The organism is Lentilactobacillus farraginis DSM 18382 = JCM 14108, from assembly GCF_000583655.1.
Lineage (GTDB): Bacteria > Bacillota > Bacilli > Lactobacillales > Lactobacillaceae > Lentilactobacillus > Lentilactobacillus farraginis.
This window is the reverse complement of the sequence record NZ_BAKI01000004.1, coordinates 57,672-115,342: the sequence shown is the minus strand read 5'-3', so window position 1 is coordinate 115,342 and position 57,671 is coordinate 57,672. Positions and strand designations below refer to the sequence as shown.

Sequence of the window (57,671 nt, the reverse complement as noted above, 5' to 3'; positions counted from 1 at the left end):
CAATTGATTCGGCCGACATTGTATTAGTTCGAAGCGACCCCAAAGACGTGGTTGATCTTTTCAAACTTGCTAAGCGGACTTCGGAAAAGATGAAGCAAAACTTATGGTGGGGTGCTGGTTATAATATCATTGCTATTCCGTTAGCAGCCGGGATTTTAGCCTTTGCCGGCATCCTATTGAGTCCGATGGTCGGCGCCGTTTTGATGTCCCTCAGTACGATTGTGGTTTCCATTAATGCATTAACGTTACGGGTTGGTTAGAAAAAATATCAGGCTGTTTGCAAGAAACTGAGTTCCTGTGAATAGCCTGATATTTTTATTGATTATCTATAAAATGGTTAAAGTTTACTTCTCTTCAGCGGGCGTGTAATAGGATTCATGTGAATAAAAGCTCGGCGAATCGCGATATTCTTTTGGAACAAATTCATGTGAGGCGTTTTTCCAAAGTTCAAAATCACGGTACGATTTCCAAGTTCCCAAAATAACCCGTTGACTGATATCCTTATGATAATTCAAGGAATAAATAGAATACATCCCGGTCGGCAACCCATTGCTGATCAATTGATTGATTCTGGCGTCAAAAACCTTCTGCTGATCGAAATTTAAATCCAGTGTTGAGAAACTGATAAAGCTATCCCAATTGTCCGTACCGCCATGGCCCAGAACATCATAGAGCACCGGTGATTGAAAAACCGGTTTCTCTCCTGAATAATCCAACATCATAAGCTTACCTGTTTGATTTAACGCCTTATAAGTGACAAGCTTTCTATCAGGATGCTTCTCTCTGATTTGATTCATAATCCGGCTGTCACCAAAGGTAATTGCGATTTGTTTTTTCACAATCCCCACCTCCTGTATTCAAATTCATTATACTTTTTTTGAGATGGCTAGCCAAACATTTACTTTTTATGAATGCTCATTTATACTGGGTTCAAAAAGCAGGAGGCGGATTGATTGAAATTAACAGTACTTGGATTTTTAGGCGGCTATCCGGCAAATGGCAATGCAACCAGTAGTTATCTATTGGAATCCGCCGGTTATCATCTGCTGATCGATTGTGGCAGCGCGGCACTTTTAAGCCTTGAAGAAGTATTTGATCCCTTAAAATTGGATGGACTTATTTTAACGCATTATCACCACGACCATACGGCAGATGTCGGGGTTTTGCAATATTATTGGCAGCTGCATGAGCAGCGTTATCATCAGGCGGTGTTACCGATATATGGCCATTCACTTGATAAGATTAATTTTGAGGGTTTAACTTGGCCAAAGTCGACAAAGGGCGTTGCTTATGATCCTGAAAAACAATTGACAGTCGGTCCATTTGCCATCAGTTTTTTGAAAATGCATCATCCGGTTCCGGCGTTTGGACTTCGAATAGTTGAAAAAGAAACTGGGCGGGTATTGGTCTTTACAGCCGATACTGCTTATTTCCCGGAAATTGCCGATTTCGCGGATCAGGCGGATCTGTTAATGGCGGATACAAATTTCTTTGCGGCCAAAACCGGGACAAAATGGCACATGACCACAACTGAATCGGGTCGGCTGGCAAAAGCGGCCGGTGTTCACAAATTACTACTAACACATTTACCGGCCGAGGGTGACTTACAGCAGTTGAAACGTGAAGCGCAGGCTGCTGCCGGTTCGCAGGTTGAGACGATTTTGGCAAGTCGACATTTAACCATTGATTTATGAAATAGGTAAATGTGATGAAAGTTGGATTTTTGTTTGATTATTTTGTGAATCTTATGATTTTTATAACTTTTTCCTTTATAATCTAGATATACAAAAGATTATTAGGAGATGAGTTATTATGACAATTAAATTCTTAACAACCCCCAGCTGCACATCCTGCCGAAAAGCCAAAAAATGGTTGCTTGAAAATCGAGTTGCGTTTGAGGAAAGAAATATTTTTTCAAACCCGCTAACCAAAAATGAGTTAAAACAAATTTTAATGTTGTCGGAAACCGGCACGGAAGGGTTAATTTCGACTCGCTCCTACGTTTACGATCAGTTTAAGGATCAAATCAATTCACTGACGATTAGTGGCTTGCTGGATCTGCTGGTTGCGCACCCGGAAATGATCCGGCGACCGATCTTAATTGATGAAAATCGGCTTCAAATCGGTTTTAATGATGATGAAATTCGCTGTTTCTTACCGCGCGACATTCGTAAAAGTGATTTAGAACGAATGATTAGAAACGCACAGTGATTAAAAAGAATAATTTACTTGTCACTAACCATTTTTAGCCGTATCATTTACTTGGACAACAATTGTGTTACAATGATATAATAATTACCCTCGGAGATTGAAAGGGGTGGCTAACTATGGAAATGGAACGGATCAACGAGAATACAATTCGAGTTTTGATCGGAAATGATGACCTTGATAAACGCGGGATTACCGTTTTGGACTTACTCGGAAATCATAAACAAATTGAAAGTTTCTTTTATAGCATTCTCGAGGAAGTCGACAAGGATCATCAATTTCAAAATAATGATGCCGTCACTTTCCAAGTTCTTCCAAATCAGAACGGCCTTGAGCTTTTTATAAGTAAAGATGTCGATATGTCTGATGAAGATGAACCGCTGCTTGGTTCCGGCGACGGACGTGGGAAACACGATCAGGTTTCAAAATATATTGACGAACATCGTGTGGACGACAAGCCGCAAAATGATAAAAAGACCAATGATGAATTTGGTCATCAGAAACGAACCGTTATTCTTGAATTTGATGATTTAAATGATTTTATTGAACTTTCAAAAGCTTTACGCTTGGAAAATGGTACTTCGGATCTGTTTTTGTATGAAGGCAGGTATTTCTTGAAGCTTCAATTGTTCAGTAATGATCCGGTCAATATGATTGTCAGTGATGAAGTTGCGATTGCCAACGAGTATGGCAAGAAGACAACGGTTACTGAGGATGTTTTAAATGAATATGGTCAACAGATTATGGAAAACAGTGCGCTTGAACTAAGCCGTTACTATTTTAAGTAATTAATTGGTCAAAATAAAACCATCACCGCCAAATATCATAATGATTGGCGGTGACGGTTTTTTATTTTGAGCTTAAGTTCTTAACTGTTTTTGTTCAAAGGTTTGTTTTTTTCCCGGCCTGGCATAGTACATCGTTGTGTGATGCCCGGCTGTTGAAGAAGCGTGCTTTTTTGTACCGGATTGAAAGCCACTGGTTTTTGAAACGATGTATAACGGCCGTCTCCTGGAAGCTTCAAAAACCCGATACAGGTACGCGCCCACCAACCCCAGTGATAGGAAAATCAGACCAACCAACAGGAAGAGGGAGACAATCGCAAATTGAAGCGTGTGAAAACCAGTGATTAAAGTAACGGCTAAATAGCCGATACTAAAGATAATTGAAAGGCTTCCCAGCCAGTTTGCCAACTGGAGTGGAAAAGATGAAAATGAGGTAACACCATCCATTGCCAGTCGGATCATTTTAGAAAGCGGGTACTTGGACGTTCCGGCCACTCTTTCCTGTCGTTCGTATTCGACAGAATCTTGTTTAAAGCCGACCCAGCTCACCATGCCTCTCACATATGGATCGGTTTCGTTCATTTTAGCTAATTCATTAACAACTTGGCGATCCATCAGTCGGAAGTCGCCGGTATCAAGCGGGATATTAACATTGGTGATTTTTTTAAGGGTTCGATAGAACAATGCCGCGGTTACTTTTTTAAAAATCGTTTCGCCGTCTCTGGAAACCCGTTTGCCATAAACAACGTCAGCACCAGCCTGCCATTTTTTGATCATTTCGACAATCACGGCGGGTGGGTCCTGTAAATCGGCATCCATGACGACAACCGCATCACCGCTTGTGTAACGGATACCGGCCGTAATAGCAAGTTGATGACCAAAGTTTCTGGAAAATTGAACGAGTTTGATATTATTGTGCAATTGCTGCGCTTGCAGGATTAAGGCAACACTTGCGTCTTTTGAGCCATCGTCGACAAAAATTAATTCAAAATTTTGGGGCTGATTGCCAATAAAGGTTTCCAAGGTGTCAATTGTTTGCTCGATGCCTTGTTCTTCATTAAAAACCGGCAAGACAATTGAAATTAAATCCGAGTGATTTTCCATGTGAAGACCTCCTTTGTTTTATTTGTAAATAGTTGATAAGTCATACAGTGTTCCGGATTGACCCATTCCGCCCATGCCACCCGGCATTGCTGCCTGGGATTTTTGAGCAGTCTTACTTTTGGCTGCCTGAGCAGTTTTGCTGGTCTGCTTTGTCTTAGAAGTGCTTGGACGTTTCAGATTGCCGGGAGCACCTTTCTTTGCGCCACCTGGTGCTTTTGCGCCGTTCGGCGTATTTTTACCTGCCGATATTGTTTTCTCAGCAGATTTGGCTTGGCTGGAACCGCTTGTGGTTGGCTGATTGGTGGTACTGGTACTTTGATACAAACTACTTTTAACTTTGGTTGCGTGTTTTTTAATCCAATTAATAATTTTGGTATTTCCGGAACGGCCAGAGTAGTAGAAATACTTCAAATCACCATTTTTAACCAGCTTTTTAAATTGATTGAGGGTAATTGCCGGATCGGTTCCGTTGAAACCACCCATCGCCATAACAGCCTTGCCGGTTTTGATAATGTAAGGCGCCGCGCTGGTTGAATCACTGGTTGCAAAGAGATATTTCGCATTTCCCTGGTGTTTTTCCAAATAATTCAGCAGCTTGATATTTACTTGAGAATTACCCATTCCCATACCGCCACCACCGCCACTACCACTTTGCAGCAGTGATGGGCCGGCAGTTGGAATCATGGCCGACTCAGCCGCAAGTGTCGGTGTAAGCGACCACCAACCCGGTGCAGCGAGAATCCCGAGTGTAGCAACGGCGATGATACCACGGCTGGCCTTAGTTTGAGGGAATAAAATGAGCAGCAGGGAGGCAATCACTGCGACTGCCAATATCAGCCAGGTCAACCACGGGTAATAAGAATAAACGTACCAGGCCTGAAGGGCCGCGGTTACCAAAACAGCCAGTGGCAGAAGGTAAAATTTCCAGTTGGTCCGTAAAGTGGACTTAAACAGTTTTGTTAAAGCAACCAACCCAATTCCAAACAGGGCCGCGATTGGCGGTGCCAACATAATGGTGTAGTAGGGATGAAAGAAACTGGCAACAGAGAAGAAGCCGTAAACCGGGACTAACCACCCCGTCCAAAGCGCCAGCTGCTTTTGCTCATGGGTTAGGTGATACCAGCGTTTTTTCCGGTCCCGGAAGTAAACCAGTCCACCAATCAACCCAATGATGGCAAATGGCAGCAGCCAGCTAATTTGTGGGCCGAGTGATAATTGGAATAAACGGAACGGACCAATTGTTCCAATATTAAAGGCGCCGCCACCGCCACCGGCCATTTGACCTTTTTTGCCTTGGCCGCCAGGGCCGCCTGCTGGTTGATTAGCCCCTTTTTTGCCGGTTGGGGCATTTCCACCAGGCGCATTACCAGCCCCTTTTTTCATATTGGTCGGCATTTTACCGCCACCGGGCATGCCTTTATTTTTACCCTGACTTTTGGCATTCATGCCGCCACCAAAGGTGCCACCGGTTCCTGTCGTTTGGCCCAGTAATCGTTCGGTACCGTTATAGCCAAAGGCCAATTCAAGCTCTGAATTGGTTTCAGAGCCACCGACATACGGTCGTTGGCTGGTAGGCGTCAGATCAACTGAAAGTGGGTAGGCCAGGGTAAAAACAACTAAACCAACTGACGCAAAGGTCAGTTTTTTAATCTTTTGTTTCCAAGTTTCGTTGGCTGCCAGCCAGTAAAACAGGTACATAGCTGGTAAAATCATAAATGCTTGAAGCATCTTAACGTTAAAGGCAACTCCGATTAATGAAAAGCTGACGATTAGCGTCCAGACCTTTCGTTGGGCAATTGCCTTTTCAAGAAACCAGACTGCTAGAAGTAAAAAGAATACCAATGTCGCGTCCATGTTGTTGGTTCTTGAATCGGCTACGACAATTGGTGTAATGGTCATGGCCAAAGCCGCCAGTCGGCCGGCATTTTTTCCAAAATATGGGGCGACCAGTCGATACATTAAATAAACTGAGCCGACCCCGAACAGAACCGAGGGCAGGACAATGCTCCAGCCGTGTAGGCCGAAGATTTTGGCACTAATAGCCATAAACCACAAGGCTACCGGTGGCTTATCGACTGTAATATAACCGGCAGGATCAAAGCTGCCGTACCAAAAATTGCTAAAACTCATCGTCATACTTTTAATGGCGGACGTATAAAAAGCATTGGCGGAACCAGCTTTCCAGATTTGCCAACCATATAAAAATAGGGCTAATAATAAGACAAGTCCCAATTGCCAGTCCAAACGAATTTTTCTTGAAGATTGATTTTGGATATTCCTTGAAGCGTTGTTATTAATTTCCAAACCGTTGTGCCTCCTTCATAGATGTGTTTTTGAATACCCAAAATTTTGATAATAAGAAATTGGTGGGTACAGTAATGATTAAGCTAAAGATCGGAATCAAATGGTCGTTAACCATTGAAAGATGACTTAGGACACCAGCAAGCAAGGTACTGAGAGCCCAAGTAGATAAATAAGTGACGTAGTATTTAACAACAACTGATTTAAATTGCGCATGGGCTTTGAAGACCCAATGATTATTTAGTGTCAGACTGAGTAGTGATGTAGCGCCATAACCAACAGCCATCGCAATCGTTGCGCCGGTGGGTGCCAGTAACAATAAATAAACGATGTAGGTTAGGAGTGTGTTGCCGAATCCAATAACCCCAAATTTAAATAATTGCTTGAATCCTGTAATAACAAGTTACCTCCTTCTCTTTGAATAGATGTTATTCTAAGGAAACTACCATAAATCAAGCTTAAAATTTTTCATTTGTGTTAATTTAAATTTGAATAGTTGACGAACTCATGTAAAACAGATAGTTTAGTGAGAAGATATAACTGGTTGATAAAGGAGAAGAAAATTAAATGAAAGAACTGCATATTTTAATAATTGAAGATGATGAATCATTAGCTCAGAGTCTGCAACTGTTTTTAGGTGAAATCGCCCAAACCACGGTCTCTCACGATGGCTTTGAAGGTCAAATGCTGGGAGAAGAAGGTATTTATGATTTGGTTGTTTTGGATTTAATGTTGCCTCAAGTTAATGGTTATGACATTCTCAAACATTGGCGGACGCAATCCCATTTGGCGATGCCGGTACTAATCCTGACGGCAAAGGATACGTTGGATGACAAGGTTCACGGTTTTGAATTAGGGCTGATGACTATTTAACCAAGCCGTTTCATCGAGAAGAGCTATTGATGCGGGTAAAGGCTTTATTGAAACGAAGCGGTCACTTGGGAAATGATAATCAAATGGTCGTGGCCCCGTTTACGGTTGACTTGAGCAAACGAACAGTTAACGTAAAGGGGAAAATACTGGAATTAAACGGCAAGGAGTTTGACCTGCTGGTTTACTTTCTTCAAAATCCCGATACGATTATCACAAAGGAACAGATTTTTGATCGACTTTGGGGATTTGAGTCGGAGACGGCTATTTCAGTTGTTGAAGTTTATATGAGTAATTTACGAAAAAAGATTAAGCAGGCAACGGATTTAAAGCCGATTAAAACATTAAGAAACGTGGGGTATATGTTTGAAACGGAGGAGCTTGCGTGATTAAGGGGAATCCACAAAGAAAGCAACAGCTGTCTTTGTTTGCCAGGGAACTGATTGGCTTTGCGCTTTTATTTGCAATTTTGGGATTAGTGGTTAATTTCTTCTTCCAACAATCGATTTACGAAAATATTGATCGCGGATTGCGTTGGCAAAAGATTGGTATTCTAACTAACCGACGTCAGCCGACTTTTCGCACCGGTCAGACTTCGGGAAACTCGCAGACACCGCCGCCGGCTCGAAATACGCCCTTTCGCACAAATGTCTTAATTTTTAACAGCAAGGGTAAGATTGTGAATAATCAAATGCTGGGGAACCGGCTTTATGAGGTTTTTGGCAATACCCGGCTGGACGTTACCAAAGTTAATAAAATTCGGGAGATGACATTAATGTCTTCTGATAACTCGTGGCATTATTTTCGGACTTTATTAATCAAGGTTCCAAAGACGAATCCCAATCCGATGTATGCAGGTCGTTATGCGCTGATTTTAGAGAATATTGATTCAGATCTGCTGGCAATCCGGGGATTTCGGCAGTCACTGTTACTTACGCTGCTGATTTTTTGGTTTCTGGCATTCGGTGTCGCTTATTTTCTTTCACGTTCAAGTATGAAGCCGATTTTGGAGTCGTGGAATCGTCAAAAGCAGTTTAGTGCCAATGCGGCCCACGAATTGCGGACACCTTTGACGGTGATTCAAAATCAGATGGAATATTTACTGACCAAGCCCAAATCAAGTGTTATGGAACAGGCTGAACCGATCTCAACAACACTTGAAGAAGTCAGACACCTGCAAACATTGACCAACCGCTTGTTAACACTGGCGCGTTCGGATGCGGATATTATTCAGATTAATCGTCAGGAGATGAGCCTGCAAACTTGGTTTGAACAGACAATTAAACCATATGTAGAAATTGCCCGCAGCCAATCCAAATCAATGGAAACGTCGATTCGGGCCGCGGGAAAGGGCCATTTCGACCCGGATTTGATTCGACAGTTGATTATTATTTTGTTGGACAACGCGATTAAGTACACCCCAAAAGGCGGAACAATCATTTTCCGGGTTGCCAAAGTTAGGGACAACCGGCTAAAAATCGAAGTTCGGGATACCGGTTCCGGTATCCCGGATGCTGACAAAAAGCATGTCTTTGAACGCTTTTACCGCTCTGACAAATCACGGAACGCTAAAACCGGGGGCAACGGGCTTGGTTTGGCTATTGCCAAGTGGATTGTCGACGAACATAAGGGGACTGTTTCCGTTGCTGACAATCATCCCAAGGGAACGGTATTTACGGTCTTTATGCCATTAAAATAAATGTGGCTGTACGTTACAGTTTTGATAAGACTATTTTACCAGCTAACCAATACCAGAAAAATCCAGAATTGTGTTTAACCGGAAACTAATCATTTTCGGCTAAACGCAATTCTGGATTTTTTAGTTGTTGATTTTTTAAGAAATGGTGACTACCAGTGTTTCCAAGCGGCCTCTTTGATGTCTGGAAACAGCTCATAAAGATATTCCAAGGGCTGATCATTAACCTTATTAGCATAGACAACCTGGGTCAGATTATCATATGTCAGCATTAACAGCTCTTCACCGTGCTCATCGCGGACTTCATAGTACCGAATGCCAAGCGCAATCGCGTGAAAAATCAGACGCTGCGCATTTGAATTCAGATTTGACATGGCTGGCAGCAAGTGGTCAGTCGTGGTACGACGAGTTTTCCATTTTTTGGCGGTTTCGATACCAAATGCATGAGGCTGTTGTTTTTGATCTTAGGCAGCAGCATAGCCGACGCGGTCAGCTCGGGATGACTGAGAACTTCACTAAAGTCGTCCAGTGCCTGAAGCTGTTCCGAGTGTGCGTGCAGCTGTTTGGCAATTTCAATGAGTTCATTAAAGATTTTGATGCCCTCGGCTTCTTTAAATGTCGGCTGGTCCGGCGATTCCAGTGCAACCCGGTTGTTATCATCAAAAGATTGTTTGAGCTGTTCATGGATATTGGATATATCAACTGGATGAACCAGTAGATACATCAAATAGAACTTTAAAAAGTACAACGCGTGCCGGCTAATGCCATTAGGTGTGAACGGGGTGTTATCCATTACCCGGAATTCCAAATAAGAAATCCCCCTGGTTCGATAATCTTTTAGGGATGCTTGTCCCCGCAGCCGAACCGGCCCATAAAATTCTGCTGCCGAAAACAGCCGGTGCTTGGCGATGGCATCTGAAATTCGGTCAACATAATTACCCAGACTCGAATAAACCGTAACGTTTACTTGGTCAGCCGGCTTGTTGACATAGCCGTAAATGCTGTTTCGAATGCTTCGAACCGGTTGCTTGAGTTCTTTAGGTGTTTCCCCCGAAAAAAATCCTTTTTCAGCGATCGGACTGGCGCCAAATAAATAAGTCAGCAGCCAACGATGCAGGACAAAATTTTGGGTAATTTGAAAATACAGGGCATTTTTAAATTCCACCAGTGTTTTGAATTGATTTTCGTAATGCGTATACAGCCGATTAATGACCGGCTCGGGAATACTGAAGTTAACGTGCAGACCAGTGACAATCTTTAATGGGACCTGATACTTTTGCGTGAGATAATCACGGTATTTTTGAAATGGCGGCCGTTCAAAATGGGTTGCCACAAAGTGAATATCTTCTTGCGACAAAGCGGGGGGCATACTTAGCGGCCAGATATATTCATCGTCCTTCATCGATCGATAAAGAACGGTTTGAATGGTATCCAATTGATCCAGCACACCGCTGATGTTTGGGTTGGGATCGGTAATTAGTTCATTCATTGATTCGGAAAAATCCGATTGGAGATAGGGATGATATTTTCTGGATCCTAAATTTTTTGGGTAGGGATGCCGACTTAACTGCCCATCGCTTTGAATCCGATGTTCTTCGATTTCAATGCCGATTAAGCTATGATAAAGCTGTTCTGCAACGTCTTCTTGTTTGATGTATGCTAATAGATTTTCAAGCATTGGTAGTCTCCAGTCTCCTGATGGATAGATTTACCAATAATTATAACCAATTTTGGCATGATTGATAGCATATGGCCCTATTTTTGCGGAATTTTGCCAAAAATAAAAAAATGGTTGGCTGTTCCCGTACTTAATTAATGAACGCTTATCCGAGGAGGGATTATTAATGCTGATTGCCGAACTGAACGGGCGCTTGATTCAAGCAGATGAGGTTAGCGGGAAGTCCAAGCGGGCAGCTGAAAACAGCCCATTTTCAAAACCGGCTTATCATTGTCCAAGTTGTCATGAATCGGTTGTTTTAAAACATGGTCAATCCCGAATAGCCCATTTTAGTCATCTTTCGATTAGTCAGTGTCCATACAGTGAGAATGAGAGTCAGGCACATTTGGCCGGCAAAATGAAAATAAAGCAGGACGTAACCGCATTGGGCCATCCGGCCGTGCTGGAACACGTTTTTTCCAATATTAATCAACGGGCCGATGTTTATGTTCCCACGCTGCAAACGGTTATTGAATATCAGTGCAGCCCGATTTCGTTTGCGGAAATTAAACGGCGGACGGCTGGGTATCACCAGGTTGCCCGCCGGGTGCTGTGGATTTTGGGGGCTCGTTACAATACCGGTACTTATCATTCCGATATGGTAGCTAGATTTGCCCAATATCACTGCCGGCTTGGTTTTTATTTTATTTGTTTTTCAAAAGAAGTGGGCTACTATTGCCTGCATTATCAAATTCGGGAAGTTGCCGGCAAACTAACGGCTGATACCCAAAATTTTTTTAGTTTGAAAGCATTGCTGCAATTCTTGAAGTCCGGTGAGCCCACAGCTAAATGGCGGGCCAATACCAATACAACCAGGCGCTTGCTGCTGCACCAACTGCAGAATATTCAAAGAAGTAATTTGAAGCGGGGGCGGACTTGGCTGCCAAGTGTTTCGGACTGCTACGCATTTAATCGGCTTTTTGTGGGCTGTCCAATGATTTGTCATGGTCATCAGGGGAGTGGGCTGCCGATTTTTCATCAATCAATCCTTTGTTGGCGGGTTTGGCTGATTTTACGGCTCTTTGACGATGGTTATCGGTTTATTTCCGATGATTTGCTGGCCGGATTGCTGGAATTGAGTCGGGAAAAATTTGGGCTTGAATTTGCGCAAATTAACGATAATCACCGATTCTTCAAAATGGCATTCAAACGATTGTTGATTGAACTTCATGACCAGGGCTATCTGCGCCATTCAGTGGCCGGCATTCAAATTTTAAAGCAGCCTGTCTGGTTTGACAGTTATGATCAAAAACGATGGTTTATTTTAACGGCAGATCGATTCTTGTGATAATCTAGTGTTAAATAGTTGAGGAAGGGATGTCATTAATGGCAGAAACAAAGCAGTTACCACTCAGAAAAGATGTACCGGTTGAATTAACCTGGGATCTGACAACAATTTATCAAACTGATTCTGAATTTGAAACGGATTATCAGGCGGTCGAAAACGATTTGACAGCACTGCAGCAGCTTTCCGGAACGTTGGGGAAAAGTGCAGCTGACCTGCTAAAAGCCACTGAAGCACTGCTGGCGGCTTCCCGTAAGCTGGAGAAGGTCTATGTCTACGCCCAGCTGAAGAACGATCAGGACACCAGCCAGGACCGTTATCAGGCAATGTATGCCCGCAGTCAGTCGTTGGCAGCCCGATTTGGGGCGGCGGTAGCGTGGTTTGATCCCGAATTGCTGACGCTTAGTCCAAAACAAATGGCTGACTATTATCAGCAGGAACCTAAATTAAAGGCCTATCAACGGTTGTATGATCAAACGTTTGCCAAACGCGAGCACATTCTGAATCATGATGTCGAGGAAGTTTTGGCTGGCGCCGATGACATTTTTTCATCCGGTGAAAACGTTTGGAATTCTGGATAATACTGATCTTTCTTTTCCGTCGGTTACCGATGAAAACGGCAATCAGGTTCAACTTTCCCAAGGGGTTTACAGTATTTTGCTGGAATCAGCCGATCGAACCGTCAGAAAAGAAGCTTTTCAAAAGCTGTATCAGGTTTATCAGCAGTTTCAGCATACCTTGGCTTCAACTTTGACGACTAATGTCAAAAATCATAATTTCAAGGCCCGGCTGCGGGGATACCATTCCGCATTGGAAGCGGCTCTGTCAGCAAATGAAGTTCCCGTTAAGGTTTATGATAACCTGATTACCGAGGTCAACCGCCATTTGGACTTGTTGCATCGGTATGTCGCTTTGCGTAAGCGGATTTTGGGTGTGGATGAATTGCATATGTATGACTTATATACGTCTTTGGTTGGTGAGAAGTCACCACAATATACATTTGACGAGTCCAAGAAAGTTGCCCTCGATGCTCTTCAGGTAATGGGGCCGGAATACGTCAGTCATGTAAAAGAAGAATTCAATAATCGGTGGATTGACGTTGTTGAGAACCGTTATAAAAGAAGCGGCGGCTATTCTTCAGGGACGTATGACACGAATCCATTTATTCTCTTGAACTGGCAGAATAATCTGGATAATTTATACACGCTGATTCACGAGACCGGTCATAGTATGCACAGTTATTACGCTTCCCACCATCAGCCTTATCAATACGGTGACTATTCTATTTTTGTCGCTGAAATTGCGTCGACGACGAATGAAAATATTCTGACTGACTACTTACTGGATAAATACAAAGATGATCAGAATATGAAGCGCCACATTCTAAATTATTATTTGGACGGTTTCAAGGGAACCGTTTTCCGGCAGACCCAGTTTGCAGAATTTGAACAGTACATCCACGAACAGGATGCCAAGGGACAGCCGCTAACTGCTAACTTTCTTGACGACTATTACCGTCAATTGAATCAGAAGTATTATGGTGACGGGGTTGTTTCAGATGAACAGATCAGCTTGGAATGGTCACGAATCCCGCACTTCTACTATAACTTTTACGTTTACCAGTATGCGACCGGCTTTGCAGCAGCTTCGACACTGGCTGATAAAATTGTTAACGGTGGTCAGGCAGATGTTGACCGGTATTTGAATTACCTGAAGTCCGGTAGTTCGGATACGCCGATTAATGTTATGAAAAAAGCCGGCGTGGACATGACCCAGCCGGATTATCTAACGCGGGCTTTTAAGATTTTTGAAGAGCGGCTTGATGAATTTGAAAAGTTATTCTAAATGAGTGGTTTAAACTGATAGTTGCCAGCTTTAATTTAAACAGGTGGTATTAAAGACATCAAAACGGGACCAGGACAAAAATAATTTTGTCCGGTCCCGTTTTGGTTAATCCCGATTTTACCGAGCGCAAACGTGCGTCGAAAAACACTTTCCGATTACGTAATCGAATTAGCCAAACATTTAAGCCCAAAATATTCGGCTAATTCGATTAGGTTCTAAAAGTTAACGGTCTTTCGTCCCACGCTGATTAAGTTTGATTTTGAAGCTGTCAACTAATTGAGGCACTTTCTATTAGAAGAAATTTGATTGCGGATACAAAATCTTGGCACCTTGATTACTATCTTGATGCTGCTTGACCAAATCTTCAAAGTGTTGAACGGACTTTACGCTTCGCGCACAGAACTTAAACATAGAATTGTAATCAAAATCCTTAATCAGCACGCCACTATTATCAACCGCTGAATTGAAAAGCACTGCAGTCGCCGGCTCATCTACCGACATTTCGTGAACTATCCGTTGATCACATCGAAACATGTTTTCCGCTAATTCCGATCGTCTATCTTCCCTAAACATTTCACAATCCAACCCGTTATTTTCCGCCAACCAATAAACCAGTTCATCACTGTATGTTTGATGATTGAGCAGGAGTTCCCGCTGTAAATCCATCAAGAAACGGCGTCCCAACCTTTTACCCTGAAAGGATGCCGCTTTAGAATCAAGTACAATATGATAAGGCAGTTTGTGGTCGAATTGTTGACCATTTTTTGCTGCCATTTGGTTTAAAATTTTGATATTTAACATGGAAATGAATCGAACGGAAACTTTGGTATTTAACTTGCGGGAAATGTTATCGATCGTTTTTTCAGCGTCATAACAATGTCGATTTAGCGGATCAATGAATAAATAAATTTCGAGAACCATAATGCCCCTCCAATTTTTAATCGACAAATAAAAGTAATATACCAATTATTTACTTATCTAAGAATACCAAATTTTGAGCTAAAAACAATATATTTGCTCATAAATGTGCTTCCCCATTTTGGGGAATCCACATTTATTATGTTAAAATATAGTCTGATTGTAAAATTTAAAAACTGAATGAATAAAAAATATCAGCCAACCGGCCGTTTTGATTTAAAGCAAATGCGTTGACGGCCGGGTGTCAGCTGCTTATTTCATAAAAAAGATTGGAAGTGATAGCTTGGTTGAAGATTGGGACAACTTTTTGATTCCATACAAACAGGCTGTTGATGAATTGAAAGTTAAGTTACGGGGAATCCGCGCGCAGTTTCTTAAGTTGGACGGTCGAAGTCCAATTGAATTTGTGACCGGTCGCGTTAAGCCCGTTGACAGTATTAAAGAAAAAATGGTTCGGCGGCATATTTCGGAAGACCGCCTTGAAGAAGACATGGAAGACATTGCCGGGTTACGGATTATGTGTCAATTTGTTGAAGATATCTATCAGGTGGTGGACTTGTTACGGAAGCGAACGGATATTAACATTTTGGAAGAACGGGACTACGTGCATAATAAAAAGCCGAGTGGTTATCGTTCCTACCACATTATTTTTGAGTATCCGGTTCAAATGCTGGACGGTGAGAAAGTTATTTTGGCCGAAATTCAGGTTCGAACCCTTGCTATGAATTTCTGGGCAACGGTTGAACATTCATTGAATTACAAGTATAAAGGTGAGTTCCCGGATGACTTGAAAGTTCGACTGGAACGATCCGCGGAAGCGGCCTTTAAGCTGGATGAAGAAATGTCTGAAATTCGTGGTGAACTTCAGGAAACTAAGCAAGATGCTTCGACTGGGGATGCGGGGAAGTCATCAGAATGAGAATAGCAATATACAGTAATTTAGTAGAGGCGTCAAACATTGTGGCGACTTTGCTGAGAAAACAAATTGAAAAATCGCCCAATTTAATTATTGATGGGTTGAACCCTGAAATTGTTGTTTCGGTTGGTGGCGATGGGACGCTCTTATCCGCCTTTCATCACTACCAGGACATTAGCGACCGGGTTCGATTTATTGGTATTCATACGGGTCATTTGGGTTTCTATACGGATTGGCGGGATTATGAAGTCAATGATTTGGTGGCCAGTCTGGAAAACGATAATGGGCAAAGTGTTGCCTACCCACTGCTGGATATTAAAGTTAATTATGCCGGTGGTGGGGCTGCTGATATTGGTCTGTCGTTGAATGAGTCGACGTTAAAGCAAATCAGTGGATCGATGGTGGCGGACGTTTATATCAAGAACCAATTGTTTGAGAGTTTTCGGGGTGACGGGCTTTGTATTTCGACGCCCAGCGGGTCCACTGCTTATAATAAATCGATTGGTGGTGCGATTATTAATCCGCGACTAAATGCTATTCAGATGGCTGAGATTTCTTCGATTAACAACCGGGTTTTTCGAACGCTGGGCTCTCCGTTAATTATCGCACCCGATGAGTGGATAAAAATTGTCCCTAAATCAACTCATCGGACAATCTTAACCTGCGATCATCAGGTTATCACAACGCGACAGATTGCCTCAGTTGAGTATCGGATTTCTCAAAAACGGATTGCATTTGCTCAGTATCGGCATATGCAATTTTGGCGGCGGGTCAGCAATTCATTTATTGGCAAGGTTGATTTGGATGACTGAATTTAATTGGACCTACCAGGGCAAGGCACCGATAAAGGTTCGGACGTTTATTATGGGATATGGGATTACCCGGACGCTGCTTAAAAAAATTAAATATCACGGCGGCAAAACCTTGGTGAACGGGGAACCGGTACTGGTTAATCGAAAATTAACCACCAATGATATCGTAACGGTTGTCTTGCCGCCTGAACCGGAAAATGACCATGTTCCACCTTCAAACTTGCCGATTCGGATTATTTTTGAAGACGAACATTTTTTGATTGTTAATAAACCGGCCGGCGTAGCTTCGGTACCGGCTCATAATCGGGCTAATGATTCCCTGGTTAATCGGGTTAAGGGCTACTATCAACGGCAGCACTACGCCAATCAAAAAATCCACATTGTTACCCGCCTCGATAAAGACACCAGCGGATTAGTAATCTTTGCCAAGCATCATTTTGCTCATTCGGTATTAGATAAGCAATTAAAGGATCATCGGATTAAAAAAACGTATTTGGCAATTGTTGCGGGGCAATTTTCGACCGACCATTTTGAAATTTACCTACCGATTCGGCGGGCGGCGGATTCGCTTGTTAAGCGTGAAATCGGTCTTCCGGGTAAAATGTCGGTTACTGAAGCTTGGCCGCTTAGGCGATTGAAAAACCGGACCCTGGTAAAGATCCGGCTGCATACTGGGCGGACACATCAGATTCGGGTGCATATGAAAGCTGTCGGCCACCCGCTGGTCGGCGATTGGCTTTATAATCCAAAAGATGAGTCGTTTCCGCGGCAGGCTTTGCATTGTTGGCAGCTGCGCTTTTTTAATCCCTTTTGTGGCCGGTTTATCAACTGTACGGCACCGCTGCCAAGTGACATGAAGACCTATTTGGCGGTTTACGAAAGGTAGGCATGGAAATTGAAAAAAATCGAAATGGGGACCGCGTTTGTCAGTCGTCATCTAGCGCTGTTTCAGTGTCCCGTATGTGGGCAACCGTTTAAAAGTGTTGCGCAAAATCAGCTTATTTGTCCTGCGCAACACGCTTTTGACTTTTCCAAAAAGGGCACACTGTTTTTTCTAACCAAAGCCGCTAATAACGAATATGACAGCCAAATGTTAATGGCCCGGCAACGCCTTTTACAAGCCGGTTTGTTTGATGGGATTATTCAGGCAATCGGGGCTTCACTGGCAGCTGAACCGGAAACAATTTTAGATGTCGGTTGTGGTGAGGGAACCCCGTTGGCTCGATTGTTAGAACGTCGGCACAGTAACGATGTCGCGATTGGTTTTGATATTTCAAAGGACGGGATTAATTTAGCGACTCGTTACGGTAACCCCAATACCTTCTTTTGCGTTGCTGATTTGGCGCGGCTGCCTTTTAATCAAAAGGTTTTTTCAAGTGTGATTGACTTGTTTTCGCCATCCTCGTATCGTGAGTTTAATCGGGTTATTAAACCCGGCGGCCGATTGATTAAAGTGATTCCCAATGGCGGTTATTTGAAAGAATTACGGCAATTACTATACGGCCATGATCAGCCCAACAGTTCCTATTCCAACCAAAACGTACTGGCGCTTTTTAAGAAGCATTATCCAAGCAGCAGTGTTCAGTCATTAACGTATCGTTTTCCACTGCCAAAGGAGCTGCGGCGCGATATGATGATTATGACCCCGCTTCACTGGGGTCGCGGGCAGCGCTTGTTATCAACTTCTCAACTTGACGGTCTTACTGAAATAACCGTCGATGTATCAATTTTAATTAATCATTTTTAGTAACGGAGGAAAAAATGACAAATCATATTGTTTTATTTGAGCCCTTAATGCCGGCGAACACCGGAAATATTGCCAGAACCTGTGCCGGGACCGATACGGTCTTGGATTTGATTGAGCCGTTGGGCTTTAAACTGGACGATAAACACCTGAGAAGGGCCGGCTTGGACTACTGGAATAAGGTTCAAATTAACTACCACAAAAATTTACCGGCTTTTTTGAAAACGGTTGAAAATCCTCAGAATTTATTTCTGGTTTCCAAATTTGCCAACCAGGATTATACCGATCCTGATTATTCAGACCCTAAGCAGGACTATTATTTGTTGTTTGGTAAGGAAACAACCGGTTTACCGGAGCCGTTTATGCGTCAAAATCCTGAAAAAGCAATTCGAATTCCTCAGGATGACGCGCATATTCGGGCTTTAAACTTATCGAATAGTTGTGCAATTGTCATTTATGAAGTCTTGCGACAGCAAAACTTCAATCAGTTGGAACGGACTCATCGGTATCCGCACGATAAATTGAAATAAACTGTTGCGGTAATCATCGGGTGTGCAACTATCAAATAATCGCTGCCGGTTTTTCTAAAATAAAGCATCAGTAACCAATTGTGAACGAATTATTTTATTGAGGAGAACGAAAATGGCAACAAAAAGAACTCGAAAACGCACCGCTAAAAAACGGGGGCGGCCTGCCAAAAAGCAAGAATCAGCGGATTTTCTTTCAAAGTATGCAGTTAATATTGTGGGCATTGTGATGGCTGTTTGGGCATTATTGGGCCTTTTTCAGGCTGGCATTGTCGGTATTTTTATTATTAATTTGACCCGGATTTTTGTCGGTGCTTTATATCCGATTGGATTGGCCGCAATAATGGCTGGCGGCATTTGGCTGGCCGGCTTTTCCCGATTACCAAAGGTGAAATGGCGCCATTTATTTGGTACCTGCATGATTCTATTGGGGATTTTGACAATTCTCAGTTTGGCTGAATATTTTCAAACAGCTCAACCAGTTGATTTTGTGACTGTTAATTGGGGAAAACTGACGGATGACATGACATCCTCAAATACAACATCAAATATCGGCGGCGGCATTTTATCGGCAATCTGCTTTGTCTTTTTACATATGCTGGTTGGCAATATCGGCGTTGGCATTGTTAGTGTGCTGCTAATTGTTGCCGGTGGGTTTGTCTTGTTTAATATTTCATTTAACAAAGCCTTTATTGGTATTCGAAAAGCCGTGACAGTTGGTTTTCAAACGGCTGTTGAAATTAAAGACAGGGTTAGCCGTTTTAAAGCCAACCGATCTTCGTCAAAGCCAGCCGGTGAGATACCGAAAAAAGAGGTGTCATCCCCAAAACAACCCAAGTCATCGGAAGAGCAGCAGTCGTTTTCGACTTCGGCTATTACGATTTCAGGAATGCCGGTTGCCGATGAAGCAAAACAGCAGCCTGCGTCATCGGCAGCGGCAAAAAAAGATACTGCTGAAAAACCTGCTAAAAAGCAGGCCAGCGATGTGGATCTGGTAAACGTTCAGGAAGATGATTCTTATCGCCTGCCAACACCGGATTTGTTAACGCAAATGTCACAAGATGATCAATCCGGTGAGTTAAAATCGATTGATCATAATGCCAAAGTTCTTCAAAAAACATTGGACAGTTTTGGCGTTAAAGCAGAAATTAAGCATGTTAGCCTGGGGCCGTCGGTTACTAAATATGAAATCCACCCGGATATTGGTGTCAAGGTTAGTCGAATTGTTAATTTAGCCGATGATATTGCCTTGGCTTTGGCGGCTAAAGATATTCGAATTGAGGCGCCGATTCCCGGAAAGTCATTGGTCGGTATCGAAGTTCCTAATCGAAAAATCGCGACCGTTTCTTTCAGAGATGTGGTTGAACATCAACCTGATCGGCATGGTCACTTACTTCAAGTGCCACTGGGGAAGGATGTCAATGGAAATGTCATTACGGCGGATTTGACTAAGATGCCGCATTTATTGATCGCCGGTTCAACGGGTAGCGGGAAATCGGTTGCCATTAATGGCATTATTACCAGTATTTTGCTGAATGCCCGACCCAGTCAGGTTAAGTTGATGTTGATTGATCCCAAAAAAGTTGAATTAGGCGTTTATAATGGTATTCCGCATTTACTGAGTCCGGTTGTTTCAGAGCCTAAGAAAGCCGCTCGGGCACTTCAAAAGGTGGTTTCGGAAATGGAAAACCGCTATGAACTGTTTGCAAAGTATGGTCAGCGAAAAATCAGTACGTTTAATGAGTTTGCGGCTAAAAACAATCAGGAAAACGATGTTAAAATTCAGCCAATGCCATACATTGTCGTGATTGTTGATGAATTAGCTGATTTGATGATGACGGTTTCCAATGATGTGGAAGCCGCAATCATTCGCTTGGCGCAGATGGGTCGGGCTGCCGGGATTCATATGATTTTGGCAACCCAACGGCCTTCGGTAGACGTCATTACCGGTTTGATTAAAGCCAACGTACCATCGAGAATTGCTTTTGCCGTTTCAAGCGGGATTGATTCGCGAACCATTATCGATACGAACGGTGCCGAAAAATTACTTGGAAGAGGGGATATGCTCTTTCTACCGATTGATTCCAACACCCCGATTCGGGTTCAGGGCGCTTTTATTCCGGACAAAGATGTCTCACGAGTAGTTAAATTCATTACGGATCAGCAGTCGGCTGATTATGATGAATCCATGATGGTCAGCGATGAAGAAATCAAGCAGGAAGATGAGGCCGATTCGGAAGACGATTTATTTGACGATGCCCTTTCATTTGTGGTTAACGAGCAAAAGGCAAGTACGTCGTTACTTCAACGACACTTTCGGATTGGTTATAATCGGGCGGCCAGGCTGATTGACGATCTTGAGAATCGTGGTTATATCGGCCCACAAAACGGCAGTAAGCCTCGGGAGGTTTTTAAAAAGAAATCGGTTTGAAATAACGTTAATGATGGCAAATAAAAAAGGCCGACATCAATTTAATTTGATGTCCAGCCTTGTTTATTGAGCGATTCATTTACATCTGACCCATAATGGTAATAACCGCGGAAGCGACTAATGAGCCAACCGTGACGATGATCATCAGCCATACGAATACTAATGTGATTTTTTGAAACGTTGTTCTTTTTTTACGCGCCAATATTTGCACCACTTTCTGATTAGATTCAATAATTAGTCTAACCATCATTATCTGTCATTGCAATACGTTTTGTCAAAATTGGGAGGGACAAACGATGCGGTTTCCTTTATGGGCGGCCATTACAGCAACATTTTTAATGCAGTTGATTGGGTTGCTGCTGATTGCCGGGATCATCATCTTCATTCGAAAAAAGCGGGCCGGTTTAAAACGACTGCCGATTGTCCCCGTTGATTTTTGGCCGCCCTGTCTGCTTTATTTTATTTACCAGTTAAGTGACTCCCGGCCGACTGGTTCATTAATTCCTCAAGTGATGATTATTTGGATGGTTATTGGGCTCGGTGGCCTCTTGTGGCAGATCTTGATGGATCCCCAAATGACGCTGCGCCGCTTTCTGATTTTATTTTGGCGGTTGAGTGATTTGGTGTTACTAATTAGCTGGCTGGGCGTTTTCATCTATATGTTGATGACGTAGAAATAATGATGACCTTGCTTATGGCACAACAGCTTTAAATCAAATTTTAAAATAATTATTAAGAAAGACTGAAAGTCAAGAAAATCGATTGGCTTTTGGTCTTTTTTTGAGCGTTGCAGCTAATTGTTAGTCGTCGCTGAATATTGATTTGGCGGGCTTTGTGAAATGACAAGTTTGCTTGGTTTGCGGTTTGTGACATTCTTTTTACAAAAATTGGTGCGATGTGGTTGGTAGTGGGGAATTGTGGTAGAATGTGAGTGCAAGTTGAATTAAGGGGGATGGGGTCAATGCTTCTTGGTGAATATCAGCACAACCTGGATGCCAAGGGGCGGATCATCATCCTGCTAAATTTCGTCAGGATCTCGGCAGTAAGTTCGTTATTACACGAGGCATGGACGGCTGTTTGTTTGGCTATCCAATGAGCGAATGGAAAAAAGTCGAAGGCAAGATCGATGCGCTCTCCATTAACAAAAGAGACGTGCGGGCCTTTACTCGTTTTTTCTTTTCTGCAGCCCAAGAATGCGAATTTGATAAACAAGGTCGCATTAATATTCCGAGTATCTTAAGAAATTACGCGAAAATAGAAAAAAAAGTGTGTTGTGGTCGGCGTCTCCAATCGAATTGAAATTTGGAGCGAACGGGCATGGCAGGACTTTACAAGTGATGCTGCGGCTCATTTTGATGAAATTGCCGAGAACATCATTGATCTGTAATAATTAAAAAATAATAGCTAACTGAAAAGTGGTGATTGTATGTCTGGCTTTAAGCATGTGACTGTTTTACTGCACGAAGCGGTAAATGGTTTGGACGTTGATCCCAACGGTACATATGTTGATGCAACGCTGGGTGGTGGGGGACACACCACAGAAATACTCAAACAATTAAATAAGGGGCACCTGTATTCTTTTGACCAGGATGAAGAAGCGATCGCTTACAATCAACAACAGCTTCATCAGGCAATTGAAGACGGGCGATTAACGCTGATTCATGATAATTTTCGAAATATCAAAGCGGCACTGGCTGACCAAAATGTCACTGAAATCGATGGCATTGTTTATGATCTGGGCGTTTCATCGCCCCAGTTTGATGAAGCCGGTAGGGGATTTAGCTATCGGTTTGAAGCCAGGCTGGATATGCGGATGGATCAGGATAATCCAATTGATGCTTGGAAAATCATTAATGAATGGCCGTATGAAAAGCTAGTTCGGATCTTTTATCGCTATGGTGAAGAAAAGTTTGCCAAACAAATTGCCAGGCGAATTGAACAAACCCGGGCGCACCAGCCGATTAACACAACGACTGATTTGGTAGCCGTTATTAAGGAAGCCATTCCGGCTGCGGCCAGGCGGCATGGCGGCCATCCCGCCAAAAAGGTTTTTCAGGCGGTTCGAATCGCCGTTAATGATGAGTTGTCGGCTTTGGAAGATTCGCTGGAACAAGCGCTCGCTTTGCTGGGGGTTGGCGGTCGTATCAGCGTCATTACATTCCAGTCACTTGAAGATCGGTTGGTGAAGACCATGTTTAAGGAAAAAGCATCCTTGCCTGATTTACCACCAAATCTGCCGGTTATCCCTAAAGAACTTGAGCCAAAGTATAAACTTGTCACAAGAAAACCGATTATTCCAAATGAGCGTGAGCTTGCAGAAAATCATCGAGCTCACAGCGCAAAATTGCGAATTATTGAACGAACAAAAATCTAGTGGAAAGAAGCATACATAAAAATGGCACAAAATAATTTAGCTCGTAACCTGACACAAGAAGAACCGGAATCCTATGTTTCGACCCCCGAACGGGTCAAACCAACGCCTGGGGTTCTGCCAAAGCAGCATTTAAAACTCAGCGCTTTTGAAAAAACATTAATCGTTTGTGGTAGTGCAATTTTAACTGTGTTGATGTTGGTGGTGGTTTCTTCCAAAATCGCATTATCCAATTCACAGCATCAACTTCAACACTTGGATACCCGGATTACAGCGATTCATAATAACAACACCAATCTTCAGCAGCAGATTGGTGAGTTGCAGAGCAGCAGCCGGCTGCAGAAAATTGCCAAGGAAAATGGTATGACGCTTTCCAATGGAAATATAAGGAATGTTACTAAATGAAAGAACCATCTAATCATCCCGAAGAAAACTTAAAAGCACGTAAAAATCGAAAGCTCGTTGGTATTTCACTGCTTTTGATTTTTTCATGGTTTTTTTGGTATTGGCATTGCGGCTAACCACGATCGCGATTGGCAAGAATGTTAAACACGTTAATTTAAATGAACGTGCAGAAAAGCTGTATAACCAGACGCACACTATCAAGGCAAAACGGGGCACGATTTATGATGCCAATGGCGATCCGATTGCCGAGGATACCAGTACATATTCGCTTTATGCGATACTTGATAAAAACCAGCGGGGGTTAAACAATAAACCACTGTACGTTGTTAATAAACACAAAACAGCCCGGATTTTAGCGAAGTATTTACCGATTTCACAGAAAAAAGCTTTTAAAATTCTTTCACCAAGCGACAGTCAGCCATTTCAGGTTGAATTTGGCAGTGCCGGTACCAATATTTCATTGATTACGAAGAAGAAAATCGAAGCTGAGCATCTGCCTGGAATTAAATTTATTCAACAGCAAGCTCGTCTTTATCCTAACGGCACTTTTGCGTCGAATCTAATCGGGGTGGCAACTTCTCAGAATAACCAAAAGACAGGGACAACCAGTTTGATTGGTCAAATGGGGATTGAAAAGGCCTTTAACACGGTGCTTGCCGGAAAAAACGGCTTCAAAAATGCTGATTATGATCTTTACGGGTATAAATTACCAGGTAAAAAACAAAAAGAGCGCAAGGTAAAAAATGGTGACAATATTTATACAACCATTGATTCGCGAATTCAAACACTGCTGGAAAGTGAAATGAATTCTGTTCAGTCGCAGGTTCATCCGGCTTCTTTAAATGCAATTCTGATGGATGCCAAGACGGCAAAATTGTTGCCCAATCACAACGGCCAAGTTTTAATGCTGCGACGCTGTCCGGTATCGGTAAGGCTTGGACGAATACCTTTACTTCGGACTCGTTTGAACCCGGCTCAACAATGAAAATCTTTACTTTGTCAGCATCAATTGATTCAGGGCATTTTCACGGGAATGATACCTATGAGTCCGGACGATATTCAATTGACGGCAAGATTGTTCCTGATTGGGATACAGCCGGCTGGGGATATATTACTTACAACAAGGGATTTGCACTTTCCAGTAACGTTGCCATGGCACATTTGGAGCAGCAGATGGGGCCCAAGACCTGGAAAAAATATATTAAACGATTTGGCTTTTTGAAGACAACCAATTCCGGCCTTCCCAACGAGTTGGCCGGCCGAATGCAGTTCAATTATCCAATTGAACAGGCCGACACTGCTTTTGGCCAGGGGATCGAAATTACACCGATTCAGATGATGCAGGCTTTAACTGCAGTATCGAATAATGGTAAAATGATGAAGCCGTATTTTATTTCTAAAATTACGGATCCCAATACTGGCAAAACGGTTAAAAAGTACGCGCCCAAGCAAGTTGGAACACCAATAAAAGCGCAGACGGCTAAGAAGGTCCGTGACCATATGCAGGACGTTGTTTATAAATCGTATGGAATTGGTCAGGACTATAAAATTAAAGGCTACCGTGTGGCGGCAAAAACAGGAACTGCGCAGGTCAGCAATGGTTATGGCGGCTATGCTTCCGGTGACGACAGTTATCTATATTCGGTTGCCGGGATGGTTCCTGCCAATAATCCGCGTTATGTTATGTATATTACGATGAAGCAGCCGAAACTGACCGGTACCAAGACGGCTACCCAGTTGATGGCGGAAATATTTAAGCCGGTCATTGTTCGCGCACTTCAAAATTCGAATACGAAGCAGACGGTTGCTAAAAAAGCGGTCCCGACAGTTACCTATCAGACAACGACTGAAGCAAAGCGCATACTGAACGAGAAGAATTTTGACGTAGTGACGATCGGAAATGGGGCAACGGTTATCAAACAGTCGCCCAGTGCGGGAACCAAGTTGGCCGAACGCAAACGGGTCTTTATTTTGACTAATGGGACGCTGAAGATGCCGCGGGTCATCGGCTGGAGTAAGCAGGACGTTGCGACCTTCTGTCGGCTGGCCGGTTTAAAGCTGAAGACAACGGGGTCTGGTTACGCGGATCGTCAAAGCATTACCTTTTCAAAAGCAATTAAAAAGGGTCAAACACTGAAGGTCAATTTTGAATAGTGTCAAAAAATAAAATCCATATATTACGGTTAAGGACGGTTTAGAAAGAAAATGGGGAATTGGTTAGCATCAACAATTGGGGCATTTGTGATAACGGTACTCTTTATGCCCGGTTTAATTAAGTATTTTAGAAGCAAACACGAGGGTCAGATGATTCGTGAAGAAGGGCCTCGCTGGCATGAGAAAAAATCCGGGACCCCAACAATGGGCGGAATTTTATTTATCGCGGCAATTGTTTTGGCCGATCTGGCTGTTGCCCTGATTCACGGCGGGTTGACGCCGACGTTGTCAATCTTGTTATTTGTTTTGGTCGCGTATGGCTTGATTGGCATGTGGGATGACAGTATTAAGCTGTTTCGGCGGCAAAACGAAGGCTTAAAGGCTTGGCAAAAATTGTTGGGTCAGATAGTGGCCGCAATTGTTTTTTCGTTTGTCTATCTTCACGAGGGCTTTCCAATGGCTATCAAAATTCCGTTTGGTGCTGATTGGCGGATTGGTTATTGGTACATCTTATTTATTGTCTTCTGGCTGGTTGGCTTTTCCAACGCGGTTAATTTAACCGATGGCTTGGACGGCCTGGTAGCCGGCTTGGGCGTTATTTCGTTTGCTGCCTATGGGGTGATCGCGGCTATTCAGCGTCAAGTTGATGTTGCAATGTTTTGTTTTACAGTTGTTGGTGGTTTGTTGGCATTTTTCATTTTCAACCACAAGCCGGCCAAAATTTTTATGGGTGACATGGGTTCATTGGCGCTTGGTGGTGCATTGGCCTGTGTTTCGATTCTGGTTCACCATGAATTTTCACTTTTAATTATTGGCATTATTTATGTTCTTGAAACTGCTAGTGTGATGATTCAAGTTGCTTCTTTCAAGCTTACCGGAAAACGGGTTTTTAAAATGACACCGATTCATCACCACTTTGAAATGAGTGGGTGGTCCGAGTGGAAAATCGACCTGGTTTTTTGGAGTATCGGACTGATTGCGGCTGTTGTCAGCATTATAACGATTATTTGAGGGTTGGTGTGAGGCTGAGGTTTTACAACCGACCTCTTTGTGTATTTAAATAGTAATCAGTAAGATAAACATACTTAGAAACGTTACTTCTTTAGAAATAAAAGGGGATAAATGAACGATGAAAATGATTGAGGATTATAAAGGTAAACGGGTGTTGGTTCTAGGGGCTGGTAAGAGCGGCACGCATGCAGCTGAATTATTACAGCAGTTGGGGGCGACGGTTGTTTTAAACGACGCCAAGCCTAGTGATCAACTTCCGGAAATCAGTGAGTTGCAGGATCGGGGCATTAAAACTATTACCGGCCGGCAAACAGCAGATATTCTAAATGAACATTTTGATTTGATGGTTAAAAATCCGGGGATTCCCTATGACAATGAAGTGGTTGCTCGGGCTGTGCGAGAAAAGATGCCGATTATTACGGAAGTGGAGTTGGCTGCCAAGATTACGGATGCTGAAATTATCGGTGTCACCGGCAGCAATGGTAAAACAACAACTGTAACGATGATTACGAAAATTTTAAATGAGCAACGTTCAAAAGGACACGCCTACGCGGTTGGAAATATTGGGATTTCCGCAACTGAAACGGCAATGAAAGCGACCGCCGATGACACGCTGGTTATGGAATTATCCAGCTTTATGCTGTTAGGCATTCAAAAGCTGCACCCACGTGTTGCGGTACTAACGAATATTTTCTCCAATCATTTGGATTATCATAAGACCCGCCAGAACTACGTTAACGCCAAAATGCGGATTACGATGAATCAGACACCTGATGATTTCTTTGTGGTCAACTTTGATTCAGATGAATGGCGACAATTAAGTAAACGTTCAAAAGCTAAAGTGGTTCCGTTTGCCAGGAGCAGCGAGATTGATCACGGCGCTTATGAAAAGAACGGTAAGCTCTATTACAATGATGAATTCATTATGAATGCCAGTGATATTAAAGTGCCGGGACGCCAAAATGTTGAAAATGCTTTAGCCGCAATTGCGACAGCCAAGTCATTGGGAAAATCAAACCTGGCGATTACCAACGTCTTGGAGACTTTCACGGGTGTGCGGCACCGACTGCAGTTTGTTTTGGAAGCCGATGATCGGAAATTCTATAATGATTCTAAAGCAACGGATATTGAGGCGACTCAGGTTGCATTGGAAGGCTTTGATCAGCCGATTGTACTTTTGGCCGGTGGTTTGGATCGCGGCTACACTTTTGATAAAATGATTCCACAATTTAAGAAGCATGTAAAAGCGGCCGTTTTGTTTGGCCAAACGGCGAATTTGCTTGAAGACGCGTTGAAGAAAGCCGGTATTCAAGACATTACCAAGGTTGCAAATCTGGATGAAGCAGTGCCGGTTGCTTACCGTTACAGCAAGCCCGGTGATATTGTGTTGCTTTCGCCGGCCAATGCCAGTTGGGATCAATTCAAGACTTTTGAAGAACGTGGTGATGAATTTATTAAGGACGTCGAAAAATTAACCCGTCAGCAGGAGGCCCAATAATGAGACTGATTATTTCCGGTGGTGGCACCGGGGGCCATATTTATCCGGCCCTGGCAATTATTGAGGATTTAATGAAACAGGAACCCGATTCGGAGGTATTATATGTTGGTTCGCATCGGGGGCTGGAAAGTTCAATTGTGCCAAAGCAGGGGATTAAATTTGTTGCTTTGAGGATTCAGGGCTTTAAACGCTCACTATCTTTGGAGAACTTTAAAACAATCGCTTTATTTTTAAAAAGTGTCCACGAATCCAAAAAAATTATCCGGGATTTCAAACCGGACGTTGTAATCGGAACGGGCGGCTATGTTTCCGGCGCGGTCGTGTATGCAGCGGCCAAGGCCCACGTCCCAACCATTATTCATGAACAAAACAGCGCAGTTGGATTAACCAATAAATTTTTAAGTAGATATGTGGATAAAATTGCTATCGGATTTCATGAAGCCAAGGCGCAGTTTCCTGAAGAAAAAGTGATTTTTGCGGGGAATCCCCGGGCACAACAGGTTGCCAATGTTCATAGTGACTTTAAATGGTCATCACTTGGCCTTGATGACAACCGGGATACAGTTTTGATTTTTGGCGGCAGTCAGGGGGCTCCAGCCATCAACAACGCTGTTATCGGGGCAATTAAGGATTTTAATCAGCGATCGTATCAGGTCGTCTTTGTGACTGGCCAAAAACGTTACGAGCATGTGATGACGGCATTGGCCAAAACCCGGATAAATCAAAACATTAAAATCCTGCCGTATATTCATAATATGCCACAGGTACTTCCAAGCGTTGCATTGATTATTGGCCGGGCTGGGGCAACCAGTATTGCCGAAATCACGGCACTGGGAATTCCGGCAGTTTTGATTCCCAGTCCATACGTGACTGCCGATCATCAAACCAAAAATACGATGAGCCTGGTTTCTCGGGGAGCGGCTTTAATGATTAAAGAAGCAGATTTGAATCCTAAAAATTTGTTAAAGGCTGTCGATCAACTGATGCATGATCCAAAAGAGCGTGGGAAAATGTCAGAAAATTCAAAAAAACTCGGCGTTGTCAATTCAGCGATCGGATATTGGCAATTGCGCGGGATTTGATGAAATGACATTAAGCTAAACAACTGATAAAATCTAAGTTGGAATGTTCATGACGGGAATTGTTTTAACCGGGAATTAACAATTGCCCCAATTTTGCTGACAGGGGGAACGATAATGAGCAAAAAACATGATCATGATGAGGAGCTGACGCCTTGGCAGCAGGCTGCCAAAAAGGCCGGTCATAAGGCGGCTCCCCCGAAAAAGCGGGTTCGGCACCGTTTTATGAAGGGGTATCAGGTTCGAAACTTTAAACGAATGTGGCCGCTGATTCTTCTCTTTGTCGCGATCATTTGTGTGATGATTTTTTTGGTATCGCCTATCAGCAGAGTAAAAAGCATTCGGATCACTGGAAATGAGATTGTCAGTACCAAGCAGATTAAACGCGATTCGCCCATTAAAAAGGGGCAGCCCTTACTGGGTGTTTGGGGAAAAACAAATCAATTAGCCGGCCAATTAAAGCGTCAAAGCCGACGCATGCAGTCGGTTAAAATCAGTTTAAACCATTTCAACCGGGTGACCATTCGGGTTGAGGAATACCCGACAATTGGCTACCTTTACACAAATGGCGGCTATCAGCCGATTTTAAAGAGTGGCGTTATTATTAAAAATAAAGTTTTAAATCCCCGGGACGGTTTTCCGATTCTACGAAAGTTTAAGAATCCGAAAACCCTGCGGCGAACGATTCGCCAGTATCGACGGATCAGCGCACCGGTTCGAGCAGCAATTAATACAATCAGCTACTCACCGGTTAAAAGTAATCGGGATCGGGTTTATCTGCAGATGAACGATGGTAACAAGGTTTATGCGTCAGTAGCCAGTTTCGGCGATAAGATGGATTATTATCCAAGTATCAACGCAAAACTGAAAACCAGGAGCATTATTAACTTGGAAGTAGGTGCCTATTCCTATCCGATTACAAAAAAGACACCCAAAAAACAGACAAAAAGTAACTCGTAGCATTACAGGCAATTATTAGCGTCAATTAATCTTTTTCCGGCGTTATCATTGTGTTAAACTTATGTTATGTTCAGAAAATATTCTAGATGTGGAGGTTCCTTACATATATGGATAATTCGGGTTTATATGTGGGACTTGATATAGGAACTACCTCAATAAAAGTCATTGTTGCAGAAAAAATAAAAGGGCAACTAAACGTTATTGGTGTGGGAAATGAGCCTTCTAACGGCCTCAGTCGCGGTGTCATTGTCGATATCGACCAGGCCGCTGAAGCGATTAGGAGTGCCGTAAATCAAGCTCAAGAAAAAGCAAGTATTGAAATTAAAGATGTTGTTGTCAGTGTCCCGGCAAACATGTTGCGGATTGAAGATTGTAACGGCCTGGTAACCTTGGATGACCAATCTCGTGAAATTACCGCCGAAGATGTTCGCAACGTTGCGGTTTCCGCATTGGGTACCAGTTTGCCTCAGGAACGGGAAGTAATCGATATTCAACCAGAAGAGTTTATCGTTGATGGCTTTGACGATATCCAAGACCCTCGGGGGATGGTCGGTGTCCGGTTGGAAATGCACGGAAAATTGATTACCGGTTCCAAAGGGATTATGCACAATTTAAAGAAAGCGGTTGAAAAAGCCGGTTTAAACATTATTTCGACGGTGTTAACGCCATTGGCGGAAGGGCATGAAATTTTAAACGATGGTGAACAGGATTTTGGCACGACCATTATTGATCTTGGCGGCGGCCAAACGACTGCTTCGGTTATTCATGATCACCAGCTAAAGTATGCCACTACCGATCCTGAAGGTGGCGAGTATATTACCAAAGATATTTCAATTGTATTGAATACTTCGGTTGAGAATGCTGAAAAAATTAAACGAGACTATGGTTATGCAGATTCATTGCAGGCATCGGCGGATAATCAATTCCCTGTCGAGATTGTCGGTCAGGCGGAACCAACCTACATTGATGAACATTATTTAGCTGAAATAATTGAGGCTCGTCTAAGCCAAATTTTTGATCGAATCAAAAATCGGCTTGATCAGATCCAAGCACTTGAGTTGCCCGGCGGCATTGTTTTAAGTGGTGGCGTTGCGGCCCTTCCGGGAATTGCCGAATTAGCTGCTGATCAGTTTAATACAAACGTCAGAGTCTATATTCCTGATCAAATGGGATTGCGACACCCGTCCTTTACAGCGGGACTCTCTTTAGTTTCATACTTTGCGGACCTTTCGGATATCGAAATGATTGTCCGATCGGCAGTTGGCGCAACGTCAACCAGAGTTCCCAAGTTTGCGGATGAAGCTGAACCACAAGCGCCCGTTTCAGATAAAGAAAATCAACCAAAACGGAAAACACAGAAGAAAAAACGTGGCGAAGGAATCAAGAACTTCTTTAGCGATTTCTTTGATTAGTCATTAAACGGAGGTAAAATTATTATGGAATATTCACTTGATTCCACCGAAAATCACGGTGCAGTGATTAAGGTGATTGGTGTTGGTGGCGGTGGCAGCAACGCTGTTAATACCATGATCAGTTCTGACGTCAAAGGCGTTGAATTTATCGTAGCAAATACGGATGTCCAAGCACTTTCCACTTCCAAAGCGGAAACTAAGATTCAACTGGGACCGAAACTGACACGCGGTTTGGGTGCCGGCTCCAACCCGGAAATTGGTGCCAAAGCTGCCGAAGAGAGTGAACAGGAATTATCCGAAGCACTTGAAGGCGCTGATATGGTTTTTGTCACCGCCGGTATGGGTGGTGGAACCGGTAACGGCGCTGCACCAATTGTTGCTAAAATCGCCAAGGATCAGGGTGCTTTAACTGTCGGTGTTGTCACCCGACCATTTTCTTTTGAGGGCCCCAAGCGCAGTAAATATGCCGATGAAGGGGTTGCCCAATTAAAGGACAATGTTGATACGTTGATTGTCATTGCCAATAATCGTTTGTTGGATATGATTGACAAAAAGACACCGATGATGGATGCCTTTAAAGAGGCTGATAACGTTCTGAAGCAGGGTGTTCAAGGAATTTCCGATTTGATTACCAGCCCTGGTTATGTGAACTTGGATTTTGCTGATGTTAAAACCACGATGCAGGATCAAGGTTCTGCACTGATGGGTGTTGGTGCTGCCAACGGTGAAGACCGAACCAAAAAGGCAACTGAAAAGGCAATTTCATCGCCATTACTGGAAGTTTCGATTGACGGTGCCGAACAGGTATTGTTGAACATTACCGGTGGACCCGACTTATCACTCTTTGAAGCTCAGGACGCTTCCGATATTGTATCTCAAGCTGCTACAAGTGATGTGAACATTATTTTCGGGACTTCAATTGATGAATCATTGGGTGATGAGGTCCGGGTAACGGTTATTGCAACCGGCATTGATAAGAAGGCTGTTGAACAGGGACGAATGGAAACCCGGCGGACCCGAACAGTGCAGCCGTCAGCCCGCCCACAATCAAGTGCCCAACCACGTCAGCTGAGAAACAACGGTGGTAACAGTTCCCAAGAACCGTCCCACGGTCGTTCGTCGGCTAATAACGAACCGACTGACCCGCTTGGTAATTGGGATATTCGAAAACAACCCGCTGCCGCCCGTCCGTCCGTTTCCGGCAATGATGAGTTTAATGATGTTGAAAAGAAGGATTTTGACCCGTTTCAACCTGATGTAAATTCGGATAATTCAGGCAAGGCCGATAACGATAACTCACAGGATGATATTCCACCATTCTTTAAGCACCGTCGTCGTCATAATAAATAGTGATTGCCGATAAAAATCGAGTGCTTGTTTGAACGTGGTGAAATTCGAAAGGAAACAAACATGTCAGAAAAGTTTAATTTTGCTAATTTTTTTGGAATGGAATCGGATAAGCCAAAGAATGAGGATGCAAAACCAGTGAATAATGTTGTGCCTTTAACTAGAAAAGATTTGGCGACGGTAAGCAGCAATATTGTTGTCTTTGAGCCACCAATTATACGGATGTGGACACGATTGCCGAAAAGTTGTTGGACGATAACGCGGTAATTATCAAGTTGGATAAACTGGATATTAAGTCGGCTGAACGAATGGTTGACTTTTTAAACGGCGTTTTATTTGCGATTCATGGCAATATCAATCGGCTTGATAAAAACATTTTTATCTGCTCGCCAAAGAATTTTAAAGTCACTAAGTAGCTAGAGTTTAAACAAGAGATAAGGGGTATTTGATTGATATCTGTAATCGGCTTCATCGTTTGGTTATTAAATAAACTCATTGAGGTGTATATGTTGGCAATTGTCATCTATGCTTGATGAGTTGGTTCCCGAATGCTTATGGAACCGCATTCGGCCGCTTTCTGGGTCGGATTGTTGAACCGTTTGAAAGATTGTTTAATTTTGCGTCAATTGGTATGATCAGCTTTGCGCCGGTAGTTGCCCTGATTGTGCTGACGTTTGTTCAAGGCGGCATTTCGTATGTTGGTCGGCTGTTAATTGAGTTTGCTTATGGGTATTAGTTAGAAGAGGAGAATTAACGATGGCTGTTGATGCGAACGTTTCTCAACATTTTCGCCGTGATGAAGTCCCGTTTCTTGAATCAATTGATCATTTAAGCGGGCAAGTTGAAAATGAATATCGACCGATTTTGACTGATTTTTTGAATCCAAGGCAGCTCTTTATTTTGGAATCAATTATTAACCGCCATGACGGCATCCGGTTTGATACCTATGGCGGCTATGAAAAGGCCGAGTTAAAGCGGGTGTTGGTTTATCCGGATTACTTTACACCGAAAATTGACGATTTTCGAATTGCAACCTTTGAAATCGACTACCCAAGCAAGTTTGCGACATTGGCGCATGGCCAAATTTTAGGGTCATTAATGGGAGCCGGGATAGCCCGAAACGTCGTTGGTGATATTATTACCGATGGCTTTAGATGGCAATTTATGGTTCAGGCTGAAATGGCGGATTATGTCAAGACACAAGTGGATCACATTGGTAAAATTAAAGTGAAGCTTGAACAGGTGCCGCCCGAACAAGTGATTATACCGGTCGATGAAAGTGAAGAACTGACAACGACTGTTTCATCTTTAAGGGTGGATGCACTCATTAGCGATGGCTTTCACATATCACGGCATCATGCCAAAGAGTTAGTTGACAGTGGGGAAGTTCGGATTAACTGGGCAGATACCCAGCGCCCCGACTTGGAATTATCTACAAAAGATATTATTTCTGTGCGTGGATATGGCAGAATTGTAATAAATGAAATTGCCGGTATAACAAAAAAAGATAAAATCAGACTTGTTATAAACGTGTATAACCGGAATAAATAGGAGGATTGGTTCATCATGGTATTAAGTCCACAGGATATTCACAATAAAGAGTTTTCAACGAAATTACGAGGCTACAACATTGATGAGGTTAATGATTTTCTTGACCAAATTATCAAAGATTATCAAATTATTTTGGAAGAAAATAAAGATTTAAGGTCTCAGTTGAGCGAATCAAAAGACAAACTCTCTTATTTCAATGACCTGAAGGACTCATTGAACCAATCAATTCTGGTGGCTCAAGAAGCAGCTGACAAAGTTAAGAGTAATTCAAAAAAGGAAGCTGAAATCACTAATCGCGAGGCTCAAAAGAAGGCTGATGATATTATTCAAACGGCCAATGAAAAGTCAAATCACATTCTGGAAGAAGCTTCCAAGCGGGCAAAGAAGTTGGCAATTGAAACGGATGATCTGAAAAAGAACACCCGGGTTTTCCGTCAGCGATTGGAAGTTATGCTGGAGAGTCAATTGGCGGTTATTAAAGGCGCGGATTGGGATCGATTGGTTGAAGACGGACCGACAACGACTTATGAAGATATCGAAAAAGTGGTTGGAGATCTTGACAACTCAGCAAATTCAGATGTAAAATCAGAAACCAAACAGGGTAATCGAGCTGATGCGGTTGAAAATACGCCGGCAGCCGATCATGATAATTTGCAGACAGTTGTCATTTATCCCGATAATCAAAATAAAAATAATTAAATCGATTAGAGACCAGAAAATCAAATTTCCGAAACCACAGCGAGCTAATGATGGTGAGAGTTTAGCAGTCACCGGGAATTTGACAGATCAGCTCTAGTACATATCGATTTTAATAAATGAGATAGGATTTTTAATCCTAAAATTGGGTGGTACCACGAAGATTTCGTCCCTTGGGCGGAATCTTTTTTTGTTTCAATTATCATGACAAGTCGGATTGAGATCGTTAAAGTTTGATTATGCTATTAGTTTATTAGAGAAAGGGAGTCAAATAATGCGGGTTAAAGACACATTAAACTTAGGCAAAACAAAGTTCAAAATGCGTGGCAATCTTCCTGTAAAAGAAGTTGAACGTCAAAAAGCCTGGGAAGAAAACCGAGTGTACGAACAACGACAAAAATTAAATGAGGGCAAACCCAGCTTTGTGCTTCATGATGGGCCACCGTATGCCAATGGTGATATTCACATGGGCCATGCGATGAATAAGATTTCCAAGGATATTATTGTTCGGTATAAATCAATGACCGGCTATCGAGCACCTTATGTTCCCGGCTGGGATACCCATGGACTGCCAATTGAGCAAAAGTTGACGCAAGCTGGCTATGATCGGAAGAAAATGTCGACCAACGATTTTCGAAAACTGTGTCAGGAATACGCAATGAAACAAGTTAAACGACAAATGACTGAATTCAAGCGGCTTGGCGTTTCCGGAGATTGGCAGCACCCATACTTAACGCTGCAGCATGAATTTGAAGCGGCCGAAGTGCGGGTCTTTGGCGCCTTTGCCAAACGTGGTTTGATTTATAAAGGCAAAAAGCGGTTTACTGGTCATGGTCATCCGAATCAGCTTTGGCTGAAGCCGAAGTTGAATATCACGACATTACCTCACCGTCAGCCTTTTATGGTGAAAAAGTGGTCGATGGTAAAGGTGTTCTTGAAAATGGCAAAACCTATATGGTGGTTTGGACAACGACACCTTGGACGATTCCGGCTTCCGAAGGGATTACAGTGGATGCAGACTTCGACTATGCGGTTGTTCAACCGGAAGGCGATGATCGGAAGTTTGTGATTGCCAGTGAGCTGCTTGAAAAAGACGAGGCGTTATTTGGCTGGAAGAATGTTAAGGTGGTCAAGACAGTTAAGGGTAGTGAGATGGAAGGTATCCTTGCCGAGCATCCATTTGATCACAATCGTAAATTACTAACAATGCTGGGTGACTTTGTCACGCTGGATGCCGGTACCGGACTTGTCCATACCGCTCCAGGATATGGTGAAGATGACTTTAACATTGGTCGTAAATATGGTCTTGATATTTTTGCGCCGGTTGATGATCGTGGTTATCTAACCAAAGAAGCCGGTGCAGACTTTGCCGGTGTCTTCTATGAAGATGCCAATAAGATTGCCTTGGATAAGCTGAAGGCAGCTGGCTTACTGCTTGATTACATGCCATTAAACCATAGTTATCCATTTGATTGGCGAACTAAAAAACCGATTATTTTCCGGGCAACACCGCAATGGTTTGCTTCCGTTGATAAGATTAAAGACGATATTTTAAATGCGATTGAGGACGTGAAGTTTTACCCTGACTGGGGCAAAGTCCGACTTGCCAATATGATTAAGAATCGTGGCGATTGGGTCATTTCCCGGCAACGGGTTTGGGGCGTACCGCTGCCAATCTTTTACGGTGAAGACGGTGAAGCAATTATTACGCCGGAAACGATTGATCACGTTGCTGATTTATTTGCCAAATATGGTTCGGATGTTTGGTTTGAACGGGAAGCCAAGGACTTATTGCCCGAAGGCTTTACCAGCGAACATTCACCAAATGGCAAGTTTACCAAAGAAAACGACATTATGGATGTTTGGTTTGACTCAGGGTCCTCTCATCAGGGGGTTTTGGCTGACCGTCCGGAATTAACCTATCCGGCTGATATGTACCTTGAAGGATCCGATCAGTATCGTGGCTGGTTTAACTCAAGTTTAATTACCAGTGTGGCCGTATCCAATCGGGCACCGTACAAATCAATTGTTTCACAAGGCTTTACGCTTGATGGCCAGGGCCATAAGATGAGTAAGTCACTGGGAAACACCATTGCACCAATTGATATTATTAAAAAGATGGGTGCCGAAATCGTTCGGTTATGGGTAACTTCCGTAGATACATCTGCCGACGTGCGGGTTAGTCAGGAAAACTTTGTTAAGATTTCGGATGCTTACAAGAAGATTCGAAATACCATGCGTTTCTTGCTGGCGAATACAGCTGACTTTGACCCAAAGACCAACACGGTACCGTTTGACAAGTTGGAAAGCCAAGATCAGTATATGACGATTTTACTGAATAAGTTCTTGGGTGAGGCCCGTGAGAGTTTTGAACGTTATGATTTTCTGACCTTCTATAAGAAATTTCTAAATTTTGTGACGACTGATTTGTCCGCTTTCTATTTAGATATGGCAAAAGACATCGTCTACATTGATCGAAAGGACGGCCACAAGCGTCGCTCCATGCAGACGGTTATGTACAACGTTGCAACAACGTTGACGAAGTTAATGACGCCGGTTTTGCCGCATACTGCCGAAGAAATTTGGGACTTCTTGAAAGAGCCTGAGGAATTTGTTCAATTGACTGATATTCCAAAGCCGCAGCACTTTGATGATGAGGCAGCCATTTTGGAACGTTGGTCCAAGTTCATGAAGTACCGGGATGATGTTTTGAAAGTACTCGAAGAAGCCCGGGATGCCAAGGAAATCGGTAAGGCTTCCGAAGCCGCTCTTACTATTTATGCAACCAGTGAAGTAAAAGGTCTGCTTGAATCACTGAACGTTAATTTAGCGACTGTTTTGTTGGTTTCGCAGTTAACGGTAAAGGACTTTAGCGATGCTTCAGATAAGAGCGATAAGTTTGACAATGACGGCTTGGCATTATTGGTTGAGCCTGCCAAGGGTAAGACATGTGAACGTTGTCGTTTGGTCAGAACAGACGTTGGCGTGGACAGCGATTATCCGACTTTCTGCAAATCCTGTGCTGAAATTGTTCGCAGTGAGTTTCCGGAAACGGTTGCCGAAGGATTTGAAGTTAAATAATCAAAATTTGTTAACAAATTGAAAAAACATTTAAAAACTGGTGGTAAACCAGTACAATTAAGAGGTTGAAGACCGACTTAACCGGTCGATCGGCCTCTTTTTTGGTTGTCAGCGAATTCAGGAGGGTTTTAAATGCTTTATGGAAAAGTAAAAACATACAATGCTAAGAATGGCTTTGGCTTTATTTCACAGGACCGAGGCGATGACTTGTTCTTCTTTAAAAACGCGTTTCACGGCGAAGATTACGCCAAAATTGTCCCGGGTGTCCGGGTTGGTTATGTCGTTGTAGAGGGCCAGAAGGGGCCTCAAGCGGCCAAGGGCAAATTGTTACCGAAGCGGGTCAATAATTGCATTCAAAACGGAATATTTGTAGAATATAACTATTAATGGAAAATAGGGTGATTTTGTGGACTTTGAAGAACACGTCGTCAAGTCACAGCCAATTTACGATGGCGCCATTATTAACGTTGAAAAACAAACGGTTCGCTTACCAAATGGTCAAACCGCGTATCGGGAGATTGTCCATCATTCCGGTGCGATCGGAGTACTGGCCATTACCAGGGATAATAAAATTATCTTGGAGAGACAGTGGCGGGCACCGGTTAAGGCAACGACGATTGAAATTCCGGCCGGCAAGGTGGATCAACGGGATGCCGACTTTCACCATGCGGTTATTCGTGAATTGAACGAAGAAATCCGCTATACGCCGAAACATGTTGAAGAACTGTGTGGCTTTTATTCATCTGTTGGTTTTTCAGACGAATATATGAAATTGTATTTGGCAACTGATTTGGAACCGGTAAAAGATAAATTGCCGCGTGACAAGGGGGAGTTCTTGGAGATCTTGGAAAAGACCCAGGCCCAAGCAGTTTCGATGATTAAAAACGGCGAAATCCAAGACGCCAAAACAATTATGGCAATTCAACACTGGCAGTTAATGCAGAAGTAGGTGACAATTTAAGCGATGACCGATGAAAAAAAGGATGCTGAATCACTCACCCGGGAACAATATCGCAAGCTAAAACAGCAGCAGGATGCCGATTTTAAACAGCGCGATAAGAAACGGGTTGAAGTTGAGCGGGCATACGCGAGGACCCACCAGCAGCCTGGCGAACAGCCGGTTAGTGAAAGTCCAACCGACTTTAAAACTCCCAGGTGGCATCGGATTAACCGCCGGCTAAATTGGACGATCGGCATTTTAGTTGGGCTAATCGTGGTGGTTTATCTGATTTTATTCTTTGTTAACTAGATTGGCGATTAGAGTCGTTAAATACTGAAATTTAAGGAGTTTGGTTTGAATATGACGTACGGTGTAATATGCGCGATGGACGAGGAACTTGCCATTTTAAAAGACGCATTGGAAAATGAATCAACTCGAGAATATGGTCACATGACTTTTTATAGTGGTCAAATTCATGGTCAGCAGGTTGTTTTGGTTAAATCCGGAATTGGCAAAGTTCAGGCCGGTATTACAACAGCAACGCTGATTAATGCCTTTCACGTGGACGCGGTTATTAATTCCGGCTCGGCTGGCGGAATCGGTGAAGGATTGGCTGTCGGTGATCTGGTAATTTCAACAGAGACGGCTTATCACGATGTTGATGTAACGGCCTCGGATTATAAAATCGGTCAGTTACCCGGTTTCCCGGCTCGTTTTCCGGCATCCAAAGAATTGGAAAATAAAATTGCTGAAGCGGCCAAGCAAAGTGGGGTGCCGGCTCATTTTGGCTTAATTGTCTCCGGTGATCAGTTTATTGCGGATTCTCAGCGGATTAAAAAGATCAAAGCCGACTTTCCGGATGCGCTTTGTTCGGAAATGGAAGGCGCAGCAGTTGGTCAAGTGGCTTATCAAAATCAGACGCCGTATGCCGTTATTCGGGCAATGTCCGATGTTGGGGATGAAAACGCTGAAGTCAGTTTTGATCAATTTATTGTTACGGCCGGCAAAAAGTCTGGCCAAATGCTGATTGATTTATTTAGGAATGAAGCAGCAAGGAAGTGAAATTCTTGGAAGAAATTTATTTGGATAATGCCGCGACCACTAAGGTTTCGGATGAAGTTTATGCTGAATTAATGGACAAATATAAGCACGTGTACGGAAACGCCTCGACTCTTTATGGACTTGGTCGACAGGCTAAACAAGTTATGGAAGCCAGCCGGGAAGTAATTGCTAAATCCATTAATGCTGACCCGGACGAGATCGTATTCACCAGTGGCGGTTCGGAAAGCGATAATACAGCGGTTATGCAGACGGCATTGGCCCGCCAGTCCCTTGGAAAACATATCATTACAACCGCGATTGAGCACGAAGCGATTTTAAAGCCAATGAAGGCCCTTGAAAAGCTTGGCTTTCGGATAACCTACCTGCCGGTTGATCAATTCGGAAACATCTCATTAGATGACTTTAAAGCCGCTTTGGATGATGAGACAATCCTGGTATCTATTATGACGGGGAATAATGAGGTTGGCTCCGTGATGCCAATTCACGAAATCGGTGAAATTCTAAAAGACCATCAAGCCTGGTTTCATACGGATGCGGTTCAAGCTTATGGTTTATTGGATATTGACGTTCAACGGGACCATATTGACATGCTGTCAACTTCGGCCCACAAAATTAATGGGCCGAAGATGATCGGTTTTCTCTATCGTCGTACCGGTGTCAATTTCCCCAGCCTGATTAAGGGTGGGGACCAGGAAACCAAGCGACGAGCCGGAACGGAAAACGTGCCGGCAATTGCCGGTTTCGCCAAGGCAGTTGAAACGATCACCAGCGAGGAAAAGGCCCGACGCCAGGAAAAGTATTTTAAATTTAAGCATTATATTGCTGATAAGTTAACCGAAAATGGCATTGATTTTGACGTTAATGGTCAGATTGCCAAGAACAATTTAAACCATGTCTTTAACATTTGGCTGAAGGGAATTTCAACTTACGTTATGCAAACCAACCTTGACTTGGCCGGCATTGCCGTTTCAGGCGGCTCTGCCTGCACGGCCGGTAGTATTGAGCCTTCCCATGTGTTGGTAGCCATGTATGGTAAAAACAGCCCCAGAATCAGTGAATCGATTCGAATCAGTTTCGGTCGTTATAATACCTATGACGATTTGGATAAGCTGGTGACGGCGATTACGAAGACAGTTGATCGACTTAAAAATAAGGGAGTGAAGATGTAATGGCCTTCTCAAAGACGGTAAAGTTGGCTGGCGATACCAGCACTTACGAAATAAGTCCCGAGGTGAAAAGGTATACATTAAAGGATTTGGGATTCGTTGAAACCAAGGCCGGCAACTATTCTCTGGAACGTTCACTGGATCCTAATTCCCCATACGGGACGGGATACAAATTTAAGATGATGGTTGCCAAAAAACTTGATGGGTTTCGGATGTCGATTACGACTGGTAACGGTCTTCAAAAGGTGAATATTTTTAAAAATTCTGAAACTAAGGAAAGCATTGAGCAGTTTAATTTTTTAATTAACAATTTAATTGACCGAGACGTTTTGAAACGTGTTGGTTAAAAAGCAATCGGTATCTGTGTAAAATTGGATCCGGCTGATGATTGAGAATTGATTCTAATTATCAGCTGGATCTTTTCTTTTGGACCGCCGTGATTGGCAAGCCGGCATTTTGAGTAATCGTTGTTAAATTTTATGTTGACAGCTCTTTTTAAAAGGGATAAATTAGATATTAATTAAGATACAATGATAAACGTGCTAAGAGCTATTATTTTTATCAGCAAGCTAGGCTGTTTTTCAACCCAACCACCTTGATATTATAAAATTAGGATTCTTGGCCGCTTACCAGTGTGGCTTGATTTTAAATTTAAGGAGGTTTCTTTTAATGGCAAAACAAGATGTTAAGGATCTTGATTGGTCCAATTTAGGCTTTACATATAGAGATTTACCATACAGCTACAATGAGGAATTTAAAGATGGTAAATGGCAGAACGGTGGCTTGACAACCGATTCAACACTTACATTTTCCGAAGCCGCTGAAGATTTACATTATGGTCAGGAAGTTTTTGAAGGTATGAAGGCTTACCGCCGAAAGGATGGCGGGATTAATCTTTTCCGTCCTAGTATGAACGCAGAACGGATGGCCAATTCAGCTAAACGATTAGCAATGGTCGAGTATCCCAAAGATAAGTTTGTGGAAGCCGTTAAGGCCGTTGTTAAAGCCAACCAGGAGTTTGTTCCACCTTATGGTTCTGGTGGTGCTTTATATATTCGGCCATTCATGGTTGGTACGCAACCAGTTGTTGGGGTAACGCCTTCGGATGAGTATACGTTCCACATTTATGCAACACCGGTTGGCGCTTATATTAAAGGCCTGACACCAATGCCATACATGGTTAGTGAATACGATCGGGCTGCCGGTGCCGGAACGGGCCAGGCTAAGACTGCCGGCAATTATGCAAGCAGCTTGCTGCCGTCGATTTTAGCCAAAAAGGAAGGCTTTGCCGGTTGCTTATACTTGGATCCACGTGAGCATAAGTACATCGATGAATTTGATGGTGCTAATTTCTATGGAATTACCAAAGATGGCCAATTCCTAACACCAAAATCAGATTCAATTCTGCCTTCAATCACCAAAAAATCAATTTTGCAAATTGCTAAGGATCAGGGTTTAAATCCTCAGGAAGCCCGAATTGCAATTGATGATTTGGATGATCTGGTTGAAGCTGGTGCAATGGGGACGGCTGCTGTTATTTCACCGGTTGGTTCGTTAACTTACAAGGGTAAGAAACACGTCTTTTACAGTGAGACCAAGCCGGGTCCCGTTACGCAAAAACTTTACGACACCTTGTTCGGCATTCAGGAAGGTGACGTTGAAGATAAGTATGGCTGGGTTGTACCGGTTGAACTATAAGCGTACCTGATAGTCTAAAAAGTTCAATTTAAGATATAAAACCGTCTTTCAGATTTATGAGAGACGGTTTTTTGTGTTTTTAAAGCGTAAAGTTAAAATTTAAATAAGTGCGATCTGAATTTGGTTGACACGCGGCCATTAAAATATTAGACTATTAGAAATTGGTTAGACCAAACCGATGATTGTTGATGACATATTTTAGGAGGATTTTTTATGGCTAAAGCAAAACCCGCATCAGAGTTGGATTTTAATAACCTGGGATTCGATTACATGGATTTACCTTATCGATTTCTGGCTCACTATTCGGATGGCAAATGGGATGCCGGCAAACTTACCGAAGACAGTACGTTACATATTTCTGAAGGCTCAACCTCGGTTCACTATGGGCAGGCTGATTTTGAAGGCTTGAAAGCTTACCGGACTAAAGACGGCAGTATTAACTTGTTTAGACCGGACATGAATGCCAAGCGGATGCACAATAGTTGTGAGCGGCTGCTCATGCCACCGTATCCGGAAGACAAGTTCATTGAAGCAGTTAAGCAGGTGGTAGCGGCTAATGCCGATTACGTTCCACCTTATGGAACCGGTGCGACCCTTTATCTGCGACCGTTAATGATTGGCGTTGGTGGTAATATCGGTGTTCATCCAGCTTCAGAATATCTGTTTACGATTTTTGCCATGCCCGTTGGCGCCTATTACAAAGGCGGTTTAAAACCAACCAACTTTACAACGTCTTATTATGACCGGGCTGCGCCTCATGGCACTGGTCAGAGTAAGGTCGGTGGTAATTACGGCGGTAGTTTGCTGCCTGGCGATCAGGCTCACAAGGCCGGTTATTCAGATGTTATTTATCTTGACCCGGCAACTCATACCAAAATTGAAGAAGCCGGATCAGCGAACTTCTTTGGCATTACAAAAGATAATGAATTTGTGACGCCGAAGTCACCTTCAATTTTACCAAGTATTACAAAATTTTCTGCACTGTATTTAGCTGAGCATCGGCTTGGTTTGAAAGCTGTCCAGGGGGACGTATTCATTAATGACTTGGATCGGTTTAAAGAGGCTGGCGCAATGGGGACGGCTGCTGTTATTTCACCAATTGGCGGCATTGAGTATCAAGATCACCTGCACGTTTTTTACAGTGAAACCGAGGTTGCACCGTTAACCCGGAAACTTTATGATGAATTGACTGGTATTCAATTCGGTGATGTTGAAGCGCCTGAAGGTTGGATTCAAAAGGTACCGCTTGATTAGTTGTGTTATTCCAAGTAGAGTTTACTGACGTTTTTTTAAACAGAGGATGATAATGTGGTTAAACGCGAAGGCCATTCTCACACTGAGTTTTGTCCGCATGGTAGTGGTGATGATGTTGAACTGATGATTCAAAAGGCAATTCGGCTGGGCTTTGGAGAATATAGCATTACGGAGCACGCACCACTGCCGCCGGAGTTGAATCGTGAGTACGCTGGTCAACTGACAGGGCTAACCGAAGCATCAATTGACATGAGTGATCTGACACCTTACTTTAACAAAATGCGGGCGATGAAAAAGAAATATGCGGATCAAATTAAAATTAATATCGGCTTTGAAGTTGATTATTTGGCGGATTTTATTTCATGGACGCGGGATTTTTTAAACGAATATGGGCCGCAAACCGATGATAATATTTTGTCTGTTCATTTTATGAAGGGGCGAGATAATAAGTATTGGTGTGTTGATGATACGCTGACTGATTTCAACACCGGGTTATTGTCGATTGTCAGTGATTCTCAGGCTTTGTATACGAAGTACTTTAAGTTGGTTCGGCAAGCAGCAGCGGCAGATTTGGGGCAATTTGGGCCCAAGCGAATCGGTCACATAACGTTGATTCGTAAATTTCAGGATCATTTTCAGCTGGCGCCTCGGTATAATCACGAGAATCAGGTGCTGATTCAATCAATTCTTGAGACGGTTCGTGCTAATGGTCAACAGCTCGATTTTAATGCGGCTGGCCTATACAAAACGGCATGTAATGAACCGTACCCCAACTTTGGAGTTGCTATTCTGGCAAAGCAGATGGGCATTCCATTGATTTACGGCAGTGACGCGCACAGTATTGCCGAAATCGGACACGGTTATCATGGATTGGCAGAGTTTCTTTAATTAACTTGGAAAAACCAACTTGACTTTTTGGCATATCGTGATATGATTTCTTATAAATTAAGGATTAATAATAAAATAAAGTTTTGATTAGAAAAAGTAACCAGCTCTGAATGTAAAGAGAGTTCCGTAGCTGAGAAGGAATCATTTCGACTGGTGAAAACACATCTATGAACTAATTGATTGAACGGAGTAGATCAATTCGCAGGTTTAGCGTTATCAGGGTTACCGCAACTGTTATCGGGTTTCAAAGTAAACCGATGAGTAGTTGTTGGCAACGTAAGGCAGTCTATCGTGAGGTAGCTGCAAATTGGGGTGGAACCGCGATTAAAATTCGTCCTCGAAAACTGAATGAAGTTTTCGGGGACGTTTTTTATATAGTGTGCGAAGCAAAGCGGTTAACACTCGAAGTGTAAGGCGTTCATTTCGGAAATCCGAAGTTTGGATTTTTGAAATGAATCCCTTACATGCAGAGTGTTGCTTTGAGCAGCAGTCCTAAAACAGTGTGCGAAGCAAAGCGGTTAACGTTCGGAATATAAGGCGTCGGTTCGGAAAATCCCGGGTTTGGATTTTTTGAACCGATCCCTTATATGCAGAATGTTGCTTTGAGTAGCAGTCCTAAAACAGTGTGCGAAGCAAAACGGTTAACACCCAGAAATCAAAGGAAGTGGCAGAAGTGAAAAATAAGAATTTACCAAACGGCACCCGTGATGAGTTTGGCAGTCAGGCAGAAGTAAAGGAACAACTTCAAATAAAATTATTGGATCTCTTCAAAAACCGGGGATTTCGTAAGTTAACGACACCGGTTGTGGAATATTCGGACGTCTTTAAGCCGTTGAGTGCGGATAACTATCGGCCGTATCAGTTTTTGGATGAGCAGGGTGAGACGCTGGTTCTGCGGCCGGATTTGACTTTACCGGTTGCCAGAGTGATGAGTACAACCGGAATTGAGCTGCCTGTTAAGTGGTATTACAACGGTGATGTTTTTCGGGTAAAAAAGCGGCTCTCCGGTAGTTATAACCAGATTACCCAAGCGGGAATTGAAATCATCGGCTATAAAGGACTGAAAGCCGATTGGGAATGTCTTCAGGTCGCACTTTCGGGGTGCCGGCAGCTGAATTTGGCAGATGTGACGGTTGAACTCAGTCAGGCCAAATTCGTTGAAGCGGTGATTCGGCAGTTGCCTTTACCGGATCCAACCAAAGCCAGTCTCAAGCAGGCGTTGTTTGACAAGGATCTGAGCAGGTATCAAAGCCTCTGGGCACCACTAACGGGGACAGCATTTGAAAAGTTTTTGTCTGAGTGGCCCTGGTTGTTTGGTGATTTTAATCAGGTTATCAAAATTGTTGAAACGTTGCCGCGGGCGGTTGAAGTTGAAAAAATTGTTAAGAGTCTGATTGCAACCAAATCGTTTCTGAATCAGCAGTTCCCAGAGGATCACGTGACACTGGATTTAAGCGTTCCGTCTCCGCAATCCTATTACACCGGTATGGCGTTTCGGGGATTTACCGGCAAATCTGCGGATTATTTATTCAGTGGCGGCCGGTATGATGATTTGCTAACCAATTTCCAGAAAGTGAAGGTCTCGGCGGTTGGCGTTGCGTTTGACGTTGATGCGTTGGTGGAGCGGGCTGAATTGCCTGTTGACCAGCGACAGACCCTGATCTACTTTGATGATGATCAATGGGAATTAGCGGAAAGCAAGTTGGCTGAAGTGCAAAACGCAACGCTCTGCCTTTCCCAATCACGTCAGGCAGCAAAGCAATTGGCTGACAGCACCGGCAGCAGACTATTAGATTTAACGAAAGGCAGGCAATAATATGGCGCCAATTAAAATTGCTTTAACAAAAGGACGAACCGAACAGCAGGTAGTACCGCTGTTGGCGGCGAGCGGTATTAACTGCTCGGGCTTAAGGAACAAGGGTCGAAAATTAATTTTTAAAGATGATCCCAGATATGAATTTATTTTAGTGAAGGGACCGGATGTCTTGACTTACCTAAATAGCGGGACCGTTCAGGTTGGCATTGTCGGCAGTGATATTTTAGACGAGCAAACGAACTTTCAATATGCCATGTTAAATTTAAGCGTCGGTAAATGTCGATTCGTCTTGGCATCAACAGCGGACTTTAATCCCCAACAGCAGCGCCGCAAGATTATCGCGACCAAATATCCCAACATTACCAAGCGTTATTTTGAAGGAATCGGCGAAGATGTTGAAATCATCAAAATCGAAGGTTCGGTTGAGTTGGCGCCACTAATTGGCTTGGCGGACGCCATTGTGGATATTGTTGAAACGGGAACAACACTGCGGGAAAATAATTTGAAAGTATATGCCAAGCTGCAGCCGGTTAACACCAAATTAGTGGTTAACCGATTGGCCCTTCGCCAATATCAGCCGCAAATCAAAACGTTGATTAAAAACTTACAGGCCGCCGACCAACAAGCAGCCCGGGCAAACCAAATTGAGGAGCTATCAAAATGAGAACAGCATCTATTTCAAGAAATACAAACGAAACTCAAATCGAATTGACATTAAATTTAGATGATTATTCAAAGATTCAGGTTGATACGGGAATTGGCTTTTTCAATCACATGTTAACGGCATTTGCCAAGCACGGACGCTTCGGGTTGGTTGTTAAGGCCAAGGGTGATTTGGATGTGGATCCGCACCACACGATCGAAGATGTCGGTATTGCGCTGGGGTTGGCTTTAACAGAAGCTTTGGGCGATAAGGCCGGAATTGAACGTTTTGGTTCCGCGTTAATCCCACTTGATGAGACGCTCAGCCGGGTCGTGATTGATTTGTCAGGTCGATCCTACCTGGTATTTAAAGCTGAATTTGCCAATGACCATTTAGGCGGCTATGATACGGAAGTTACTGAGGACTTTTTCCAGGCATTTGCGTTTAACGCGGAGCTGAATTTGCATGCTGAAGTACTCTACGGCCGTAATACCCATCACAAGATTGAAACATTGTTTAAAGCTTTGGGACGGGCTTTAAGAGCGGCTGTGACATTAAATCCTGAGATTAAGGGGATTCCATCAACCAAGGGGGTCATTTGATGATTGTTGTTATTGACTATGATACGGGCAATACGCGTAACGTTAAAAAAGCACTGGATTTTCTGGGCGTGCCAAACCAGCTGAGTGCCGACCCACAAAAAATCTTGGCAGCCGATGGGGTGATCCTACCGGGAGTGGGCGCTTTTAAAAAAGCGGTTGATGCGTTAAACGAACGTCAATTGATTCCGATTATTCAACAAGTTGCCAGGCAGGGGACCCCGATGCTGGGGATTTGCCTGGGCATGCAGCTGTTATTTGACCGAAGCTACGAGTTTGGTCAAACAGCCGGGCTTTCGTTAATTGAGGGGGAAGTCGTTGCCATTCCGGATAATCTTGGGGTTAAGGTTCCCCACATGGGGTGGGATCAAAACCAGGTAACCCAAAAAGCACCAATTGCTGACGTATTTGATCAGCAGTTTAGCTATTTTGTTCATTCTTTCTATGTAAAAACAGCTGCAGCTAATATTCTGGCAACCGTTGACTACGGCGTTAAAATGCCAAGTATTGTGAAAAAAGATAATGTGATTGGGATGCAGTTTCATCCTGAAAAAAGTGGGCAGGTCGGGCTCGCCGGGTTAACGAAATTTAAGGAGATGGTTGAAAATGCAGATTATTCCCGCAATTGATTTAAAAAATCAGGAAAGTGTCCGCCTGTACCAGGGCGATTTTAATCAGACAACATTAATCAGTGAATCACCGGTAAAACAGGCGTTGGCAATTGAAAAGGCTGGCTTGACCAGCTTACATCTGGTTGACTTGGATGGTGCCAAATCGGGTCGGCCGATCAATCGGTCAATTATTCAACAAATTTGTGCGCAAACCAATCTGGCAGTAGAAGTTGGCGGCGGCATTCGATCGTTGTCGCAAATCAACGCTTACCTGACTTCCGGTGTTAAACGAGTGATTCTTGGTTCAGCGGCTTTGAATGATCCTGAGCTGGTTCAAAAAGCCATCCGACAATTCGGGGCAGATCAAATTGTCGTGGGGATCGACGGCAAAGCCGGGATGGTTGCCGTTTCCGGCTGGCTGGAACAGAGCCGGGTTAAAATGGCCGAGTTAATGGCTTCAATGGTTTCGTTTGGCGTTGGCACGTTTATTGTGACCGACATTTCAAGAGACGGGACCATGAGCGGCCCTAATGTGGCACAATTAAGCAATCTGCAGAGTCGCTTCAAGGAAGCAACGGTGATTGCTTCGGGCGGGATTCGAAACGTTGCCGACTTAAATCAGCTGGCTGATACGGGGATTAAAGCGGCCATCGTCGGCCGGGCAATGGCAACCGGTGATTTACCGCTGTCGACGTTGGCGGAGGTGGATCAAAATGTTGGCTAAACGAATTATTCCCTGCCTGGATGTGGATCACGGCCGGGTTAAAAAAGGGGTTAACTTTGTTAATCTGCAGGATGTCGGTGATCCGACCGAAATTGCCGCCGCTTATCAAAAGCAGGGTGCTGATGAATTGGTTTTCTTGGATATTACGGCAACCAACGAAAAACGAAAAGCCATCGTTGAAACGATTGAGAAGGTGGCCGGTCAGGTTTTTATGCCGCTAACAGTTGGCGGTGGGATTCACAACGTTGCCGATATGATGGCACTCTTAAAAGCTGGGCTGATAAAACAGCTGTTAATTCGGCGGCCGTTCGGCAGCCGAAATTAATTACCGCCGGGGCCGAAAAATTTGGCAGTCAGTGTGTTGTTTTGGCGATTGATGCTAAATTCAACCCCGAAACCGATGCCTATGAAGTGTTTGTTAACGGCGGCCGTCAGCCCACAGGTTTAAACGCAATTGAATGGGCGAAAGAAGGCGTTAAAAGAGGCGCTGGTGAACTGCTGGTTACCAGTATGGATAAGGATGGCACTAAAAGCGGCTATGATATTCGCCTTTATCAGCAATTAACCGCGGCAGTTGGGGTACCAATTATTGCTTCTGGTGGTTGTGGCCAGCTTAGTGATTTTTCAGATGTATTTCAGAAAACCAATGTCGATGGGGCCTTGGCCGCATCAGTTTTTCACTTTGGTGAACTGACAATTAGTGATGTTAAGCAGCAATTAAAAACAGATGGGGTGATCGTACGTTAACACCAAACTTTGCCAAATACGCTGATGGGTTGATTCCGGCAATTGTTGTTGATGATCGGACTAACCAGGTATTAATGATGGCCTATGTCAATCAGGAAAGTTATCAACGGAGTTTAAAAACCAGGCAAACCTGGTTTTGGTCCCGCAGTCGCCAGGAACTGTGGCATAAAGGTGAAACCAGCGGTAATACCCAGGAATTGGTTTCAATGGCGATCGATTGTGATGAGGATACGTTATTAATGCGGGTAATTCCTGCTGGGCCGGCGTGTCACACGGGCCACACCAGTTGCTTTTATCGAACAGTATTGGAGGAGAAAAAATAATGGCTGAACAAAATTTGGATGAATTATATGATTTGATCTTAAAGAGAAAGAACAATCCTGAAAAGGGATCGTATACTGATTATTTATTTACAAAGGGTTTGGACAAGATTTTAAAAAAGGTCGGTGAAGAGGCAACTGAGGTAGTGGTAGCCGCTAAGAATGATTCGGATCCGGACTTTATTTTGGAAGTAGCCGATTTGGCTTACCACGTGGAAGTGCTGATGGCGGAGCGCGGCATTACGCCAAAGCAGATCAAAGAAGAGCTGGCCAGTCGAGAGGGCCGTCAAAGCAGAATTCATGATCGAAAAGATATTAAAAATTGGTAATTAAATGATGAAGAGTGGAGGCCGCTTATGGTAAAAGAATCAGTCAAACATCTGAATCCCTACGTTCCTGAGCAAACCCTAGCCGATTTAAAATCTCAATACGGGTTAAAAAAATTAGTACGACTGTCTGCTAATGAAAATGCCTTTGGGACTTCGCCTGAGGTTGCCAAGGCGCTGGATAAATGGCATTTTAGCGATGCTAATTTATATCCTGACAGCAATGCAGAGGTTCTGCGAAAATCGATTGCAAACCGTTTTGGGATTGATGAGGATCATTTGCTTTTTGGCAACGGGTTGGATGAAGTGATCGAGCTGCTATGTCGAGTCATTTTGGCACCCGGCGACGAAGTGATTGATCCGGCACTTACCTTTTCCGAATATCAGCTTCATTCTCAAATCGAAGGGGCTGTTATAAAACGAGTAGCGCTCGACAATGCCGGCGTTTTGAATCTAACGGCTATCAAAGATCAGATTACGGCTCGCACCAAAATGATTTGGCTGTGCAATCCCAATAATCCAACCGGGACGTTCTTGGCTCCCACCACGATTCAATCGTTCCTGGAGACCGTTCCGGAATCGGTAACGGTAATTGTGGATGAGGCCTATATCGATTTCGTTGGTGATAAACGAGCTTCGGTAATTCAGCTAACCAAACAGTTTAATAATCTGGTTGTTCTACGGACTTTCTCCAAGGCGTATGGCCTGGCCAACTTTCGGGTTGGTTACGCGGTTTGCAACCCGCCATTAATGAGCTATCTGCAGGCGACCAGGTTGCCTTATAATCTAAGTACGTTTGCAGAAATTGCCGCAACGGCTGCTTTTAAGGATACGGAATTTGTTAACCGGGTGGTTGAAACAGTTGTCCAGGAACGCGACAAATGGCACCACTTTTTGATGAAACAAAATCTGCCGTTTTATGAATCAGCCGCCAATTTTATTTTCTTTAAGGCTGGGGATGCGGATCGGCTGCACGACTATCTACTTAGAAACGGCTATTTAGTGCGAAACGGATTAAAAACTGGCTGGCTGCGAATTTCAATTGGTAAACCCGAAGACAATTTGGCGGTTCAAAAGTTAATGGCTGACTATTTTAATGATTAGTCAATGGGGTCATCAGTAGCATTTCGGCCCAGAATGCGTTAATATAAATTTTACTGGAAATTACGACCTTCACTCGTAGATTCTCCAGAATCTAATTGAAATGATGGTGGTTTTATGCAAGACAACAGTCAAACTCGGGTTGTTGTTGGAATGAGCGGTGGCGTTGATTCGTCAGTTGTGGCTTATTTGCTCAAACAACAGGGATACGATGTGATTGGCGTTTTCATGAAAAACTGGGACGATACCGATGAAAATGGCGTTTGTACGGCAACGGAAGATTATAAAGATGTTGCAAGGTAGCCAATAAAATCGGGATTCCATATTATTCGGTCAATTTTGAGAAGGAATATTGGGATCGGGTCTTTACGTACTTTTTGGATGAGTACAAAAAGGGCCGAACACCCGATCCGGATGTGATCTGTAATAAGGAAATTAAATTTAAAGCCTTTTTGGATTATGCACTGGAGCTGGGAGCCGATTACATCGCAACCGGTCATTATGCTCAGTTGACCCGCGATGAGAATGGTCATAACCATCTTTTACGGGCAACCGACGGCAATAAAGACCAGACCTATTTTTTGAGCCAGTTATCTGCCGACCAGTTGGATCGCGTTATGTTTCCGATTGGTAATTTGGTAAAACCGGAAGTTCGGGAAATCGCGCGTAAAGCAGGATTGGCAACGGCTGATAAGAAGGATTCCGTTGGGATTTGTTTTATTGGTGAGAAGAACTTTAAGCAGTTTCTTGGCCATTATCTGCCGGCAACGCCTGGTAAGATGATGACTGTTGACGGTGAGGTCAAGGGGCAGCATGATGGCTTGATGTATTACACAATCGGTCAGCGTCGTGGCCTTGGTATTGGTGGCGATGGTATCGACAACCAACCCTGGTTTGTGGTTGGCAAGGATTTAAAAAAGAATATTCTGTACGTCGGTAAGGGTTATCATAATGAGTTACTGTACGCAGATTATTTGGAAGCTTCCGATATCCACTGGGTTAATAATTTGGATCGTGGTCATGACTTTCACTGTACGGCTAAATTCCGATATCGACAAAAAGATACCGGTGTAACGGTTCATTTAAGTGATGATGGCCGGAAAGTGCGGGTTGATTTTGACGCACCCGTTCGGGCCATTACACCTGGTCAGGCAGTCGTCTTTTATGATGGTGAGGAATGCCTTGGTTCTGCCATTATTGATGCTGCTTACAAGCAGGCTAAAGAGTTACAATATGTTTAACAATTGGCTTATATAAAGCTTCAAAAAGGAGATTCAACCGATTTGGTTTGAATCTCCTTTTTATGAAATAACTTACAATATTATAGGGTTAGCCGATCAACCACATGAAGATTGGCATGCTGACAAACGAGCAAACCGTGCTCCAAAATTGAATGGAGGCAATTTCCGATTCTTTGATTTTAAATTGAATGGCCAAAGTTGTTGGCATGGTAGCTGTTGGAATTGCCAAGGTTAAAACGACGATATTGATAATACCGGCCGGTGCGTGGACTGCCAGCATGATTAACCAGATAACACACGGAAAGAGAACGTTTTTGGCAAAAACGCTGATCCCAATAGAGGGACTGATTGTAATTCTTCTTGTAAAAAGGACAATCCCAATGGAAAACAGTGCCAATCCACCGGCAACTTTACCAAGAACCATAAAGGTATTCTCCAGTTCCGCGGGCATCTGCCAACCAGCCAAGGCAATGACAAATCCCAGCAGGGCACTAAGAACTAACGGCTTTTTAAACGTGCTGATGAGCCGTTCGCTGATAGAAGTGACTTCGCCTTCTTCTGCCAAGGAAGCGAAAACTGCCGGTAAAAGCAGGATGTTAATAATTAAAGTACAAAGGCCGATGGTAATGGCGCTGACTTGATCGCCAAATAACAGGGGCAGAATAGCCGACCCGATAAAGGGAACTGATGGATCGGCGACCGACAACGATCTAAGCGCCGATAAATCCAATGGCAGTCGAAAGCCGAACCGATAAGCGATCATTAAGATAACGTAGCAGCCGACCATGCTTGCCAAAAGCCAGCCGGCTAAGGGAATATCCGCGATAATAATTTTTCTGGGCGTTCCCCAAATTCCGGCAAAAACACTGAAAGGTAAGGCGTAATTCATGACCAGTTTAACGAACTGCTGGCTGTCATGGTCGTCAAAATCATTTCGATAAGCAGCAAAGTAACCAATTCCAATCGTGACGATAATTGGAATCAAAGCAAATAAAAGCGTCTGGAGCATCGACATTTCCTCCTAACAATGGGATTTCTTTTGACAAGCAATCCTAAGGGGGCTGCCCGTTAAAAGAAAAGCTGATTAGAATAAGCTTACCACTGTAATATTGGGATTTGAAGCGGAAAGTGGGGTTGTTGGTTTGAGGACTGCTGCGCAAAACAATGCCGCTCCATATAAGGGATAAATCTTAAAAATCCAGGCCCAGGATTTTCAAGATTCACGCCTTATATTCCGGACATTAACCGTTTTGCTTCGCACACTGAATTTCTTTGAATTTCCTCGCCAATGCTGTCATAATAGTGAGTGATTAACATATGGGAGGAATGGCTTTTGACGCGATTATATTTTGTACGACATGGAAAAACCGAATGGAATCTCGAAAGCCGTTACCAGGGGGCCGGAGGTGATTCACCGCTGCTTTCTGAAAGTTATCGTGAAATGAAACAACTAGCGGATCATTTTCAAAATGTACCTTTCAATCATATTTATGCCAGCCCGATCAAACGAGCCAGAATCACAGCTGGAACGATTGCACGACGATTAAAAAGTCATCCCGTTATTTCATTGATGTCCCGACTGGAAGAATTTGATTTGGGAAAGATGGAAGGAATGAAGTTTACCGACGTCAAAGAACAGTATCCCCAAGAATTTGAGAATTTTCGGAACCACCCCGTTCTTTACGATCCAACCGAAATCGGCGGTGAGAGCTTTGTTGATGTGATTAATCGAATGACACCCGCAATTATCGAGATTGTTCGTAGCAATCCGCAAAAAAACGTGATGATTGTCAGCCACGGTGCGGCATTGAATGCCGAGATCAACCACTTATTGGGGACCCCGCTGGCCGATCTGCGCAAACGCGGTGGCCTGGCGAATACCAGTACCACTATTTTGGATAGTAGTGATCAAGGCAGTCGTTCTCACTTGTAAAGTGGAATGATACCAGTTATTTAAACAAGAAATTGGACGAAACTGATTTAGTTTAGGTGGCCAAATGATGAAAGAGAATAATTCAGATAAAATTAAAAAGTTACAAAAAAAGAATCAGGAAAATCAACGTAAATATATTAAGAAACGCGAAAGTGAAGAGAAAAAAGCAGCCCAATTGACGCATCAACTAGTGGCTAAAATTGATGCCGATCCGCATAATTATCATCATTATTATGATTTGGCGACGTTATTGGTTGAGGGCAAGTCTTATGAACAGGCTGAAGAGCTTCTCATGAAGGCTTTGGGGATTTTTAAAACAGCTGACCAAGATGTTTTGGATACCTTGAAATTTGGACTTGGTAACGTTTATTATGCTGCCGAAGAATATGATAAGGCGATTAAGATTTTTCAAGAAATCGACGATCAAAAGCTGCAGTCCGAAGCTTATATTATGTTGGCCCAAAGCTATATGGCAAAGGGAGATAATAAACGGGCGATGGTATTTGCCCTTTCTGCTCAGAGTACCCGTCAAAAGGATCCGGTCGTTAATCAAATGATTGGTGATAATTTGTTAGCCTTGGGAAACTTTTCCCAAGCCGCAGATTTTTACGATTTAACTTTAAAGGCAGAGCCTCAAAATGGCAAGGCCAATTTTAATCGAGGCCTGGTTGCCATGGTATTGGGGGAAGACTTTGAAGATTATTTTAAAAAAGCCAAGCAATATGATCCAACATACTTTAAGAACGGCCAGCAAAAGTTGAAAGATATTGAAAAATTTGTTCAATTAAATAAAAAGAAACCAAATCAGGATTAGTCGCATAGGCCAAAATGACATGAATTAAAGTTGTTTTATGAGGAGAATGAACGTGGATCAACCGATGGGATTATTTGAACCCCAAGATAATTTAAATCAAAATATGTACGTCGATGGCCGGCTAAAGGCGATTTTCTTTTCCAGCAATGACAGCTTTTATAAGGTTTTGTTAATTGAAATTGCCAATACCAATCTTAGCTGGCCGGATAGTGAAATCGTTGTTACCGGTAGTTTCGGCGATGTTGTTGAAGAAAACAGTTATCATTTTGTTGGTAAAGTGATTGACCATCCCCGTTATGGTAAACAATTTCAAGCCAGCAATTATACAAGTCTGATTGCGACTACCAAGGAAGGGGTCGTGAAATACCTTTCCAGCGACCGTTTTCCAGGTATTGGTCAAGCGACCGCCAAACGGGTAGTTGAGGTGCTGGGAGATGACGCCATTCAACGAATCAGTGCAGACCGACGAGTTTTGGAACGGGTACCGATTACGCAAAAACAGCGCAACGCAATTTCAGAAAATTTGGATGTAAACGACGACCTTGAGAAAGTGATCGTTGGCTTGAATTCATATGGCTTTTCCAGTAAGGTGGCGTCAGCGATTTATGAAAAATATCATGGTGACGCGCTAAAAATAATTGCTAAAAATCCCTATCAATTGGTTGAAGATATCCGCGGTATCAGTTTTAAGCGGGCGGATGCCATTGCATTGAAGCTGGGAATAACCGCGACCTCCACCGAACGGGTTCGAGCAGGCCTGCTTTACGCCATTCAGGAACTTTGCTTTGAAAACGGTGATACTTATACAACAACGGCTGATTTGCTGAAAATGGCAGGTTCGCTGCTCGATAATAATGGCACTGTCCCTGTCAGTGGCCAAAAATTGGGGGAGTCATTAATTGCGCTGGCAAAAGAGCATAAAATTGTTGGCGAGGACGATCGAATTTATCTTGGTTACGTTTATAATGCCGAGGTCCAAATTGCCGAACATCTCAATCGGGTGATTAAAAACAAAGATGACGGCGAAACTGATTTTTCGGATGATGCGATCAAAAAACAGATTC

47 protein-coding genes, 13 pseudogenes and 1 other annotated feature (2 of these 61 cut by a window edge) are annotated in these 57,671 nt (G+C 43.3%); of the genes and pseudogenes, 52 read left to right on the top strand and 8 right to left on the bottom strand.

The window, feature by feature from the left end; genetic code table 11:
- A pseudogene (locus JCM14108_RS02980) lies at nt 1-260 on the top strand (copper-translocating P-type ATPase) (it extends 1,812 nt beyond the left edge of the window).
- Nucleotides 261-344: 84 nt separating this feature from the next.
- On the opposite strand, the gene JCM14108_RS02975 reads toward JCM14108_RS02980, so the two are convergent.
- The gene (locus JCM14108_RS02975; protein WP_035178344.1) at nt 345-839 is read right to left on the bottom strand and encodes a hypothetical protein; all 495 of its coding nucleotides are present in this window, start codon (nt 837-839) and stop codon (nt 345-347) included.
- A 114-nt stretch (nt 840-953) separates the two neighbouring features.
- On the opposite strand from JCM14108_RS02975, the gene JCM14108_RS02970 reads away from it, so the two are divergent.
- The 3 genes from JCM14108_RS02970 (at nt 954) to JCM14108_RS02960 (ending at nt 2,996) form a co-directional block, all read left to right on the top strand.
- Nucleotides 954-1,694: an MBL fold metallo-hydrolase gene (locus JCM14108_RS02970; RefSeq protein ID WP_035178342.1), complete on the top strand. Its 741-nt coding sequence runs from the start codon at nt 954-956 to the stop codon at nt 1,692-1,694.
- A gap of 118 nt (nt 1,695-1,812) precedes the next feature.
- Nucleotides 1,813-2,211: a transcriptional regulator Spx gene (spx, locus tag JCM14108_RS02965; protein WP_035178341.1), complete on the top strand. Its 399-nt coding sequence runs from the start codon at nt 1,813-1,815 to the stop codon at nt 2,209-2,211.
- Nucleotides 2,212-2,327: 116 nt separating this feature from the next.
- Entirely contained in the window at nt 2,328-2,996 is a 669-nt protein-coding gene (locus JCM14108_RS02960) for an adaptor protein MecA (RefSeq protein WP_035178339.1), read from the top strand.
- A 72-nt stretch (nt 2,997-3,068) separates the two neighbouring features.
- Here the strand turns inward: JCM14108_RS02960 and JCM14108_RS02955 are convergent, their stop codons facing one another.
- Genes JCM14108_RS02955 through JCM14108_RS02945 form a run of 3 tightly spaced genes read right to left on the bottom strand, consistent with a single transcriptional unit; the run spans nt 3,069 to nt 6,759 of the window.
- Nucleotides 3,069-4,097, bottom strand: coding sequence for a glycosyltransferase family 2 protein (locus JCM14108_RS02955; protein ID WP_035178337.1), 1,029 nt, complete (start codon nt 4,095-4,097; stop codon nt 3,069-3,071).
- A gap of 18 nt (nt 4,098-4,115) precedes the next feature.
- Entirely contained in the window at nt 4,116-6,401 is a 2,286-nt protein-coding gene (locus tag JCM14108_RS02950; RefSeq protein ID WP_035178335.1) for a glycosyltransferase family 39 protein, read from the bottom strand.
- Nucleotides 6,391-6,759 carry a GtrA family protein gene (locus JCM14108_RS02945; protein WP_081759837.1) on the bottom strand — a complete coding sequence of 123 codons (369 nt, stop codon included), beginning with the start codon at nt 6,757-6,759 and terminating at the stop codon, nt 6,391-6,393. The genes JCM14108_RS02950 and JCM14108_RS02945 overlap by 11 nt, the downstream gene beginning before the upstream one ends.
- Before the next feature lie 206 nt (nt 6,760-6,965).
- Here JCM14108_RS02945 and JCM14108_RS02940 point away from each other — a divergent pair.
- Nucleotides 6,966-7,657, top strand: a pseudogene (locus JCM14108_RS02940) (response regulator transcription factor).
- Complete coding sequence (locus JCM14108_RS02935) at nt 7,654-8,967, top strand: sensor histidine kinase (RefSeq protein ID WP_035178333.1); 1,314 nt, start codon at nt 7,654-7,656, stop codon at nt 8,965-8,967. The pseudogene JCM14108_RS02940 and the gene JCM14108_RS02935 overlap by 4 nt, the downstream one beginning before the upstream one ends.
- A gap of 149 nt (nt 8,968-9,116) precedes the next feature.
- Here the strand turns inward: JCM14108_RS02935 and JCM14108_RS02930 are convergent.
- Nucleotides 9,117-10,642 (bottom strand): annotated as a pseudogene (locus JCM14108_RS02930) (gamma-glutamylcysteine synthetase).
- A 166-nt stretch (nt 10,643-10,808) separates the two neighbouring features.
- On the opposite strand from JCM14108_RS02930, the gene JCM14108_RS02925 reads away from it, so the two are divergent.
- Together JCM14108_RS02925 and pepF are read left to right on the top strand one after the other, a co-directional pair.
- Entirely contained in the window at nt 10,809-11,969 is a 1,161-nt protein-coding gene (locus tag JCM14108_RS02925; RefSeq protein WP_035178331.1) for a competence protein CoiA, read from the top strand.
- A gap of 38 nt (nt 11,970-12,007) precedes the next feature.
- Nucleotides 12,008-13,811, top strand: a pseudogene (gene pepF / locus JCM14108_RS02920) (oligoendopeptidase F).
- 291 nt (nt 13,812-14,102) lie between these two features.
- Here pepF and JCM14108_RS02915 read toward each other — a convergent pair.
- Nucleotides 14,103-14,732: a DsbA family protein gene (locus JCM14108_RS02915; protein ID WP_035178330.1), complete on the bottom strand. Its 630-nt coding sequence runs from the start codon at nt 14,730-14,732 to the stop codon at nt 14,103-14,105.
- 280 nt (nt 14,733-15,012) lie between these two features.
- Here JCM14108_RS02915 and yjbM point away from each other — a divergent pair, with 280 nt between their 5' ends.
- From yjbM to JCM14108_RS02885, 6 genes are all read left to right on the top strand, one after another.
- Nucleotides 15,013-15,648 carry a GTP diphosphokinase gene (gene yjbM / locus JCM14108_RS02910; protein WP_035178328.1) on the top strand — a complete coding sequence of 212 codons (636 nt, stop codon included), beginning with the start codon at nt 15,013-15,015 and terminating at the stop codon, nt 15,646-15,648.
- Nucleotides 15,645-16,457 carry an NAD kinase gene (locus tag JCM14108_RS02905; RefSeq protein WP_035178326.1) on the top strand — a complete coding sequence of 271 codons (813 nt, stop codon included), beginning with the start codon at nt 15,645-15,647 and terminating at the stop codon, nt 16,455-16,457. The genes yjbM and JCM14108_RS02905 overlap by 4 nt, the downstream gene beginning before the upstream one ends.
- On the top strand, nt 16,450-17,343 hold the full coding sequence (locus JCM14108_RS02900; protein WP_035178324.1) for an RluA family pseudouridine synthase: 894 nt from the start codon (nt 16,450-16,452) through the stop codon (nt 17,341-17,343). Before JCM14108_RS02905 ends, JCM14108_RS02900 begins: the two co-directional genes overlap by 8 nt.
- A 9-nt stretch (nt 17,344-17,352) precedes the next feature.
- Entirely contained in the window at nt 17,353-18,204 is an 852-nt protein-coding gene (locus JCM14108_RS02895; RefSeq protein WP_035178322.1) for a methyltransferase domain-containing protein, read from the top strand.
- A gap of 14 nt (nt 18,205-18,218) precedes the next feature.
- A complete protein-coding gene (locus JCM14108_RS02890; RefSeq protein ID WP_035178321.1) occupies nt 18,219-18,731 on the top strand; it encodes a tRNA (cytidine(34)-2'-O)-methyltransferase in 513 nt (170 codons plus the stop codon).
- A 112-nt stretch (nt 18,732-18,843) separates the two neighbouring features.
- The gene (locus JCM14108_RS02885; RefSeq protein ID WP_035178319.1) at nt 18,844-21,159 is read left to right on the top strand and encodes a DNA translocase FtsK; all 2,316 of its coding nucleotides are present in this window, start codon (nt 18,844-18,846) and stop codon (nt 21,157-21,159) included.
- A gap of 79 nt (nt 21,160-21,238) precedes the next feature.
- On the opposite strand, the gene JCM14108_RS14235 is transcribed toward JCM14108_RS02885, so the two are convergent.
- A complete protein-coding gene (locus JCM14108_RS14235) occupies nt 21,239-21,361 on the bottom strand; it encodes a DUF4044 domain-containing protein (RefSeq protein ID WP_235807197.1) in 123 nt (40 codons plus the stop codon).
- A 94-nt stretch (nt 21,362-21,455) separates the two neighbouring features.
- Between JCM14108_RS14235 and JCM14108_RS02880 the strand changes: the two genes are divergently transcribed.
- The 35 genes and pseudogenes from JCM14108_RS02880 (at nt 21,456) to mnmA (ending at nt 53,860) form a co-directional block, all read left to right on the top strand.
- Nucleotides 21,456-21,833, top strand: coding sequence for a DUF3397 family protein (locus tag JCM14108_RS02880; RefSeq protein WP_035178317.1), 378 nt, complete (start codon nt 21,456-21,458; stop codon nt 21,831-21,833).
- Between the two features lie 287 nt (nt 21,834-22,120).
- A pseudogene (gene mraZ / locus JCM14108_RS02875) lies at nt 22,121-22,546 on the top strand (division/cell wall cluster transcriptional repressor MraZ).
- Nucleotides 22,547-22,585: 39 nt separating this feature from the next.
- Complete coding sequence (rsmH, locus tag JCM14108_RS02870) at nt 22,586-23,533, top strand: 16S rRNA (cytosine(1402)-N(4))-methyltransferase RsmH (RefSeq protein ID WP_035178315.1); 948 nt, start codon at nt 22,586-22,588, stop codon at nt 23,531-23,533.
- 21 nt (nt 23,534-23,554) lie between these two features.
- Nucleotides 23,555-23,935 carry a cell division protein FtsL gene (gene ftsL / locus JCM14108_RS02865; protein ID WP_035178314.1) on the top strand — a complete coding sequence of 127 codons (381 nt, stop codon included), beginning with the start codon at nt 23,555-23,557 and terminating at the stop codon, nt 23,933-23,935.
- A pseudogene (locus tag JCM14108_RS02860) lies at nt 23,932-26,089 on the top strand (penicillin-binding protein). The gene ftsL and the pseudogene JCM14108_RS02860 overlap by 4 nt, the downstream one beginning before the upstream one ends.
- 51 nt (nt 26,090-26,140) lie before the next feature.
- Nucleotides 26,141-27,100: a phospho-N-acetylmuramoyl-pentapeptide-transferase gene (mraY, locus tag JCM14108_RS02855; RefSeq protein ID WP_035178313.1), complete on the top strand. Its 960-nt coding sequence runs from the start codon at nt 26,141-26,143 to the stop codon at nt 27,098-27,100.
- A gap of 118 nt (nt 27,101-27,218) precedes the next feature.
- Nucleotides 27,219-28,598: a UDP-N-acetylmuramoyl-L-alanine--D-glutamate ligase gene (gene murD / locus JCM14108_RS02850; RefSeq protein ID WP_035178312.1), complete on the top strand. Its 1,380-nt coding sequence runs from the start codon at nt 27,219-27,221 to the stop codon at nt 28,596-28,598.
- A pseudogene (gene murG, locus JCM14108_RS02845) lies at nt 28,598-29,688 on the top strand (undecaprenyldiphospho-muramoylpentapeptide beta-N-acetylglucosaminyltransferase). The gene murD and the pseudogene murG overlap by 1 nt, the downstream one beginning before the upstream one ends.
- 106 nt (nt 29,689-29,794) lie before the next feature.
- Entirely contained in the window at nt 29,795-30,637 is an 843-nt protein-coding gene (locus JCM14108_RS02840; protein WP_035178310.1) for a cell division protein FtsQ/DivIB, read from the top strand.
- Nucleotides 30,638-30,744: 107 nt separating this feature from the next.
- Nucleotides 30,745-32,049 (top strand): cell division protein FtsA, encoded by a 1,305-nt coding sequence (gene ftsA / locus JCM14108_RS02835; protein WP_235807198.1) that lies wholly within the window; start codon nt 30,745-30,747, stop codon nt 32,047-32,049.
- Nucleotides 32,050-32,073: 24 nt separating this feature from the next.
- The gene (ftsZ, locus tag JCM14108_RS02830; RefSeq protein WP_035178307.1) at nt 32,074-33,399 is read left to right on the top strand and encodes a cell division protein FtsZ; all 1,326 of its coding nucleotides are present in this window, start codon (nt 32,074-32,076) and stop codon (nt 33,397-33,399) included.
- Between the two features lie 221 nt (nt 33,400-33,620).
- Nucleotides 33,621-33,812 carry a cell division protein SepF gene (sepF, locus tag JCM14108_RS15060; RefSeq protein WP_237745696.1) on the top strand — a complete coding sequence of 64 codons (192 nt, stop codon included), beginning with the start codon at nt 33,621-33,623 and terminating at the stop codon, nt 33,810-33,812.
- Between the two features lie 90 nt (nt 33,813-33,902).
- Nucleotides 33,903-34,132: pseudogene (locus tag JCM14108_RS02820) on the top strand (YggT family protein).
- Between the two features lie 20 nt (nt 34,133-34,152).
- The gene (locus tag JCM14108_RS02815; protein WP_035178305.1) at nt 34,153-34,947 is read left to right on the top strand and encodes a YlmH family RNA-binding protein; all 795 of its coding nucleotides are present in this window, start codon (nt 34,153-34,155) and stop codon (nt 34,945-34,947) included.
- A gap of 15 nt (nt 34,948-34,962) precedes the next feature.
- Entirely contained in the window at nt 34,963-35,646 is a 684-nt protein-coding gene (locus JCM14108_RS02810) for a DivIVA domain-containing protein (protein WP_035178304.1), read from the top strand.
- A 271-nt stretch (nt 35,647-35,917) separates the two neighbouring features.
- Nucleotides 35,918-38,724, top strand: a pseudogene (gene ileS, locus JCM14108_RS02805) (isoleucine--tRNA ligase).
- Nucleotides 38,725-38,856: 132 nt separating this feature from the next.
- Nucleotides 38,857-39,111, top strand: coding sequence for a cold-shock protein (locus JCM14108_RS02800; protein ID WP_035178303.1), 255 nt, complete (start codon nt 38,857-38,859; stop codon nt 39,109-39,111).
- A 19-nt stretch (nt 39,112-39,130) separates the two neighbouring features.
- Entirely contained in the window at nt 39,131-39,673 is a 543-nt protein-coding gene (locus JCM14108_RS02795) for an NUDIX domain-containing protein (RefSeq protein WP_035178302.1), read from the top strand.
- Between the two features lie 15 nt (nt 39,674-39,688).
- Nucleotides 39,689-39,973, top strand: coding sequence for a hypothetical protein (locus tag JCM14108_RS02790; protein WP_035178301.1), 285 nt, complete (start codon nt 39,689-39,691; stop codon nt 39,971-39,973).
- A gap of 51 nt (nt 39,974-40,024) precedes the next feature.
- Nucleotides 40,025-40,726, top strand: a complete 702-nt coding sequence (locus tag JCM14108_RS02785; protein ID WP_035178299.1) for a 5'-methylthioadenosine/adenosylhomocysteine nucleosidase — start codon at nt 40,025-40,027, stop codon at nt 40,724-40,726.
- Between the two features lie 5 nt (nt 40,727-40,731).
- Nucleotides 40,732-41,895, top strand: a complete 1,164-nt coding sequence (locus JCM14108_RS02780) for a cysteine desulfurase family protein (RefSeq protein WP_035178297.1) — start codon at nt 40,732-40,734, stop codon at nt 41,893-41,895.
- Complete coding sequence (locus JCM14108_RS02775; protein ID WP_035178293.1) at nt 41,895-42,239, top strand: DUF1831 domain-containing protein; 345 nt, start codon at nt 41,895-41,897, stop codon at nt 42,237-42,239. Before JCM14108_RS02780 ends, JCM14108_RS02775 begins: the two co-directional genes overlap by 1 nt.
- Nucleotides 42,240-42,561: 322 nt before the next feature.
- Nucleotides 42,562-43,590, top strand: coding sequence for a branched-chain amino acid aminotransferase (locus JCM14108_RS02770; protein WP_035178290.1), 1,029 nt, complete (start codon nt 42,562-42,564; stop codon nt 43,588-43,590).
- Nucleotides 43,591-43,803: 213 nt separating this feature from the next.
- Nucleotides 43,804-44,844 (top strand): branched-chain amino acid aminotransferase, encoded by a 1,041-nt coding sequence (locus JCM14108_RS02765; protein WP_035178288.1) that lies wholly within the window; start codon nt 43,804-43,806, stop codon nt 44,842-44,844.
- 54 nt (nt 44,845-44,898) lie between these two features.
- Nucleotides 44,899-45,732, top strand: a complete 834-nt coding sequence (gene hisJ / locus JCM14108_RS02760; RefSeq protein WP_035178285.1) for a histidinol-phosphatase HisJ — start codon at nt 44,899-44,901, stop codon at nt 45,730-45,732.
- Between the two features lie 74 nt (nt 45,733-45,806).
- Nucleotides 45,807-46,074: a binding site (T-box leader), on the top strand.
- 331 nt (nt 46,075-46,405) lie between these two features.
- Nucleotides 46,406-47,548, top strand: coding sequence for an ATP phosphoribosyltransferase regulatory subunit (locus tag JCM14108_RS02755; protein ID WP_035178282.1), 1,143 nt, complete (start codon nt 46,406-46,408; stop codon nt 47,546-47,548).
- 1 nt (nt 47,549) lies between these two features.
- Complete coding sequence (gene hisG, locus JCM14108_RS02750) at nt 47,550-48,212, top strand: ATP phosphoribosyltransferase (RefSeq protein WP_035178279.1); 663 nt, start codon at nt 47,550-47,552, stop codon at nt 48,210-48,212.
- Nucleotides 48,209-48,793: an imidazoleglycerol-phosphate dehydratase HisB gene (gene hisB, locus JCM14108_RS02745; protein ID WP_035178275.1), complete on the top strand. Its 585-nt coding sequence runs from the start codon at nt 48,209-48,211 to the stop codon at nt 48,791-48,793. The genes hisG and hisB overlap by 4 nt, the downstream gene beginning before the upstream one ends.
- Nucleotides 48,793-49,419, top strand: a complete 627-nt coding sequence (gene hisH, locus JCM14108_RS02740; RefSeq protein ID WP_035178273.1) for an imidazole glycerol phosphate synthase subunit HisH — start codon at nt 48,793-48,795, stop codon at nt 49,417-49,419. Before hisB ends, hisH begins: the two co-directional genes overlap by 1 nt.
- Nucleotides 49,397-50,125 (top strand): 1-(5-phosphoribosyl)-5-[(5-phosphoribosylamino)methylideneamino]imidazole-4-carboxamide isomerase, encoded by a 729-nt coding sequence (gene hisA, locus JCM14108_RS02735; protein ID WP_035178270.1) that lies wholly within the window; start codon nt 49,397-49,399, stop codon nt 50,123-50,125. Before hisH ends, hisA begins: the two co-directional genes overlap by 23 nt.
- A pseudogene (gene hisF / locus JCM14108_RS02730) lies at nt 50,115-50,872 on the top strand (imidazole glycerol phosphate synthase subunit HisF). Before hisA ends, hisF begins: the two are co-directional and overlap by 11 nt.
- Nucleotides 50,842-51,195 (top strand): phosphoribosyl-AMP cyclohydrolase, encoded by a 354-nt coding sequence (gene hisI, locus JCM14108_RS02725; protein ID WP_081759835.1) that lies wholly within the window; start codon nt 50,842-50,844, stop codon nt 51,193-51,195. Before hisF ends, hisI begins: the two are co-directional and overlap by 31 nt.
- Nucleotides 51,195-51,521, top strand: a complete 327-nt coding sequence (hisE, locus tag JCM14108_RS02720; protein ID WP_035178267.1) for a phosphoribosyl-ATP diphosphatase — start codon at nt 51,195-51,197, stop codon at nt 51,519-51,521. The genes hisI and hisE overlap by 1 nt, the downstream gene beginning before the upstream one ends.
- Before the next feature lie 27 nt (nt 51,522-51,548).
- Nucleotides 51,549-52,622: a histidinol-phosphate transaminase gene (gene hisC / locus JCM14108_RS02715; protein ID WP_035178265.1), complete on the top strand. Its 1,074-nt coding sequence runs from the start codon at nt 51,549-51,551 to the stop codon at nt 52,620-52,622.
- Nucleotides 52,623-52,736: 114 nt separating this feature from the next.
- A pseudogene (mnmA, locus tag JCM14108_RS02710) lies at nt 52,737-53,860 on the top strand (tRNA 2-thiouridine(34) synthase MnmA).
- 88 nt (nt 53,861-53,948) lie between these two features.
- Here the strand turns inward: mnmA and JCM14108_RS02705 are convergent.
- Nucleotides 53,949-54,869: an AEC family transporter gene (locus JCM14108_RS02705; RefSeq protein ID WP_035178262.1), complete on the bottom strand. Its 921-nt coding sequence runs from the start codon at nt 54,867-54,869 to the stop codon at nt 53,949-53,951.
- Between the two features lie 324 nt (nt 54,870-55,193).
- Between JCM14108_RS02705 and JCM14108_RS02700 the strand changes: the two are divergent.
- From JCM14108_RS02700 to recD2, 3 genes and pseudogenes are all read left to right on the top strand, one after another.
- A pseudogene (locus JCM14108_RS02700) lies at nt 55,194-55,849 on the top strand (histidine phosphatase family protein).
- 11 nt (nt 55,850-55,860) lie between these two features.
- Entirely contained in the window at nt 55,861-56,607 is a 747-nt protein-coding gene (locus tag JCM14108_RS02695) for a tetratricopeptide repeat protein (RefSeq protein WP_152536898.1), read from the top strand.
- 64 nt (nt 56,608-56,671) lie between these two features.
- A pseudogene (gene recD2, locus JCM14108_RS02690) lies at nt 56,672-57,671 on the top strand (SF1B family DNA helicase RecD2) (it continues 1,480 nt past the right edge of the window).

Coding starts and splice junctions, on each gene's coding strand:
- mraY (WP_035178313.1), top strand. CDS start 26,141: ATGGGGAATTGGTTAGCATCAACAATTGGGGCATTTGTGATAACGGTA.
- rsmH (WP_035178315.1), top strand. CDS start 22,586: ATGTCTGGCTTTAAGCATGTGACTGTTTTACTGCACGAAGCGGTAAAT.
- hisE (WP_035178267.1), top strand. CDS start 51,195: ATGGCTGAACAAAATTTGGATGAATTATATGATTTGATCTTAAAGAGA.
- murD (WP_035178312.1), top strand. CDS start 27,219: ATGAAAATGATTGAGGATTATAAAGGTAAACGGGTGTTGGTTCTAGGG.
- JCM14108_RS02765 (WP_035178288.1), top strand. CDS start 43,804: ATGGCTAAAGCAAAACCCGCATCAGAGTTGGATTTTAATAACCTGGGA.
- JCM14108_RS02905 (WP_035178326.1), top strand. CDS start 15,645: ATGAGAATAGCAATATACAGTAATTTAGTAGAGGCGTCAAACATTGTG.
- JCM14108_RS02955 (WP_035178337.1), bottom strand. CDS start 4,097: ATGGAAAATCACTCGGATTTAATTTCAATTGTCTTGCCGGTTTTTAAT.
- JCM14108_RS02775 (WP_035178293.1), top strand. CDS start 41,895: ATGGCCTTCTCAAAGACGGTAAAGTTGGCTGGCGATACCAGCACTTAC.
- JCM14108_RS02840 (WP_035178310.1), top strand. CDS start 29,795: ATGAGCAAAAAACATGATCATGATGAGGAGCTGACGCCTTGGCAGCAG.
- JCM14108_RS02810 (WP_035178304.1), top strand. CDS start 34,963: ATGGTATTAAGTCCACAGGATATTCACAATAAAGAGTTTTCAACGAAA.
- hisB (WP_035178275.1), top strand. CDS start 48,209: ATGAGAACAGCATCTATTTCAAGAAATACAAACGAAACTCAAATCGAA.
- JCM14108_RS02890 (WP_035178321.1), top strand. CDS start 18,219: ATGACAAATCATATTGTTTTATTTGAGCCCTTAATGCCGGCGAACACC.
- ftsL (WP_035178314.1), top strand. CDS start 23,555: ATGGCACAAAATAATTTAGCTCGTAACCTGACACAAGAAGAACCGGAA.
- JCM14108_RS02880 (WP_035178317.1), top strand. CDS start 21,456: ATGCGGTTTCCTTTATGGGCGGCCATTACAGCAACATTTTTAATGCAG.
- JCM14108_RS02900 (WP_035178324.1), top strand. CDS start 16,450: ATGACTGAATTTAATTGGACCTACCAGGGCAAGGCACCGATAAAGGTT.
- hisG (WP_035178279.1), top strand. CDS start 47,550: ATGGCGCCAATTAAAATTGCTTTAACAAAAGGACGAACCGAACAGCAG.
- JCM14108_RS02915 (WP_035178330.1), bottom strand. CDS start 14,732: ATGGTTCTCGAAATTTATTTATTCATTGATCCGCTAAATCGACATTGT.
- hisC (WP_035178265.1), top strand. CDS start 51,549: ATGGTAAAAGAATCAGTCAAACATCTGAATCCCTACGTTCCTGAGCAA.
- JCM14108_RS02705 (WP_035178262.1), bottom strand. CDS start 54,869: ATGCTCCAGACGCTTTTATTTGCTTTGATTCCAATTATCGTCACGATT.
- hisH (WP_035178273.1), top strand. CDS start 48,793: ATGATTGTTGTTATTGACTATGATACGGGCAATACGCGTAACGTTAAA.
- JCM14108_RS02925 (WP_035178331.1), top strand. CDS start 10,809: ATGCTGATTGCCGAACTGAACGGGCGCTTGATTCAAGCAGATGAGGTT.
- ftsA (WP_235807198.1), top strand. CDS start 30,745: ATGGATAATTCGGGTTTATATGTGGGACTTGATATAGGAACTACCTCA.
- spx (WP_035178341.1), top strand. CDS start 1,813: ATGACAATTAAATTCTTAACAACCCCCAGCTGCACATCCTGCCGAAAA.
- JCM14108_RS02695 (WP_152536898.1), top strand. CDS start 55,861: ATGAAAGAGAATAATTCAGATAAAATTAAAAAGTTACAAAAAAAGAAT.
- JCM14108_RS02770 (WP_035178290.1), top strand. CDS start 42,562: ATGGCAAAACAAGATGTTAAGGATCTTGATTGGTCCAATTTAGGCTTT.
- JCM14108_RS02960 (WP_035178339.1), top strand. CDS start 2,328: ATGGAAATGGAACGGATCAACGAGAATACAATTCGAGTTTTGATCGGA.
- JCM14108_RS02815 (WP_035178305.1), top strand. CDS start 34,153: ATGGCTGTTGATGCGAACGTTTCTCAACATTTTCGCCGTGATGAAGTC.
- JCM14108_RS02885 (WP_035178319.1), top strand. CDS start 18,844: ATGGCAACAAAAAGAACTCGAAAACGCACCGCTAAAAAACGGGGGCGG.
- ftsZ (WP_035178307.1), top strand. CDS start 32,074: ATGGAATATTCACTTGATTCCACCGAAAATCACGGTGCAGTGATTAAG.
- JCM14108_RS02800 (WP_035178303.1), top strand. CDS start 38,857: ATGCTTTATGGAAAAGTAAAAACATACAATGCTAAGAATGGCTTTGGC.
- JCM14108_RS02785 (WP_035178299.1), top strand. CDS start 40,025: ATGACGTACGGTGTAATATGCGCGATGGACGAGGAACTTGCCATTTTA.
- hisA (WP_035178270.1), top strand. CDS start 49,397: ATGCAGATTATTCCCGCAATTGATTTAAAAAATCAGGAAAGTGTCCGC.
- JCM14108_RS02790 (WP_035178301.1), top strand. CDS start 39,689: ATGACCGATGAAAAAAAGGATGCTGAATCACTCACCCGGGAACAATAT.